Genomic DNA, 57,582 nt, shown 5'->3' with positions numbered 1-57,582 from the left:
ACCTCGTAGTCCATGGCGAGACCGAAGACCACGCCGATCATGAAGATCGGCATCGTGCTCATCACCGGCCCCGGTTGGTCGACGCCGAAGACGTCGGCCAGCCAGCCCCATTGGAAGACCGCCACGACAGCGCCGAGGGCGGCTCCCACGGAGAGCAGGAAGCCCAGGGCTGCCTTGAGCGGTACGAGGATCGACCGGAGGACCAGGGTCAGAAGCAGGAACGCCAGGCCGACGACCAGGCCGAGGTAGGGGAACAGCGCCTCGTCGAGAGTCTTGGAGAAGTCGATGAACATCGCTGTCTGACCCGCCACCAGGACTCGGGTGCCGGAGTCGGCCTGGATGCCCTTCGCCGTGTCACGCAGCGACTTGACCAGGTCTTCCGTCTTCGGGTCGGTCGGTCCGGTGGAGGGCATGATGGTGAGGATCGCGGTGTCCCCGGCCTTGTTGCTTTCGGCGGGGCTCACGGAGACGACGCCGCTCTCCTTGCCGAGCCGCTTGCCCACTCTGTCGGCGGCGGCCGTGACGTTCTTGGCCTCGACCGTGACCATCAGCGGTCCGTTGTAGCCCGACCCGAAGGACGCGGACACCATGTCGTACGCCTTGCGCTGGGTGGTTCCGGACGCCATGGTCCCCTCGGACGGCAGTCCGAGTTCCAGGCTCGCGGCGGGTACGGCGATGGCGCCGAGACTCACCACACCGAGCAGCAGAACGGCGACGGGGTGGCGCAGGACCAGCCTCGCCCAGCGGGTGCCCAGGTTCGGTTTCTGCCGGGCGGCCCGCTTCTGGGCCTTGCGCTGCCGGCGGGCCGAGAGCGGCTTGCCGTACTGGCGTGCGCGGTCCCTGCGGCGCAGGACCCTGACGGGTGCGAAGCCGAGCAGCGCGGGAACGAGCGTGATCGCGATGAGAACGGCGACGGTCACCGTGCCGGCGCCCGCCAGGCCCATCTTGGTGAGCATGGGGATGTTGACGACGGCGAGACCCGCGAGCGCGACCACGACCGTGAGGCCCGCGAAGACGACGGCGGAGCCCGCTGTGCCGACCGCTCGCCCCGCGGCCTCCTGAGGTTCCCTGCCCTCGGCGATCTCGGCGCGGTAGCGGGAGAGGATGAACAGCGCGTAGTCGATGCCGACCGCGAGGCCGAGCATCAGCGCCAGGGTCGAGGTCGTGGAGGACAGACCGAGCCGGCTGCCCAGCGCGACGATGCCGCAGATACCGATGCCGACGCCCATGACGGCGGTGAGCAGCGGCATTCCGGCGGCCAGCAGCGAACCGAAGGTGATGAGCAGCACGACGGCGGCGACGGCGATGCCGATGACCTCACCGGAGCCCATCGACTCGGACGGCGGAACGGCGTCGCCGCCCATCTCGACCGTGAGACCGGAGGCGCGGGCGTCCACCACCGCCTTGGTCAGAGCGTCGTGCGCCTCCTGGCTCACCCGGGTGGCGCCGACCTCGTAGGCGACGGATACGAACCCGGTGGTGCCGTCCTCGCTGACGGCCCGGCCCTTGAACGGGTCGACGACGCTCACGACTTCCGGGGCCCGGTCCAGGTCGGCTACCAGGGCGTCGACCTTCCGCTTCTCGCCGGGGGCGGAGAGCTTTGTGCCGACGGGCGCGCGTACGACCACCCGGGCCTTGGCGCCGTCCGCGCTCAGGGTCGGGAACTTCTCCTTGAGCAGGTCGTACGCCTTCTGCGTCTCGGTGCCCGGCATCGTGAACGTGTCGGCGGGAAGCGGCGGTGCCGCGGCCGCGGCGTAGATCGCGCCGATGAAGATCAGCACCCACAGCAGTGCCGTCGTGGCCCTGCGCCGGAAGGCGAGGCGACCGAGTTTGTAGAGGAGGGTAGCCACAGCGAAGAAGCTCCTATCGGATTCGCCGGTGAACGGTGGGGTCGGGGATCGTGGTGATGACACAGGCCCTGGGGAGGGACGGAACCGTGGGCCGGCGGTGCGTCGTAGAGGCGGCCACGCGTGGCCTTCCTTCGTCGGCGGGTCCCGTCAGCGGGTTCCGTCGGCGGGCTGGGACCGGCCGGTGCAGGCGAGGAAGACGTTGTCGAGATCGGGGGTGTGCACGGTGAGGGCCTCGGCCTCGATCGACGCGTCGTCCAGGACGTCCAGAACGGCCCGGAGGGCGGGGATGCCGCCGTCGGTGGGGATGTACACGGCGAGTGCGGCGTCGTCGCTCGTCATGGGGTCGAAAGCGGCGGCGGCCGATTCGAAGCCGCGCACATCGGCGAACTGAAGCCGGATGTGTCCGCCGGGAGTTGCGTGCCCCGGCGCCTTGGCGGTGCTGTCGCCGTTTCTCCCGCGCACGGGCCGGGCCGTCGGCAGTGTCACCACGAACTCGGGGGCGAGTCCGTCGAGTTGCAGTACGACCGAGCCCGGTGCCAGATCGCGGCTGACCTGGCCCATGGCCTCGGACAGCGCGTTGAGCAGGGCCAACCGGGTCGCCGACTCCAGCGGTGCCGTGAGCCGGTCGGCCAGGGCGCGGGTTTCGTCGCCGCCGACGTGGGCGACGGCCACGAGCTCATGTCGGAGGTAGTCGACGTACGGCGTGAGATCCATGACGCCATCATGGCACATTTATGGCGCCATCTATCGGTCGTTCGTGATGGCGTGGGCAGCTTGACCGAAACACCCCCGCTCCCCATGGTGTGCGGCAGTGTGGTCGAGCGTCCGGCGGCGGCTCTCGTTGTCGTATCTGGCCTGTGGTGATGAACGGACTCGGGGGCGGTGGACATGCCTCGGTGCTGATTGTCCGGAAGGTGCGGCCCGGCGGGCGGGTGGCGTCAATGTCAATCGTGTGGCGCCAACGGCGGCGCCATTCGGAGGGGTGTCTAGGCGTGGCCCCGATGATCCCCGTCGGGAACGACCGTTGTGCCGGACCGCTCGGCGGTGAGCATCGCGGTGAGAACCGAGTGCCGTACCCGTCCGTCGAGCACCCGTGCCCGGGCGACTCCGTTGCGGACGGCGTGCAGACAGGCCGTCATCTTCGGCACCATTCCGTGGGTCAACTCCGGCAGCAGCTTCTCGAGTTCGCCGGCCGTGAGGTGGCCGATCACCTCGTCGCTGTGCGGCCAGTCCGCGTAGAGGCCCTGGACGTCGGTGAGCAGCAGCAGTTCCCGGGCTCCCAGCGCGGCGGCCAGTGCGGCCGCCGCCGTGTCGGCGTTCACGTTGTAGACGTGGCCGTCGTCGGCGCTGCGGGCGACCGGGGAGACCACCGGAATGCGGCCGCAGGCGAGCAGCGCCTCGACGACTGTGGTGTCCACTTCGCGGATTTCGCCGACTCTCCCGATGTCCAGTGGTGCGCCGTCGACCACCGGCAGATGCTTGACCGCGGTGATGGTGTCCGCGTCCTCGCCCGTCATGCCGACCGCGTACGGACCGTGCCGGTTGATCAGCCCGACCAGTTCGCGCTGCACCCGGCCGGCGAGCACCATCCGCACCACATCCATCGCGCGAGGAGTGGTGACTCTCAGACCTGACCTGAACTCTGTCGTCAGCCCGTGCCGTTCGAGCTCCGCGCTGATCTGCGGGCCACCGCCGTGCACGACCACCGGGCTGAGCCCGGCGTCGCGCAGCCGCACGACATCGTCGGCGAACGACGCCTTCAGCTCCTGGTCGGCCATGGCGTTTCCGCCCAGTTTGACAATGACTGTGACGCTCTGTCCGTCAGTGGTCAGGATGTCGGTGTAGGTGTGGTTCTGATGCGTGGTCATGCGGAGGCCGCCCCGGAGGGGAACGCTGGGGCGGTGTCGTTGGTGGGCAGGGTGACCGGCACGGTGGCGCCATCGGAGTCGGGCAGGTCGGCCCTCGAGGCGCCATCCGTGACCACATGTCCGTGTCCCGTCGAGGGTGCCGTCTTCGGCCGGTCGGAGGTGACGGCACGGGCTGTTGCCCCGCTCGGTTCGCCGTCCGTCACCGGTGCCGGATCCGGGCCGTCCGCGGCCTTGATCCCGGCGGCGATGCCCGCCGCCGAGAACCCCTGTGCTGCCGTGACGCTCATGGTGCGACTCCTCCGGTGAAAAGGCCACAGTTGCTCGGAGCGCCCCTTGTGTGCGACTGAAATGCCGGGGCGCGGACGGTGAACAGGACACCGCTCGCCCAATTGCCGAACAGCCCGGCATGCGGTGATTCACTTACCGTTCGGGGAAATTCAGTATTGCGCGGAACGGCGTCGGTCAGCCATCCCGGAAGCGGTCGCTGTCCCGCCGACAGGACAGCGGTGCGGCAGTATCCCCGGATATTTACTTTGCCGCTCGACGAGCTGGTAGCGTGCCTCGCCTGAAGCCATGCCTGACGTGTCTTATTGCCGAAAGGACAAGTTTCGGATGTTCGTTCCCAGTCAGTACAGCGAACCGGACGGTTCGTGGATGGTCGATTTGCTTCGCAGCAATCCACTGGCATTGATGGTGAGCAACGGGGCCGCCTCCGCCGCTCCGTTTGCCACGCACCTTCCCGTCATCCCCGACCCTGATAGGACCGGCGAATGGTCGGCCGACCTGTCGGGCGCCGTATTGCTGGGACATATGAACAGAGCCAATCCCCACTGGCGGGCCCTGGGAGACGGCGGCATTTCCCTGCTGTCGTTCACCGGTCCGCACGCCTATGTCTCGCCGACGGTGTACGAGGTGACGCCGGCCGCACCGACCTGGAACTTCACGTCGGTGCATGTAAGGGGTGTGGTGGAGAAAATCGATTCCACGGAGGAGACGCTGGAAGTGGTCCAGTCCACTGTGCGGGCTTTCGAGGCGGATTTCGGTGCCGCCTGGGACATGACCGAATCGCTCGACTACTTCCGCAAGATCGTGCCGGCCGTCGGGGCGTTCCGGCTCACGGTGTCGGGGGCCGAGGGCATGTTCAAGCTCAGCCAGGAGCAGGAGCCGGAGGTCCGCGACCGTGTGCAGCGGGAGTTCAGCCGGCGGGAGTGCGGCCGGCACCGTGAGACGGCCGCGTTCATGAGGCGGCTGCCGTGATCGTCGGAGCCACGGCGAGGGCCCGCACTCCGTCCGGAGTGCGGGCCCTCGCCCTCATGTCGTCCTGCGCTCGTCGGGCGGTGGAGCGGACGGCCCCAGGCCCTGTCGGGACCCGTCGGATCAGACGGTGATGGCTCTGTCCGTTCCGCCGGAGCCCGTTCGCTGTTCCTCCAGAGCCTGTTCCGCCGCGTTGTCGAGCGTGGCGAGCACCCACTGGTCGAAGTCGGTGCCTGACTGCTCCGCGGCCTTGTGCCACCACTGAAGGCGATTTCCGGGTACTGCCAGCTGCTGGGTGGGTTCGATCTGCTGTCCGTGCTGCCTCTCGTCCGCACGGGCCATTCGGATGGCATTGCGCAGCTGCTTGGTCGTCCATGTCATCTGTTCGGCCCGGTCGAGCCACATGTCCTGTTCGTCGACCGACAGAGAGGCGAGTTCCGCGTGGTGTTGGAAGGTGAGTGCGACGCGACGTCGGTGTAACTCGAAGCGCCGTGAGACCCATGCGTAGTTCCGCAGCGTTTGGTACTGCAGACCGGCCGCGCGGATTCCGCGCTGATACCGGTCGGTGTAGTGATCCTTCCCGTAGACCAGCCAGTCACCGAGCCACCAGGACGAGGAGCTGACTATTCCCGAGAGCTGACGCCCGGCCCGTTCCCAGTCGTCGAACGTCAGGCCGACAGGAATCCGAAGCCCCACATTGGTCGTGAGTACCTGACCGCAAGGCTCGTCGATACCGGCTCTTCGCCGTCGTGGCACGCTGTCCGGATTTCTGCGGAACAACACAGCCGTGGATTCCTCGAGCTCAGCAGCCTGATTCGTCATCATGCCTCCTTGTGCGTATACGTCCATGGGGGGAGGGACATATCGGCCCGCTCTCGAGCAGGACCATATGCATAGGGGTCCGACAGCGCGACTGTATTCGGCGCAGCCTTGATCACCTTTGTGCGCGGTGATAAGGAGCCGACGGTGCAATCGTCGCCGGACGGTCCAACGACGGCGCTGTTCCGGTCGTTCGCCGAATCCGGCGTGCCGGTTTCCAGTCAGTTGCTGTCCGAGGGCCGCGGATGCGGGGAACCGCTCGCATCCGCCCTACGGGAGTCAGGTCGGCGTCTGTGAGAATGCGTCCTGCATCCAGTCGCCCCGTACGCATCGACCACAAGTCCCCCTAGACATGAAGTTGCCGGCGCATGTGCCTGTCGGCATCGAGGGGATCCCGAGGGATCCGCTCCAAAGGTCATGCCAAGTAGAACCCAGAACGGGCTGAAGATTCAAGAACGAAGCGAATCTGTCTGCGAAATTGAAAATTCAAAGGGCGTGGCACTCCAGTTTCGCCGATTGCCCTTATAGGAAGATTATATTCCGCTTGTTGCACCCGAGAAATGAACTTGCGGCACAGCTCGGTTTCTGGCCAGAGGGAGTAAATATTCGGCCAGCGGAATCAGCGCACCCAGCCGCTGAGACTCTGGCCGCCCTGCGGGGTGCGCCGTTCGGGCCGGCGGCCCGTCTGCTCCTCCTGGCTCAGCATGGCGGAGGACATCCGGACCAGCCAGGCGTTGACCGACAGCCCCTCACGGCCCGCGGCTTCCTCGATCCGGGCCTTCAGGTGCTCGGGAGGACGGAAGTTGATACGAGCCATGGCGCCTTCCTTGGCGCCATACTCGGGCGTTGGCGGGGTCGGCGCGGACGGGGCTGCGCCATGGCGCGAGGGGGCGAAGTCGTCCTCGGGGCCTGCCGAGCCGTATCCGGCCGGTGGCGGTGTGACGACGAAAGCGGGGTCCAGTCCGCGCAGCCGGATCTCGACAGCGCCCGGCGCCAGTTCGCGGGTGATCTCGTCCGCGGCGGCCGACAGGGCGTCGAGCAGGACCAGCCGGACGGCGGACGACAGTGGCGCGACGAGGCGTTCGGCGAGTTCGCGTGACTGCACATCACCGGCCTCGGCGGCGGTCAACAGTTCCTGTCGCAGATTGTCGACATACCGCATGAGTTCCATGGCGTCATCCTCACGCTGACGTGGCGCGAGGTGCAAGCCCGTCCACGATCATGACCGCCGGGTCCCGCGGTCACTGCTGCGAGCGGTGTTCCGTCCCCTTACGGCATGACGCTGCCGCGTGCGCCTTCGACGAGTCCGATGAACTGGTCGGCGGTCGAGTTGGCGTAGAAGTCGCGGAGCGTGACCCGGGGCAGTCCTCGCTCGCGCATCGTGGTGAGGACATGCACCACGAGCAGGGAATTGCCGCCGAGTTCGAAGAAGTTGTCGCTCCTGGCCACCGCGGTCTTCAGGATCTTTTCCCAGATCTCCAGAATCTCCCGGCCGAGGCCGTCGTCGGGCGGTGTCGCGTCCGGTACCAGTGTCCGTTCCTCGACGTGGGGCCGGTGGTCGGCCGTTGCTGCCCGAGCGGGTGGCGGGAGACGTGTCACGTCCGGCTTGCCGTTTGCGGTGAGCGGAACGGCGGGGATCTCGGTGAGCGTCGACGGAACCATGTAGTCGGGCAGGATGCGGCGGGCGTTGTCGAGGATCTGCCGGATGTCGGTGTTCCGCGCGCGGTTCCTGTCGAGCACGACGTAGGCGTCGATCCGCCTGCTCGCGGAGTCGTGGGGGGAGTCCTGGCCGACGACGACGGCGGCGGCGCTCACGGCCGGGTCGCCGGCCAGGACGGACCGGATCTCGTCCAGTTCGATGCGGTGTCCGCGGATCTTGACCTGGTTGTCGAGCCTGCCGAGGTGGTCGAGCAGGCCGTCGGGTCGCAGTCGTCCCTTGTCCCCGCTGCGGTAGAGGCGTTCACCGGTGGCTTCGTCGACGACGAACCGCTGCGCGGTCAGCTCCGGCCGGCCCAGATAGCCGTCCGCCACACCGGCACCGCCGACGTGGATCTCCCCGGCCGCACCCGGAGGAAGGACGCGGCCCCTGGTGTCCCGTACGGACAGGGACCAGCCCGGGAGTGCGCGGCCGACCGACCGGGACCCGGCGACGAGATCGGCCGGCGTGACCGTCTTCGCGGTGACATGGACGGTGGTCTCCGTGATGCCGAACATGTTCACGACGCGGCACCAGGAGGGGGAGTGCCGTGCGAACCACGGGGCGAGCACCTGTACGTCGAGCGGCTCGCCGCCGAACACCAGCAGCCGCACCGACAGTTCGTCCTTCGCGGACCGGTCCGCGCGGACGAGCTGGGCGAATGCGGACGGGGTCTGGTTGAGCACGGTGACCCGCTGTTCGGCCAGCAGCCGATGGAACTCGTCGGTGTCCCGTGCCGTCCAGTAGGAGACGACGACGAGCCGGCCGCCCGTGAGCAGACAGCCCCAGATCTCCCACACCGAGAAATCGAAGGCGCTCGAATGGAAGAGGGTCCACACGTCGTCGGGGCCGAGTGCGAAGTCCGCGGCGGTGGCCTCCAGCAGCGCGGTCACATTGCGATGGGGGACGACCACGCCCTTGGGCCGGCCGGTGGATCCCGAGGTGTAGATCACGTAGGCGGCGTCGGCGGGGCTTCCGTGCCGTCCGGCGGCCGTGGCGTGGGCGGGGTCGCGGGCCTCGCCCAGCTCGTCGGGGCCGACGACCCGTACATCCGGAATCTCGGGGAAGTGTGCGGAATCGCCGATGACAAGGGCGAGTTGTGCGTCGTCGACGATGTACGTCAGCCGGTCCGCCGGGTATCCGAAGTCCATCGGCACGTAGGCGCAGCCCGCCTTCAGGATGCCCAGGAGGGCGACGACGAGGGTGGCACCGCGGTCCAGGCAGACGCCCACCCTGGTCGCGGGGGCGATGCCGAGGCCGCGCAGTCCTGCCGCGACCGCGTCGGCCCGCTCGTCGAGCTGACGATAGGTCAGCTCTCCGCCCTCGTCCACGAGGGCCACCGCGTCCGGGAAGCGGCGGGCCACGTCCTCGAACCGCCGGTCGATCCGTCCGGTCGCACCGAGCCGGCGGCCGGCACCGCCCAGGCGCAGCACCTCCGCCGTGGTCTCCGGGCTCATGAGCGGCAGGGCCGACAGGGCGGATTCGCCCGGTTCCGTCGCGAGCCGGGCCGCCAGCCGCTCGACGGACGCGCAGAACGACTCGGCCACGTGCGGCGAGATCGTGCCCTCGTCGAACCAGGCCGACGCCTCGACCCTGCCGTCGGCCCGTTGCGCGCAGTGCAGGGTGAGAGGGAAGAGCGGCGCCAGCGCGGGCAGGTACGTGTGGTCGTCCGCGTCGGACACGACGAGGCCCACCGCGGGCAGTTCCGGCCCCGCGGCGGCGGGCGAGGTGTGATCCAGTTGTGCGAGAAGGCGGGCGGGTCCCTGCTCTTCGTCGATCTCCCCGACGCGCAGAACCCTGACGTCCTGGCCGCCGGACCCGGGGTCGAGGTACCCGACCTCGACGGTTCCCTCCCCCTGGTACCTGGCCGTGGCCAGCGCGACGGCACCCAGCAGCAGCTTCCCGCTCACCGCGGCAGGCGGCAGGACGAGCGGGCGGCCGCTGACGACGGCACGGCGGTCCGGGTCCCCGAGCCCCCAGTCGACCGGCGCCCACGGCACGGCGGGCGCTGCCGTCGCCCCGGTGACCGGGAGGGGCGCGTCGTCCTCGCCGTGGTCGGTGCCGGACAGCGCTGTGGCGGCCAGCCGGGCGAGGACGGTGCGTGCGACCCGTCGACGGTCGGCGACGAGTACGAGATGCGCGGTGCCGTCGCTGTACCGCACCAGGACGGCCCGCAGGGGGAACGAGTCGTCGCGGACCGGCCGGAGCGCCTCCGTACGCAGCCGTCTGCGGGCTGCCGGGGTGTTCCGCGGCGTCGGTACGGCGGTCTCCCAGAGCCTCGACGTCCGCAGACCGGCACACCGTCGACCCGCTTCGTCCAGCCGTCGGCGAACGGCCGCCGGGTCGACCGGAGCCGGCAGCGGCACGATCAGGGCGTGGCAGTCGCGTCCTCGGTCCGGCAGGCGTTGCCGGGACGGCAGCACAGGGTGTCCTCGGTCGGTTGCCGGCGCGGTGCGGGGATCGATCTCGGCAGCCGCGTTCTCGGTACGTGTCGCCATGGTCCGGTCTCCTGCCGGTGTCGGAGCGGTCTCAGGCCCCTGCGTTCCCGGGCTCACCTGCTGGTGAACCCTCCGTCGACGGTGATCACACTGCCGGTGACCTGCCGGGAGTCGTCACCGGCCAGCCAGGTCGCGGCGCCCGCGATGTCGGAGGACTCGACGAGCGCGTTCATCGGCTGGTCCCGGAGGAAGATGTCCTCGTACTCCCCGGCCGGGACATCGAGCGCACGCGCGATCTCCGCCAGCATGCGGCCCTCGACCAGTGGGTTGTCCCGCACCGAGCCGGGGCACAGCGCGTTGACCCGGACCCGGTGCGGTGCGTAGTCCAGGGCCGCGGCCTTCGTCAGACCGATGAGGCCGTGCTTGGCGGTGACGTATCCGCTGAAGTTGCGGTAGCCGACCAGACCGGCCGTGGACGACACATTGATGATGCTGCCGGACTTCTGCCCGACCATCGCCGGTGCCACGGCCTTGATCATTCTCCAGGCGCCGGAGAGGTCGACGTCCAGCATGAGCGACCAGTCGGGCTCGCTGATCTCGTGGAGCACCACACCCGAGGGCGCCGCGATGCCGGCGTTGTTGACGAGCACGTCGATGGTGTGGAACCGGGCCAGCGCTTCGCGCACCGCGGCCTCGACCTGTGCCTCGTCGCGTACGTCGACCGCGGCCACGGCGACGGCGCTGCCGCGCTGCTCACACAGTTCCGCCGTGTGGTCCAACTGGCTCCGGCTGCCGAGCGGATACCCGATACCGTCGAGATCGCCCGCGATGTCCAGGAGCGCCAGGTCGGCGCCTTCGTCCGCGAACCGGACGGCGCACTCCCGGCCGAGACCGCGGGCCGCTCCTGTGATCACGACGGTCTTGCCTTCCAGGGACATGCCCATGGCTTCCAGCCCCGTTCAGCTTCCGGAGACGACGCGCAGCAGCGCTTCGGCCGATTCGGACACGTACATGTGCCCGCCCGGCAGTTCGACGTAGGTGAATTCGGCCTTCGTGATCTCGCGCCACTGTCGTGCGTGCTCGCCGGAGACCAGGGCGTCGTCACTGCCGCGCAGTGAGGTGACGGGAACGGCCAGGGGCTCGTTCGTGGACGGCTTGTAGTTCTCGTGCATGGCCACATCCGCGCGGAGCACGGGCAGCAGCAGTTCCCGCAGATCCGGGTTGTCAAACGCCGCGTGCCGATATCCGGCGAACTCCTGTACGCGTTCGACGAATTCGTCGTCGTTCAGACCCGTCGCCCTGGAGTCGCGTCCGCTCCGCGGTCCGGGTGATCCGCTGACGTAGAGATGCGCGAGACCCGGGTGACCGAGCCGCTGGAGTTCCCATGCGATCTCGTAGCAGAGCACGGCGCCCAGACTGTGGCCGAAGAGCCCGAAGTCCGGGAATTCCGCGGTGAGTTCGGCGATCTGCGGTGCGAGTCGCTCGGCGGCTTCCGTCGCGTCGGTGAAAGGCTCTTCCAGGAACAGTTCCTCGCGTCCCGGCAGTTGCACCGGAAGCACCGTGACGCCTGTGGGCGGCACTTCCTTCCAGGCGCGGTAGAAACCCGCTCCGCTCCCGGCAAAAGGCAAGCAGACCAGTGGAAATGGCTTTGACGGCATGGCTTCCTCGTTCTTTCTCCAGCTACTCACTACCGGATGCGGGGCAGGGGAAAGGGACGGAGTCGCGAGCGGGCCGTGGCCCTGCCTGGCACACCGTAAAGGCATCTCTGTGTCCTGTCGACGGGACATCGACGCACTGCGGACCGGGAGTTGACCGCATCGCGAGTGCTTGACCCGAGGAGCACCCGCGTATGAAGGTGTGGGAAGTCCTGGAGGCGGGCCGACGGTCCTTATGAATTCATACTCAGGAACTTCTGGTCGGTTCTGCGTGCCCCGGAATTGATGTGGTCCGCGGTATTGCGATGTGAACTTATTCTCCGAATCCACTGTTCGCGTGGGGTGATGGTTGTGCACGATCCGATGGAGAAGTACCGATCGCTGCCGGCGGTCGGCGATACGGTCGTGCAGCTCCCCGACGCGGGGATTCCCGAACTGTTCGAGCGCCAGGCCGCGATGACACCGGACGCGGTCGCGGTGGTGTCCGGCGACGCCTCGATGACCTATGGGGAACTGGACGCCGGGGCGAGCGGGGTGGCGCGGGAGCTGCTCCGGCGCGGAGTGGGCCCCGAGTCGGTCGTGGCGGTCGCGTTCCCGCGGTCGCCGGAGTTGCTGGTGGCACTGCTGGGCGTGCTGAAGGCGGGCGCCGCGTACCTGCCGACGGATCCCGACTACCCGGCCGAGCGCGTCGGGTTCATGTGGGGTGACGCCCGGCCGGTGCTGCTCCTGACCACGGCGGGTACGGCCGTCGACCTGCCCGACTCCTGCCCCCGCCTGACGCTGGAGGATCTGGCGCCGGCGGACCCGGCACCGGGCGGTCGCCCGCCGTACGGCGGTCCCGCGGTGCACGCCGACCAGCTCGCGTATGTGATCTACACGTCCGGATCGACCGGGACTCCCAAGGGAATCGGGGTGACCCACCGGGACGTGGTGGCCCTGGCGGCCGACCGGCGATGGTGCGGCGGCGCTCATGAACGGGTGCTGCTGCACTCGCCGTTGGCCTTCGACGCCTCGGTCTACGAGATCTGGGTGCCGCTGCTGAACGGCGGCCGGGTCGTCGTGGACCCGGCCGGGGACCTGACGCCCGGCGGGCTGTCGAGGCTGGTCGCCGACCACGGCATCACCGCGGTCTTCCTGACCACCGCGCTGTTCAATCTCCTGGTCGACGAGGACGTGCGGTGCCTGGCCGGGCTCCGCGAAGTGTGGACCGGCGGCGAGCGCGTCTCGCCTGCGGCCTTCCGGCAAGCGGTGGACGCCTGCCCCCGTACGACCTTCGTGCATGTCTACGGGCCGACCGAGACGACCGTGTTCGCCGTGTGCCGTCCGATGGACCCCGCCCGCCCGGTCGGAGGGGACGTCCCGATCGGGCGCCCCATGGACCACACCCGCACCTATGTCCTCGACGGGTCGCTGCGGCGGGTGCCGCCGGGCGCGGCCGGTGAGCTGTATGTGGCCGGCGCGGGAGTGGCGCGGGGTTATCTGAACCGGTCGGCGCTGACCGCGGAGCGATTCGTCGCGTGTCCGTACGGGACGGCCGGCGAGCGGATGTACCGCACCGGCGACGTCGTACTGACGACCCCGGACGGCGAGCTGGTCTTCCAGGGACGCGCCGACGCGCAGGTGAAGGTGCGCGGTTTCCGGATCGAGCCCGGCGAGATCGAATCGGTTCTGCTGGCGCATCCGGACGTGGCGCAGGCGGTGGTGACAGCCCGTGAGGACCGTGGCGCGGGCGCGGGCAAACAGCTGGTGGGCTATGTGGTCCCGGCCGGTGCGGGAGACGGCGGGGCCGCCCTCGACTCCGCCTCCCTGGTGGGGGAGTTACGGGCGTTCGTGGCCGAGCGCCTGCCGGAGTTCATGATGCCCGCGGCCCTGGTGGTGCTGGAGCAGCTGCCGCTGACGCCGAACGGGAAGCTGGACCGGACGGCACTGCCCGCGCCGGAGTTCACCGCCATGACCTACCGGGCACCCCGCAGCGCCGGTGAAGAGACCCTGGCGGGGATCTTCGCCGAGGTGCTGGGCCTCGACCGGGTCGGGATCGACGACGACTTCTTCACCATCGGCGGCGACAGCATCCGGTCGATCCAGGTGGTGACGCGGGCCCGGGCACACGGCGTGTCGGTCAGCGCGGGGGAGATCTTCCGGCACCGGACCGTGACCGGTCTCGCCGAAGCCGCGGCCGCGAACGCGCGGGACGGCGGGAGCCCGGTGCTGGCCGAACTCGACGGCGGAGGCGTGGGGCCGATGCCGCTGATGCCGGTGGCGAAGTGGATCGAGGAACTCGGGCCGGGGTTCGACCGGCTGTCGCAGGCGATGGTCCTCGAACTGCCCGCGGGCATCGACCGGGGCGGGCTGGCCGCGACGGTGACCGCGGTGCTCGACCGGCACGATCTGCTGCGCGCCCGGCTGATACCCGACGGGCTGCTGGTCGACCCGCCGGGCTCGGTGGACGCGGACCGGCTGATCCGCGACGTCACGTGTGACGGGCAGTGGTCCGGGGAGCCCTGGCGGCACCTGCTGGTGGGCGAACTCGACGAGGCCGCAGGGCGGTTGGACCCCGCAGCGGGTGTGGTGGCGCAGTTCGTACGGTTCGAGCCGCCGTCCGGCCCCGGCCGGCTGCTGGTGGTTCTCCATCACCTGGTGATCGACGGAGTGTCGTGGCGGATCCTGATGCCCGACTTCGCCGCGGCCTGGAAACGGATCCGGGCGGGTGAGGCACCGGAGCCGGCCGGGACCCTGACCTCGGCGCGGCGCTGGGCGCACGCCCTGGTGGACGACGCGGCGGGCGCCGCGCGGGTGGCGGAACTTCCGCTGTGGAGGTCGACCGTCGACGGCCCGGACCCGCTCCTGGGGTCACGGCGGCTGGACCCCGCGGTGGATGTGCGCTCCACGGTGGAGAAGGTACGGGTGCTGCTGCCGGTGCCGGTGACCGAAGCGCTGCTGACCGCGGTGCCGACGGTGTTCCACGGCGGGGTCAACGACGGTCTGCTGACCGGTCTCGCGCTGGCGGTCGGGCAGTGGCGCCGCACCAGGGGAGTCGACGAGCCTTCGACGCTGCTCACCTTGGAAGGACACGGCCGGGAGGAGGACGCGGTGCCGGGCGCGGACCTGTCCCGCACCGTGGGCTGGTTCACCAGCGTGTTCCCGGTGCGTCTGGACCTGGCCGGCATCGACCTCGACGAGGCGTTCGCGGGAGGTCCGGCCGCGGGAGCCGCGCTCAAGGCGGTGAAGGAACAGCTGCTGGCCGTTCCCGGCAGAGGCATCGGGTACGGGTTGCTGAGATACCTGAACCGGGAGACGGCCGAGGTGCTCCGGGCGTACCCGATGGGACAGATCGGGTTCAACTACCTGGGACGGTTCTCCGCCGCGGACATGCCCGAGGAACTGCGCGGGCTCGGCTGGACGGGGACCGCGGAGCTGGCCGAGTTCACCGAACTGGCCGAGCTCGACGCGGGCCACGACGCGGCCATGCCCGCTCTCTCCGAGGTCGACATCAACGCGACCGTGACCGACACCGCGGCGGGACCCCGGCTCGGCGCGGTGTTCGGTGCCCCGACGGGCGTGCTGTCTCCCGCCGAGGTACGGGAACTCGCCGATCTGTGGTGTGCCGCGCTGCGCGGGCTGGCCCGGTACGCCGCCGAGCCGGGCGCGGGCGGGCTGACGCCCTCCGACGTGCCGCTGGTCTCCGTGGGGCAGCGTGAGATCGAGGCGTGGGAGAAGGTGTATCCGGCGCTGGTCGACGTATGGCCGCTGACCGCACTGCAGTCGGGCCTGTTGCACCACTCGATGCTGGCGGGCGCGGACGCGGACACGTACCAGGTGCAGCTGGTGTTCGGCTTCGAGGGAGCGGTCGACGCCTCGCGGATGCGGGCCGCCGCACAGGCCCTGCTCGACCGGTACGCGAGCCTGCGCACCGCGTACGTACCCGACAGCGCCGGGGACTTCGTGCAGTTGGTCGTCGAGGGCGTCACGCTGCCGTGGCGGGAGGTCCGGGTGGCGGCCGAGGCGTACGAGGAGTTCCTGGCCGAGGAACGGAGCGTGCCGTTCGACACGGCCGCGCCCCCGCTGCTGCGGACGACCCTCGTCCGTATCGGCGCGGAACGCACGGAACTCGTCCTCACCGCCCACCACGTCCTCTTCGACGGTTGGTCGGAACCGATCCTCCTCCATGACCTGCTGTGTCTGTACGCCTCCGACGGCTCCGCACCGGCGGACCCGCCCTCCTTCAAGGACTTCCTCGCCTGGCTCGCCGGCCGGGACCAGGAGCAGTCGGTACGGGCCTACGCGAGAGCACTCGAAGGGGTCACCGGGCCGACGCTGCTCGCACCGGCCGACCTCGCCACGGGCGCCGCGGGTTTCGGCGAACTGGATGTCGACCTGACGGCGGCCGAGGCGCAGATGCTCGCCCGCCGTGCCGCCGACCTGGGCACTACGCTCAACAGCGTCGTGCAGGCGGCGTGGGCGGTTCTGCTCGCCGAGCTCACCGGCGGCTCGGACGTCGTGTTCGGGGCGACGGTGTCCGGCCGTCCGCCCACCTTGGCAGGGGTTGACTCGAACGTCGGCCTCTTCATCAACACACTTCCCGTGCACGTGAGTTGTGCGCCGTGGAAGACGCTCGCCCGGGTCGCGGCCGACGTACAGTCCGCGCAGGCCGCCCTCCTGGACCACCACGACTGCGGTCTGGCAGACCTGCACGAGGCGACCGGGCTCGGCGTGCTCTTCGACACCCTTGTCGCCTTCCAGTCCTATCCGTTCGACAACACCTCGATCGCCGAGGCGAGTTCGGCGGCCGGCCTCGGTGTCCCCTCGTTCCGTTCCATCGGGGGGTCGCACTATCCGCTCGTCGTGATGGCGGAGCAGGACCCGCATCTGCGACTGCGCCTGCAGTACAGGCACAGCGCGTTCGAGCGGGACGCCGCGGGCCGTATCGCGGACAGGTTCCTCCGCGTGCTGCGGGCGTTTCTCGCCGACCCCGCGGGCCGGGTCGGCGCGGTCGACATCAGCACGCCGGACGAACGCAACACCTCGCGCCCCGAGCCGGGTACGCCCGAGGTGTCGGTACCCGAGCTGTTCGTACGGCGGGCGGCCGCGATGCCCGACGCCCCGGCGCTCGTCGTCGACGAGGTCCCCGTCACCTTCCGGGAGCTGAACGCCAGGGCGGACCGCCTCGCGGGCGCGTGCCTCGGGCTCGGCCTCGGACCGGACTCCGTGGTGGCGGTCCGCTGCTCCGACCCGGTGGACCAAGTGGTGGCGCTGCTCGGCGTGTTGAAGGCCGGCGCCTGTTTCCTGCCGATCGACCCCGAGGACCCGCCGCAGTGGTCGGATGCCGTCGTACGCGACGCCGGCCCGCGAGCGGTCGTCGTCGACCAGGAGGCGGCCGGCCCGTCGTGGGGCGTGCCCCGGATCCGGGTCGAGGCGCCCGCCGGGGACTCCGGCGCGGCCGACGGCGGCCCGACCGGTCCGGCGCTGCCCGGGCACCTGGCGTACGTCGACTACGTACCGGACGAATCCGCGCAGCCGTGCGGTACGGCGGTCACGCGCGGCGGTATGGCCGCCCGAGTACCGCGCTTCGAGACGTTCTTCCCGGGCGAGACGTTGGCCGTCGGTCCCGGAACGCGCGCCACGGACCTGCTGCTCGCGCTCTGCGCGGGCCGAACGGTCGAGGTGCGCAAGGAGGCGCCGTCGGCGCACGGCGACGCGCCGGACAGCGATCGGATCCACGTGCTGAGCCCCTCCCTCGCGCCGGCCGCGGCGGAAGCGGTGGGGGAGCTGTACATCACCGGGGACGTCGGCCGCGGCCATCCCGGACGCCCCGGGCTCACCGCCCAGCGGTTCGTCGCCGATCCGTACGGCACGGCGGGATCGCGGATGTACCGGACCGGCGTACTCGGCCCACAAGGTGCCCCGGGCACGCCGGCGGTCGGCTCTCCGGAGGTACGGACCGGTCGGCGCGCGGTGGAATCCGTTCTGCTGGCCCACCCGGGCGTGGCGCGGGCGGCGGTCGTCACCGACGGGCCGGGACTCGTCGGCTACGTCGTCGCCGACGGGCAGGCAGCGGTCGTCGCCGACGAGTTGCGGGCGTTCGTCGCACGGCACCTGCCGGACCGGCTGGTCCCCACGGCCCTGGTGGAAGTGGACCGGCTGCCCATGACGGCGAACGGACGGCTGGACCGAAGGCGCCTGCCCGCGGTCGCGGGCGAACAACACCGGACGGCACGCGGCGAGCGCGAGGTGCTCCTGTCCCGGTTGTTCTCCGACGTGCTCGGCCGGGAGGAGGTCGGAATCGACGACGACTTCTTCGCACTGGGCGGGAATTCACTGCTCGCGACCAGGCTGATCGGCCGCATCCGCAACGAGCTCGGGGTCGAGGTGTCGATCCGGTCCGTATTCCAGTACACGACCATCGCCGAACTGGACGCGCAATGGGACGACATCGCCACAGCGAGCGGTCCCAGACTGCGCAAGACGAGTAGGAAGTAACCCGGAATGCTCACACCCAGCCAGCGAAAAGAACCGCACACCCGATCACGACGAGATGTGCGCTCATGACCGTGCAGAGCAGGGAACTGGTCGCCGAGACCCCGTACATCTGGCGCGCCAGGCAACCGGAGAGCAGCCACCGGCTGATCTGCTTCCCGCACGCCGGCGCGGGCGCGACCGCCTACGCCGACTGGGTACGGCTGCTGCCGCCGGACATGGAACTGGTCGCGGTGCAGCTGCCCGGTCGTCAGAACCGCATCGCCGAGGAGCCGTTCACCGAGGTCGGACCGCTCGTCAACGTGCTCACCCACGCGCTGCGCCCGGTCCTCGGCGGCTCCTTCTCCTTCTTCGGGCACTCCGCCGGAGCCTCCCTCGCGTACGAAGTGACCAAGGCGCTGCGCGCGCAGGGCCGCCCCGGTCCCGCGCGGCTCTTCCTCTCCGCTCAACCGGCCCCGGACGCGACGGGAATCCGGCGGCTGCACGAACTTCCGGAGGAGGAATTCCACGCCGAGGTGCTCGGACTCGGCGGCATCGATCCCGAGATAGCCGAGGACGAGTACGTCATGGACTCCCTGCTGTCCGTACTCCGCGCCGATTTCACCCTGTGGGAACGCCACCGTACGACACCGGATTCACCGCTGGACTGCCCGATCACGGCCCTCGCCGGTGAAGCGGATCCGCGGGCGCCCAAAGACGCGGTCGAAGCGTGGCGCAGGTTCACGAATGCGGAATTCGATGCCCATTACTACCCCGGCGGCCATTTCTACTTCCTTGACGCGGGCGCCGAGATGGTCTCACTCATAGCCAGGCAGTCGGCGGCAGCCGCGGCGAACGGGAGAATCGTATGACGGCCTCCGACACGGTGGGGCAACACCTGCTCGACGACATCACCGCCGCTGCCCAGGAGGTCCCCGGCGTCCACGACGCGGTCGCCGTCGTCCGCAAGGCGGTGCGCGCGGGCACGACGGCCGGTGGGGCGAGGCCGGCTCCGCCCGCGAAGGGCGCTGCGGCCGGGCCCGCACGGACGGAGGACGTGGACAGGCCGGCGGCCGAACTCGACGGCGGTGCCCTGCACATCCCGGACGACGCGCCCGTCACCCTGCAGGGCGCCCTGCGCGCGGCGGCCGAACTGGCACCGGACAAGGGCACGGTCTTCATCACCAAGGGCCACGAAGACGTGCTGCAGACCTATCCCGCGCTGCTGGCCGCGGCCGAGCGCGTGCTGGCAGGGCTTCGTGCCGCCGGTCTGCGCCCCGGTGATGCCGCGCTGTTCCAGTTCGAGGACAACAAGGAGTACCTCACCGCCTTCTGGGCCTGTGTGCTCGGCGGGTTCGTCCCGACACCGGTCGGCGTCGCCACGACGTACCGAACGGCGAACGAGACCAATCGCAAGCTGCACAACGCCTGGAACCTGCTCGGGCGGCCGGTGCTGATCACCGACGACACCACCGCGGGCGCGCTCGCCGGGGTACGGGAGCTCTGGGCCGAGCCGGACGTGCGGATCCTGACCGTCGGCGAACTGGCCGTCCACCCGCGCGACACGGCCTGGTTCGAGGCCACGCCCGAATCCCCGGTGCTGAACCTCCTGACCTCGGGAAGCACCGGTGTGCCCAAGTGCGTGCAGCACACCAACGCGAGCGTCGCGGCCAGGTCACTGGCCGTCGCCGCGCACTGTGGTCTCACCGGCGACGACATCAGCCTCATCTGGATGCCGTTCGACCACGTCACGGTCGCCATGTACAACGTCCGGGACGTGTTCCTGCGCTGCACGCACGTCAACGCCAGGACCGAGCACTCCCTGGGCGACCCCCTGCTCTGGCTCGACTGGGTCCACCGCTACCGCGTGACGAACACCTGGGCACCGAACTTCGCGTTCGCCATGGCCAACGAACGCGCCGAGGAGATCCGCACCCGGCGTTCGTGGGACCTGTCCTGTCTGCGGGAGATCACCAACGCCGGCGAACCGGTCGTCGCGTCGACGAGCCACCGCTTTCTGGAACTGCTGGCGCCGCACGGGCTGCCCGCCGACGCGATGCGTCCGGTGTGGGGCATGTCCGAGACCTGCTCCGGAGTCACCTACGCCCGCCAGCACCTCGACGACCGGACCGCGGGCACCGTCGCCGTCGACCCCTCGTCCCTGAGCGGGGCGATCCGCCACATCGACCCGTCCGACCGGGACGCGGTCGTGCTCTCCTCGGTGGGAAGTCCCCTGCCAGGAGTGCGGATCCGGGTCGTGGACGACAGCGGTTCGGTGGTGCCCGAGGACAGGCTGGGCGAGCTGCTCATCCGCGGCCGCACGATGATGCACGGCTACTTCGCCAACCAGGACGCCAACCGGGACGCGTACGACGCGGACGGCTGGTTCCGCACCGGCGACCTCGCGTTCGTGCACGACGGCGAGGTCGTGATCGCGGGGCGCAAGAAGGACCAGATCGTCGTGCGGGGCATCAACTACATGGCACACGAGATCGAGAGCGTCGTCGAGCGGGTCGACGGAGTGAAGGTCACCTTCTCGGCCGCCGCCGGGGTGCGTGAGCCCGGCGAGGGCTCCGACCGGCTCGTGGTCTTCTTCGTGCCGCTCGCGTGGGACACCGACGCGCTGGCCGGGACCGTCGAGGCGGTGCGGGCCACCCTCGTACGCGAGGTCGGCATCGCACCCGACCTGCTCGTACCGGTCACCGGGGCGGAGTTCCCGAAGACGGGCAGCGGCAAGATCCAACGGGGCGCGCTGGTCGACGAGTTGCGCGCCGGCACGTTCGCCGGACGGGCGGTCGGCGCCCGGCCCGAGCCGGAACGGACGGACACCTGGCTCTTCCGGCGGCAGTGGGCGGAAGTCCCCGAACCCGCCGCGACGACGCGGGACACCGGGGTCCGGCTCGTGTTCGCCGAGGAGGACGACCTGCGGCGCCTGGACATCGACGAGCCGTTTATCGCCGTCCGCCGGGGCGAGGCCTTCACCGAGGAGGCACCGGACCGTTTCCGCGTCCGGCCCGACGACCGCGAGGACCTGCGCCGGCTGCTCGCGGCCGTCACCGCGGCGCACGGTCCGCTCTCGACCGTCGTCCACGCCCTGCCCCTGGCACCCGGCGGCGACCCCCTGCCCCGGCTGACGGCGGCGACCGCGGAACTGACCGCCCTGGTCGGGACGCTCGCCGACGGCGAGTTCGGCCGTCCCCTGGTGCTCGTCCTCACCGCGGGCTCCGTGCATGTGCACGACGGGGACGGCGTCGACCTCGGTACCTGCGCGCTGCCCGCCCTCGTGCGGACCGCCGTCAGCGAGAGCACCTCCCTCGTGATCCGCCAGCTCGACCTGCCCGCCGACACCGGCGCCTGGGCGAAGGCGGTACGCACCGAACTCGCCGACCGCGACCACGCGGGGATCATCGCCGTACGGCAAGGACGGCGCCGGCAGCCGCGGTTGTCCCCCGTCGAGGAGGAACGCGCGGACAACACCGCGGCACCGTCGGTGATCACGGGCGGCCTGTACCTGGTCACCGGCGGGCTCGGCGGCATCGCGCACGAGATCGCCTCGTACCTCGTCGCCGCCCACGGGGTCCGGCTGCTGCTCGTGGGCCGGTCGCCCGCCGACGGCGAGAGAGCCGACCGGCTCGCCGAACTGGCCGCACTCGGCGACGTCGTGTACCAGCAGCTCGATGTCGCCGACGCCGCCGCCCTGGAAGCGGCGGTCGCGTCGGCCGAGACACGCTGGGGGCGTCCGCTCGACGGCGCACTGCATCTCGCGGGAGCGGACCCGACGGACCAGTGGGCCGACCTCGAACGGCACACGATCGGCAACGAGTCGGCGGAGACCTTCGCGGCCCAGTACCGTGCCAAGGTCGCCGGCACGCTCGCCGTCGCGGATGTGCTCGCATCGCGTCCGGACGCCTCGCTCGTGCTTTTCGGTTCCGTCAACGGAGAATTCGGCGGCCATTCCTTCGGCGCCTATTCCGCCGCCAATGCCTTTCTGGTCGGATTCGCCGACCACTGGCACCACGAACGCCATCGCGCGGTGCACTGCCTGGCCTGGAGCATGTGGAGCGGTATCGGAATGAACCGTACGCAGTCGGCCGCACCGGCCCGCAGCCGCGGATTCCGGTCCGTCGAACCGGCCGACGGGCTGCGGCTGTTTCTCGGCGCGATCGAGTCGCCCCATCACTACTTGATCGTCGGCCTGGATCTGGCGAATTCGGCGATCGTCGACGAATTGGTTCCCGAGCGACTGCGGATCAGCGAACTGCTCGTCGCCTACACCGCCGACGGCGTCGGTCCCGCGACCGTACGCGCGGCCATGGCGCCGAGCATACGTGACAGCCCGGTGCCGGTACGCGTCGTTCACGTACCCCATATCCCGAGGGGGACCGGAGGCGGAGTCGACACCGCCCAACTGCTGCTCGACGCCGCATCCGACCGGCCCGGGCGCAGATTCACGGCACCCGCCACCGCACTGGAGCACCGAATCGCCCGCCTGTGGTCCGACTCCCTCAACCGCCCGGAAATCGGCAGGGACGATTCATTCTTCGACCTCGGCGGAAATTCGCTCAGGGCGACGCGTCTGCTGGCACTGGTCGACGAGGCGTTCGCGGTCCGGGTCGCGACACAGGAACTCTACGAGAACCCGACCGTCGCGGGCATGGCGGAGATCGTCGCACGGCACCGGGTGAACTGATTGCTCCGGGCAATGGCCGTGGCCGAGGCGCCCTGCCGGGATCACCGTCCTGTCGACAGGACATTTTCCGGCCGGGCAGGGCGCCCCCTCGCGGCGAATTCCCTTGACCTCACCGCTCGCAGACCGGAGAGTATTCGACAGGGGAATCCCGCTGCCGCCCCGATGACGGAGCCGTGCCGCGGTGCGATGCGAAACGGAAATTCGGATTCACTTTCATTCGAGCTTCCGGAACCCCAAGACCGACGAACTGCCACGCGCTGTCGACGCCGAGTCCCGCGCGTGAAGAGGCCGCGTTCCCGTCCGCGCGCAGGATGACCGATCGAGGAGTAGACGCTAAATGATCCCTCTGTCCTTTGCGCAGCGGCGGTTGTGGTTCATCGACCGGTTCGACGGGCCCTCAGCGACGTACAACATCCCGTTCGTCCTGCATATGAGCGGCGCACTGGACGTGGACGCGCTGTCGTCCGCGCTGCGCGATGTCGTCACCCGGCACGAGAGTCTGCGCACGCTGTTCGTGGAGGGCGACGACGGCCTGCCCGCGCAGCACGTTCAGCGGGCCGAGGGACTGCTCCCGACCGTGCCCGTCGTCGACGTGGGGTCCGACGGCCTCGCCGCCAGGGTGGCGGAGGCGGCGTCCCACCGATTCGATCTCGCCACCGAGATCCCGGTGCGGGCCGAAGTGCTGCGCAGCGGCCCCGAGGAGCACGCGCTGGTGCTGGTCGTGCACCACGCCGCCGCCGACGGCGAGTCGATGGCGCCACTGGGCCGGGACCTGGCCACCGCCTACGCGGCCCGGCTGCGGGGCGAGGAACCCGGGTGGCCGGAACTGCCCGTGCAGTACGGGGACTACACGATGTGGCAACGCGAGGTGCTCGGTGACGCGGACGATCCCGGGAGCGTTCTGTCCACCCAGCTCGGCCACTGGCGGGACGAACTCGCCGGCGCACCGCAGCAGTTGCGGCTGCCCACGGACCGCCCCCGGCCGTCGGAGGCAAGCCACCGGGGCGACGCGGTCGAGTTCACGATCGACCCCGACCTCACCGCGGCGGTCGAGGCGCTGGCGCGTCACCGCGGTCTGACGATGTCGATGGCGATGCAGTCGGCCCTGGCTGTGCTGCTGCACCGCCTCGGCGCCGGCGAGGACATCACGATCGGGTCCACCATCGCCGGCCGCACCGACGAGGCGCTGACGGACCTGGTCGGATTCTTCGTCAACACCTGGGTACTGCGCACCGATCTGTCCGGCAACCCCACGCTTGAGCAGGTGTTCGAGCGCGTACGGGACAAGGCGCTGAGCGCCTACGACAACCAGGCCGTGCCCTTCGAGAGGCTGGTCGAGGCGCTGAACCCCGAGCGCTCCACCGCGTACCACCCGTTCTTCCAGGTGATGTTCACCTGGCAGAGCAGCGCCCACCTCGATCTCGACCTGCCGGGGCTGACCGCGAGACTGGAGGCCGTCCCGACGCCGACCGCCAAGTTCGACCTGGAGTTCAACTTCACGGTCGTCGAGCAGGGCCTGCGCTGCACCCTCGAGTACGCGACCGACCTGTTCGACCGGGCCGTCGTGGCGGAGCTGGGCGCGCGTTTCGTACGGGTGCTGCGGCACCTCGTGGCCGAGCCGGGCGCACGGGTCGGCGCGGTGGACGTGCTGGCACCGGCCGAGAGGGAATTCCTGGCCGGCCGTGACGACACGGCGGCCCCGACTCCCGGGTCGACGGTTCCCGGCCTGATCGAGCGGCAGGCACGTGTGTCGCCGGACGCGACAGCGGTCGTCTTCGGCTCGCAGGAGCTGACGTACGCGGAACTCGACGCCCGGGCCAACCAGTTGGCGCACGAACTGGTCCGGCGCGGTGCCGGCCCGGAGACACTGGTCGGCCTGGCGCTGCCGCGCTCCGCGGACCTGGTGGTCGCGCTGCTGGGAATCCTCAAGTCCGGTGCGGCGTATCTGCCGATCGACCCCCGGTACCCGAGCGCACGCCTCGGGCTCATCCTGTCCGAGGCCCGGCCCCAGCTGATCCTGACCGATGCGGAGACCTCGGCGGTACTGCCGGACGACAGCACCCCCCGTGTCCACCTCGACGACATCGATCCGGCGAACGGTCCGGCAGATCCCCCGGTGGTCCCGCTGCGGCCGGACAACGTGGCCTATGTGATGTACACCTCGGGTTCCACCGGGACGCCCAAGGGCGTCGCGATCACTCATCACGGCGTGGTCAACGGCGTGACCCGGCTGGCCTCGTCGGTCGGTCTGGAACCCGGATCGCGGATGCTGGCCGGGACATCGGTGAACTTCGACGTCTCGGTGTTCGAGATCGTCACCACCCTGGCCACCGGCGGCACCGTCGAGGTCGTACGCGACGTGCTGGTCCTGGGCGAGGCGGGCGGCTGGTCGGGCAGCGTGATCAGCACGGTCCCGTCGGTCTTCGGCGAGCTGATCGAGCACATCGCCGGCAAGACCACGGTCGACAGCGTGGTGTTCGCCGGCGAAGCGCTGCCCTCCTCCCTGGTCCGCCGGGTGCGGGAGGCCTTCCCGGGCGTACGGGTGGTCAACGCGTACGGGCAGAGCGAGAGCTTCTACGCCACGACGTACGTCGCCACCGACGAACCCGGACCGGACACCTCCGACAGCGCGCCGATCGGGGCGCCCCTGGGCAATATGCGGACCTACGTGCTGGGGCCGGGACTGACCCCGGTGCCTCCGGGCGTCGTGGGGGAGCTGTACGTCGCGGGCGCGGTGGGGCGTGGCTATCACGCCCGGCCCGGCCTGAGCGCCCAGCGGTTCGTGGCCGACCCCTTCGGCCCGCCCGGACACCGGATGTACCGCACCGGCGACCTCGCCCGCTGGAACGCCGACGGCCAACTGGAGTTCGCCGGGCGCGACGACGCCCAGATGAAGATCAGGGGGTTCCGGATCGAGGCGGGCGAGGTCGAGGCCGCGCTGACCTCCCACTCCGGTGTGGCGCAGGCGGTGGTGACCACCTACGACCGGCCCGGCGGCAAGCAACTGGTGGGCTACGTGGTCTCCACGGGCGCGAGTGGCGGCACCGTCGAAAGCCTCGGCCATCTCGAAGTCGACCTGACCGCCGGGGTGTCGGTGACGGAGCTGCGCGCGTTCGTCGCCGAGCGGCTGCCGGAGTTCATGGTTCCCGCCGCCTTCGTGGTGCTGGACCAGCTTCCGCTCACGCCGAACGGCAAGCTGGACCGTGCCGCCCTGCCGGTGCCGGAGTTCATGGGGGAGACGTACCGGGCGCCGCGCTCGGCGCAGGAGAAGATCCTGGCCGAGGTCTACACCGAGGTTCTGGGCCTGGACCGGGTCGGGATCGACGACGACTTCTTCGCCGTCGGCGGGGACAGCATCCGCTCCATCCAGGTCGTGTCACGGGCGCGGGCGCTGGGCGTGGAGGTCAGCCCCCGCGAGATCTTCCAGTGCCGGACCGTCGCCGGGCTGGCCGCGGCGGTGAACACCCGGGCCGGCACGGTCGCCGTGCTGCCGGAGCTGGACGGCGGCGGTGTCGGACGTGTGCCGCTGTCGCCGATCGCCACCTACCTCACGGAACTCGGCGGCGGCATGGGCCGGTTCGCGATGTCCGCCGTGGTCGATCTGCCGGCGGGCATCGACGAGGCGGGTCTGGTGGCGACGCTGAACGCGGTCGTCGACTGCCACGACGTGTTGCGTTCGTCGTTGGTGGAGGGCGGTCTGGAGGTCGGTCCTCGTGGGTCGGTCGATGCCGCGGGCCTGATCCGTCGTGCTGTTTCCGGTGTGGGTGTGCAGGGTGAGTTGGATGCTGCGGCGGGTCGGTTGGATCCGGTGGCGGGGGTGATGGCGCAGTTCGTGTGGTTCGGTGATGAGGGCCGGTTGTTGGTCGTGGTGCATCACCTGGTGGTGGACGGTGTGTCCTGGCGTGTTCTGCTGCCGGATCTCGCCGAGGCGTGGAGCCGAATTCGCAAGGGCGAGGCTTCTCAGCTGTCCCCGGTGGGGACGTCGGTGCGGCGGTGGGCGTATGCGCTGTGTGACGAGGCGGTGCGTGCCGACCGGGTGGCGGCTGAACTGCCGTTGTGGCAGGGCGTCTTGGAGGGCTCGGACCCGCTGCTCGGGACGCGGGCGCTGGACCCCGCCGTCGACGTCCATTCGACCGTGGAGAGTCTGTGGGTGCGACTGCCCGCGACGGTGACACAGTCGCTCCTCACGGATGTGCCGAGGGCGTTCCGCGGCGGGGTCAACGACGGTCTGCTGGCGGCGCTGGCGCTGGCGGTCGCCAAGTGGCGTCGTGGCAGGGGGGTTGAGGAGCCTACGACTCTGTTGCGGCTGGAGGGGCACGGTCGCGAGGAAGGGGTCGTGCCGGGTGCTGACCTGTCGCGTACGGTCGGCTGGTTCACCAGCATGTTCCCCGTGCGCCTGGACATCGCGGGTGTCGATCTGGACGAGGCTTTCGCGGGGGGTCCTGCCGCGGGTGTGGTGGTCAAGGCGGTCAAGGAGCAGTTGCTCGGGATTCCCGACAAGGGGCTGGGCTACGGGCTGTTGCGGTATCTGAACGACGAGACCGGTGCGGTGCTCGCGCCGTATGCGACCGGTCAGATCGCCTTCAACTACCTGGGCCGTTTCTCCTCCTCCGACATGCCCGAACACCTCCACGGACTCGGCTGGACCCGGTCGCCGGGCACGGGCGAACTGGTCCCGGAGATGGACGCCGACATGCCGGCGCTGTCCGTACTGGAGGTGAACGCGCTGGTGACGGACGGCGAGCGGGGACCGCAGCTGAGTGCCCGGTTCGCGTTCCCCGCCGGTGTGCTGGCCCACGAGGACGTGCGGGATCTGGCCGATCTGTGGAGCGCGGCGCTGGCGGGCCTCGCCGGGCACGCGGCACAACCGGGCGCCGGCGGTCTGACCCCGTCGGACGTACCGCTGGTCCCGGTACGGCAGAGCGAGATCGAGGTCTGGGAGAAGCGGTATCCGGGGCTCGTGGACGTGTGGCCGCCGACCGCTCTGCAGTCGGGCCTGTTGTTCCACGCGATGCTGGCCGACACGACGTTCGACGCCTACCACATGCAGATGGTGTACCACCTGTCCGGCAGGGTGGACCCGGAGCGGATGCGGGCCGCCGGACAGTCCCTTCTCGACCGGTACGCCAACCTGCGCACCGCGTTCGTGGCCGATGCCGCGGGCGACCGGGTCCAACTGGTGCTCGACGCCGTGGAACTGCCGTGGCGACACCTCGATCTGAGCCGGGCCGGCGAGGAGGAGCGCGCCGAGGCCCTGCGGCGGTTCCTCGCCGAGGACCAGGCGCACCACTTCGACCCCGCGGAGCCGCCGCTGCTGCGCATGACGCTGCTCACGACGGGACCGGAACGGTCGGAACTCGTCCTCACCGCGCACCATGTGCTGATCGACGGCTGGTCCGTGCCCCTGCTGATGCAGGACCTGCTGCGGCTGTACGGCTCCGGGGGCGACGCCTCCGTACTGCCGCGCGTACGCGGGTACCGGGACTTCCTGGTGTGGCTGTCCGGCCAGGACCGTACGGCGGCCGCCCGCGCGTGGGCGGCCGAACTCGACGGGATCGACGAACCCACCCTGCTCGCCCCGCACGCCGGATCGGAACTCCACACCGAAGTGGGCCAGGTCGCGGTCCCGGTACCGGCCGACCTGGCACGGGCCCTGGCCCGGCGTGCCGCGGAGCTCGGCGTCACCCTCAACACGCTGGTGCAGGGCAGCTGGGCACTGCTCCTCAGCCACCTGACCGGCCGGCGTGACGTGGTGTTCGGCACGACGGTGTCGGGCCGCCCGCCCGCGGTCACGGACGTGGACGCGATGGTGGGGCTGTTCATCAACACCCTTCCCGTACGCGTCAGTTGTGCACCCGGGGACTCCCTCGCGGATCTGCTGACCGGTCTGCAGGACCGACAGGCCGCGCTGCTCGACCACCACCACTACGGCCTGGCCGACATCCAGCGCGCCACCGGCCTGCCCACGCTCTTCGACAGCGTCGTCGTGTTCGAGTCCTACCCCGTCGACCGGGCCGGGATCAGCGCGGCGCACGGCGAGGCCGCGGTGACGATCACCGGTATCACCCCGTTCACCGGAAGCCACTACCCCCTGGTGGTGACCGCCGACGCCGATCCCCACCTGAGGCTGGCCCTCCAGTACCACCATCACGCGTTCGACCAGGGGACGGTGGCCGCGATCGCCACCCGTTTCGAGCGGGTGCTGCGGCAGCTGGCGGCCGATCCCGAGCTGGCGGTCGGCCGGATCGACGTACTCGACGCGGCGGAGCGGAACCAGGTTCTGGCCGAGCGGAACACCACCAACCGTTCCGTGCCGGCCGCCACCTTCACCGGGTTGTTCGAGGCACGGGCCGCCGAGCGCCCCGACGCCCTCGCCGTCGAGGCCGGGGAAGTCCGGCTCGGCTACCGGGAGTTGGACGAGCGCGCCAACCAACTCGCCCACCATCTGCGGGCACTGGGCGCGGGCCGGGGTTCCGTGGTCGGCCTGTGCGTCGAGCGAGGAGCGGACCTGGTCGTCGGACTGCTCGGCATCATGAAGACCGGCGCCGCCTACGTCCCGCTCGACCCGGGCTATCCGGCCGACCGGCTGGCGTTCATGCTGCGCGACTCCGGCGCCCGCCTGGTCGTGACCGAGCGGCACTCACGCACCGCCCTGGACCCCGACATCGTTGCCGTCGACCTCACCGGGGACCGCGACCGGATCGGACAGCGGCCGGTGACCGCCCCCACCGGCGGGCCGGGCACCGACGACCTTGCCTACGTCATCTACACGTCGGGCTCGACCGGCAGGCCCAAGGGCGTCCTCGTGACGCACGCCGGCATCGCCAACCTGGCCGCCGCCATGACCGACAGGCTGCGCATCACCGACGACAGCCGCGTCCTGCAGTTCGCGTCCTCCAGCTTCGACGGCGCCGTCATGGAAGTGCTGATGGCGCTGCCCAACGGCGCGACGCTCGTCCTGCCGCCGCACGGACCGATCGCCGGGGAGGCGCTCCAGCGCTTCCTGCGTGAACGACGCATCACCCACACCCTCCTGGTGCCCTCCCTGGTGGCCACCCTCGACCCCGAGGGCCTGGACGAACTGCGCACCCTGGTGGTGGGCGCCGAGGCGAGCAGCGGCGACCTGGTGGCACGCTGGTCCGCCGGCCGCCGCATGATCAACGCGTACGGGCCGACCGAGAGCACCGTCGTGGCGACGCTCAGCGAGCCGCTCGGCGGTTCGGACGTGCCGCCCATCGGCACCCCGCTCCCGAACACCCAGGTGTTCCTGCTGGACGCCGCGCTGCGCCCGGTGCCCGTCGGAGTCGCCGGCGACCTCCACATCGCGGGACCCCACCTGGCGCGCGGCTACCACGGTCGGGCCGGCCTGACGGCGGGGCGGTTCGTCGCCAACCCGTACGGCGAACCCGGCAGCCGGATGTACCGCTCCGGCGACGTGGCGCGCCGGCGGCCGGACGGCAGCATCGAATACCTCGGCCGCGCCGACGACCAGGTCAAGATCCGCGGCTTCCGGATCGAACTCGGCGAGATCGAGAGCGTGCTGGGCAGCCACCCGGACGTCGAGCAGGCGGTGGTCGTCGCCCGCGACACGGCATCGGGCGGCCGGCTGCTGGCGGCCTATGTGATCCCCGCGACCGACGACAACGACACCGAGGGGCTCACGGCCCTCCTCCGCGAGCACGCCGAAGCCGGGCTGCCGGGATACATGGTCCCTACGGCCTTCGTACTTCTGGACACGCTGCCGGTGACGTCCAGCGGCAAGCTGGACCGGGCGGCGCTGCCGGCCCCCGAGTTCGGCGGGGCGGAGGGGGGCAGGGGACCGCGGAGTCCGCGTGAGGAAGTCCTGTGCACGCTGTTCGCCGAAGTGCTGGGCCTGGAACGGGTCGGCATCGACGACGACTTCTTCTCCCTGGGCGGCCACTCACTGCTGGCCACCCGCCTCGTCAGCCGCATCCGTACGGTCCTGGCGGCGGAGGTTCCGGTCCGGACCGTCTTCGACTCACCCACCGTCGCCAGGCTGGTCGAGCACCTGTCGGCAGGGTCGTCGGCCCGGCCCGCGCTGCGGCGGGGCGAACGACCGCCGCAGCGGATGCCGCTGTCGTACGCGCAACGCCGTCTGTGGTTCGTGGACCGCTTCGAAGGGCCGTCCGCCACCTACAACCTGCCGCTCGTGCTCCGCCTGACCGGCCGGCTGGACGTGCCCACACTCCGCGGCGCGCTGCAGGACGTCGTGGCACGCCACGAGACACTGCGCACGCTCATCGGGGAGGACGAGAACGGAGTGCCGTTCCAGCGGGTCGTACCGGTCGACGAGGCGGTGCTGCCGATGTCCGTCGTCGAGACCGACCCGGCCGGCCTGGACGAGGCCGTGGCCCACGCGGTGGCCCACACGTTCGACATGGCCACGGAGCTCCCGGTACGGGCCGGTGTCCTGCGCTGCGGTACGGACGACCACGTCCTGGTCCTGGTGATCCACCACATCGCCGGTGACGGCGAGTCGATCCCGCCGCTGATGCGAGACCTGGGCACCGCCTACGCGGCGCGCAGGGACGGCTCGGCACCGCGGTGGTCCGAGCTGCCGGTGCGGTACGTGGACTACGCGCTGTGGCAGCGCGACCTGCTGGGCGACGAGCACGATCCCACGAGCGTGCTGGCCGTCCAGTCCGCGTACTGGCGGGCCGAACTCGCGGGTGTGCCGCAGCCGTTGCGGCTGCCGACGGACCGTCCGCGGCCCGCGCAGGCCACCCACCGCGGCGACCTGGTGGACTTCGCTCTCGACCCGGAACTGGTTTCCGCGGTCGAGGAGCTGGCCAAGGCGCGCGGAGCGACCGTCTCCATGGTGCTGCAGTCGGCGCTGGCGGTACTGCTGCGGCAGCTCGGCGGAGGCGACGACATCGCGATCGGGTCCCCCATCGCCAACCGCACCGACGAGGCCCTCACGGATCTGGTCGGGTTCTTCGTCAACACGTGGGTGCTGCGCGTCCGGATGCCGGACAACCCCTCGTTCGCCGAGATCCTCGACCAGGTGAGGCACCGGGCGCTGACGGCGTACGACAACCAGGACGTCCCCTTCGAACGGCTGGTGGAGCTCCTCAACCCCGACCGCTCCACCGCGTACCACCCGCTGTTCCAGGTGATGTTCGGCTGGCAGAACATCGTGCGCGAGGACTTCGAGCTCGACGGACTGCGGGTGGCGCTCGACACGGTCCCCACGGAGACCGCCAAGTTCGACCTGTTCGTCACGATGGCCGATGTGCCCGGGGTCGGCGTGGTGGGCGGCGTCGAGTACGCGACCGACCTGTTCGACCGGGCCACCGCCGAGGACATCACCACCCGTTTCGTCGCGACCCTGCGGCAGCTCGTCTCGCGGCCCGACGCGCCCGTCGGCCCGGCAGATGTCGTGCGGCCGTATGCCGGGCGCCGGGCGACGGTTCACGGGACCCGTATCGACCTGGCCGAGGTCGAGGCGGCCCTGACCGGGCATCCCGCCGTGGCACAGGCGGTCGCGGTCACCCACGACGGTGGCGGAACCGGCCGTCGGCCGGTCGCCTACGTGGTCCCGGTCGGCGCCGACGACACCGGCGGGAGCATGGACTTCACGGCCGATGTCTCGGCGGCGCGGCTCCGGGAGTTCCTGACCGGCCGGGTCCCGGAAGCGATGATCCCCTCGGTCTTCGTGGTCCTGGCCCGGCTGCCGTTGACGCCGGACGGGGAGCTGGACCGTGCCGCCCTGCCGGAACCGGTGTCCACCGGTGACCGGCGGGCGCCCCGGTCGGTGGCCGAATCCGTCCTGGCCGGGGTGTACGCCGAGGTGCTCGGCCTGGACCGGGTCGGGATCGACGACGACTACTTCCTGGTGGGCGGGGACAGCATCCGCTCGATACAGGTGGTGGCGCGGGCACGGGCCCAGGGCGTCGAGATCAGCCCCCGGCAGATCTTCGAACTCCGCACGGTGGCCGCGCTGGCCGCGGCGGCGAGCGTCAAGGACGGTACGAGCACGGTCCTTGCGGAGCTGGACGGCGCCGGCGAGGGCTGGATGCCCCTGCTGCCGATCGCTCGCCATCTGCGCGAACTCGGCGGGGACGTGGACCGTTTCGCGATGTCGACCGTCGTACAGCTGCCGGCGGGCATCGACGAGGCGGGTCTGGTGGCGACGCTGAACGCGGTCGTCGACCGCCACGACATGCTGCGCTCCCGGCTGGTGGACGACGGGATGCGGGTCGGCGTGCCCGGGTCGGTCGATGCCGCGGGCCTGATCCGTCGTGCTGTTTCCGGTGTGGGTGTGCAGGGTGAGTTGGATGCTGCGGCGGGTCGGTTGGATCCGGTGGCGGGGGTGATGGCGCAGTTCGTGTGGTTCGGTGATGAGGGCCGGTTGTTGGTCGTGGTGCATCACCTGGTGGTGGACGGTGTGTCCTGGCGTGTTCTGCTGCCGGATCTCGCCGAGGCGTGGAGTCGGGTCCGCAAGGGTGAGGCTGCGGAGTTGCGTCCGGTGGGGACGTCGGTGCGGCGGTGGGCGTATGCGCTGTGTGACGAGGCGGTGCGTGCCGACCGGGTGGCGGCTGAACTGCCGTTGTGGCAGGGCGTCTTGGACGGTCCGGACCCGCTGCTCGGGACACGGGCGCTGGACCCCGCCCTCGACGTCCGGTCGACCGTGGACAGCGTGTCCGTACGGGTTCCGGCCGAGGTGACCGAGGCGTTGCTGACCAAGGTTCCCGCCGCGTTCCGGGGCGGGGTCAACGACGGTCTGCTGGCGGCGCTGGCGCTGGCGGTCGCCAAGTGGCGCCGGACGCGCGGTGTCGACGAGTCGTCGGTGCTGTTCCGGCTGGAGGGGCACGGCCGTGAGGAAGGGGTCGTGCCGGGTGCTGATCTGTCGCGTACGGTCGGCTGGTTCACGAGTGCCTTCCCGGTGCGCCTGGACGTCGCGGGTGTGGATCTGGACGAGGCTTTCGCGGGGGGTCCTGCCGCGGGTGTGGTGGTCAAGGCGGTCAAGGAGCAGTTGCTCGGGATTCCGGACAAGGGGCTGGGCTACGGGCTGTTGCGGTATCTGAACGACGAGACCGGTGCGGTGCTCGCGCCGTATGCGACCGGTCAGATCGCCTTCAACTACCTGGGCCGTTTCTCCTCCTCCGACATGCCTGAACACCTCCACGGACTCGGCTGGACCGAGGCCCCCGACGCGGCAGGTCTCGGCACGGCGTCCGACCCGGACATGCCGGCGATGGCCACCGTGGACATCAACGCGATCGCCACCGACACGTCGCGGGGTCCCGTTCTCGACGCCCGGTTCGACTTCCCCGCCGGCCTGCTCTCGCACGACGAGGTACGGGAGTTGGCGGACCTGTGGAGCGACGGTCTCGCGGGCCTGGCCCGGCATGTCGCGACGCCGGGCGCGGGCGGCCTGACCCCCTCCGACGTACCGCTGGTCCCGGTACGGCAGAGCGAGATCGAGGCGTGGGAGAGGCAGTACCCCGGCCTGACCGACATCTGGCCGGTCACGGATCTGCAGTCCGGCCTGCTGTTCCAGTCCCAGCTCGCCGGTTCCGGCTACGACGCCTATCACGTACAGCTGATACACCGGCTGACCGGCGAGGTGGACCCGTCCCGGCTGCGCGCGGCGGGGCAGGCACTGCTCGACCGGTTCGCCAATCTGCGCACGGCGTTCGTCACCGACCTGGCCGGCGACCGCGTACAACTCCTGCGGGACGGCGTCACGCTGCCGTGGCGGGAGATCGACCTGCGCGGCCTGGACGAGGACGAACGTGACGCGGCGTTCCAGGCGTTCCTGGCCGAGGACCAGGCGGCCCACTTCGATCCGGCCACACCGCCGTTGCTGCGGATGTCGCTGGTGCTCACCGGCCCGGCGGCGGCCGAACTGGTCGTCACCGCGCACCATGTGCTGTTCGACGGCTGGTCCGTGCCGCTGCTGATGCAGGATCTGCTGCGGCTGTACGGCTCCGGGGGCGACGCCTCCGTACTGCCGAGGGTGCGCGGGTACCGGGACTTCCTGGTGTGGCTGTCCGGCCAGGACCGCGCCGAGTCCGGACGGGTGTGGGCGGCCGAACTCGACGGGGTGGACGAACCCACCCTGCTCGCCCCGGACACCCCGGACACCCCGGCCGAGGCGGACCGGGGGAGCACCGGGCACGTCGAGGTCCCGCTGGCGCCCGATGTCGCACAGGAACTGTCGCGGCGGGCGGCCGAGTTGGGGGTCACCCCGAACACCCTGGTGCAGGGCGCCTGGGCGATGGTGCTGGCCGGGCTCACCGGACGGAGCGACGTGGTGTTCGGCACGACCGTGTCGGGCCGCCCGCCCGCCGTGACGGACGCGGACTCGATGGTCGGTCTGTTCATCAACACCCTGCCGGTACGCGTCCGGCTGTCCCCCTGGGACACGCTCGGGCGGATGCTGACGACGCTGCAGAGCCGGCAGGCGGCGCTCCTGGACCACCACCACTACGGCCTTGCCGACATCCAGCGCGCCACCGGCCTGCCCACGCTCTTCGACAGCGTCGTCGTGTTCGAGTCCTTCCCCGTGGACCGCGCCGCCATCACGGCGGCGAACACGGCAGCCGGAATCTCCGTCACGCACGTCAGTTCGCCGAACGGCACCCACTACCCGCTCGGCGTGGCGGCCACGGCCGATCCCCATCTGCGGGTGGCGATGGAGTATCAACAGGCCCTGTTCGACCAGGACACCGCGAAAGACATCGCCGACCGCTTCGGGCGGATCCTGCGGCAGATCGCGGCGGACCCGGACGTACCGCTCGGCCTGGTCGACGGGTCGCGGCCCGCCGAGCGGGACCCGCTGCCGGCCGAAGTCGATGACACCGAGGTGCTCACGCCCGACGGAACCATCACCGAACAGTTCGCGCGCCAGGTCGCCGCGACGCCGGAAGCGGTCGCGGTGTTCTTCGAGGACACGTCGCTGACCTACGAGGAGATCGACAGCCGGTCGAACGGGCTGGCCCATGAGCTGATGGAGCGCCAGGTACGGCCGGGGTCGGTGGTGGCCGTGTCGGTCCGGCGCTCGCCGGACCTGGTGGTGGCGCTGCTGGCGGTGCTGAAGGCCGGAGGTACGTATCTGCCGGTCGACTCCGCCCTCCCGGCCGACCGGATCGCGTTCATGCTGGCGGACTCCGGGGCCTGTCTGTCCCTCGTGGACACGACGACCGCGACGGTTCTGTCCGAACTGCCGGTACCGGCCCTGCGGGTGGACGACGCACCCCGGCCCGGCGCCGACCGCGGCGCCGTCGGGAGCACCGCCGTGGTCGACGACACCGCCTACGTCATCTACACGTCCGGGTCCACGGGCCGGCCCAAGGGAGTCGCCGTCACGCACCGGGGAATGGCGTCCCTGGTGGCCTCGCACGTGGACCGGCTCCAGGTGACCGCGGACAGCCGCATGCTCCAGCTCGTCTCGCCCAGCTTCGACGTGTCGCTGTGCGAGCTGTTCACCGCGTTGCTCTCGGGGGCGAGCGTGGTGCTGGCCGACGCGGAACGGCTGGTGCCCGGAACGCCCCTGGCGGAGACGGTGGACGCGCATCGGGTCACGCATGTGATGATCACGCCCACCATGCTCGCGGCGATGCCGGACGAGTTCCTCTCCACCGTGTCCTGCCTCGTGATCGGTGGTGAGACCGCTCCGCCGGAACTGGTCGCGAAGTGGTCCTCCGGCCGGCGCATGGTGAACGTGTACGGGCCGACGGAGATCACCGTGTGCGCCACCATGAGCATGCCTCTGGTGGGGGACGGCGGTGTCCGCCCGATCGGGCGGCCCATCGTGAACACCCGGGTGTACGTGCTCGACGAGGCTCTGCGACCGGTACCGCCCGGGGTGGCCGGCGAGCTGTACATCGCGGGCCCGGGGGTGGCGCGAGCCTACGTCGGCCGGCCGGATCTGACCGCGGGACGGTTCGTGGCCTGCCCGTTCGGACGGCGGGGCGAGCGGATGTACCGGACCGGCGACATGGTGGCGTGGACCCCGGACGGAGACCTGGTGTTCCGCGGCCGGACGGACGAGCAGGTCAAGATCCGCGGCTTCCGGATCGAGCTCGGTGAGATCGAATCGGCGCTGCGGACGCACACCGCGGTCCAGGAGGCCGTGGTCGTCGTCGACGACCGGCCCGGCGACCGGCGGCTGGCGGGCTATGTGGTGCCGGGCGCGGACGGCGTCGACCCGGCCGGGCTGCGGAGCCACCTGAGGCGACGGCTGCCGGAGCACATGGTGCCTTCGGCGATCATGATCATCGATGAGATGCCGCTGACCGCGAGCAAGAAGCTGGACCGACGCGCGCTGCCGGCCCCGGAGTACGGGGGAACCTCGACCGGCCGGACCCCCGGCACCACACGCGAAGCCATCCTGTGCGGCCTGTTCGCGGAGGTACTGGGCCTGGACCGGGTGGGTGTCGACGACAGTTTCTTCGCCCTCGGCGGTCACTCCCTGCTGGTCAACCGGCTCATCACCCGCGCCCGCGCCGTGCTCGGGGTCGAGATACCGATCCGTACGGTCTTCCGGTCGCCCACCGTCGCGGAGCTGGCCGCGCACCTGGAGGCGGACGACGGACCGGCCGGCGACGGGGATCCGTTCGCTCCGGTCCTGATCATCAAGAGCGACGGTGACAAGGAGCCGCTGTGGTGGATCCACCCCGGTGGCGGACTGAGCTGGCCGTATCTGGGATTCGCCGACCTGCTTCCCCGGGACCGGCCGGCCTACGGGATACAGGCGAAGGGATTCGACGGGGCGACGCCGCTCCCCGAGTCCGTCGACGCGATGATCGCCGACTACGTCGCGGAGGTGCTGGCCGTCCAGCCCGCGGGCCCGTTCCATCTGTTGGGGCTCTCCAGCGGCGGCACGCTCGCGCACGCGATGGCCGCGGAGCTTCAGCGGCGCGGGCACCGAGTGGCCCTGCTGGCCCTGCTGGACAGCGTGCCCGGCAGTGCGCTGGCGGGCCGGCCGCTGCCCACCGAGACCGAGTTCCGGGACTACTTCGCGGAGCACCTCACCAGCCTGGCGGGCGCGGCCGACTACGAGTCGTTCGTGGACAACGCGGTGTCGATCGGCCTCAACTACACCGGTCTCGTGCCGGAGTTCAGTGTGCCGACCTATCGCGGTGACGCTCTGCTCTTCAACGCGGTGCCGAAACCGGAAGGTTCGTACGCGGACCTGTGGCGGCCGTACATCCTCGGTGCCCTGCGACAGCACGACATCCGCAGTGCTCATGAGGATCTGTACCTGCCGGGACCGGCAGCGGAGATCTGCAAGATCATCAGTCAGGAACTCGCCGGGGACTGAGGGGACCGACCGCGCGGGCGGGGCCAGATCAGTTCGGATTTTCACTGAGGGGACACTGCTGTGGAATCGAGTGAACCAGAAATATTCGACGTCGTGGGGATTGGGTTCGGGCCTTCCAACCTTTCGCTCGCCGTCGCACTGGAGGAGAGCCTGGATCCTGTCACATCCGCGTTCTTCGAACGCCAGCCGTCACTCGGCTGGCATCGCGGAATGCTGCTTCCGTCGGCAAAGATGCAGGTCTCCTTCCTGAAAGACCTGGCCACGTTCCGCAATCCGACGTCGAAATTCAGCTTCATCTCCTATCTGCATGACGTGGGACGGCTCGCCAGGTTCGTCAACAACCAGGACTTCTTTCCCACGCGGCGGGAATTCCACGACTATCTGGAGTGGGCCGAGTCGAAGCTGGCGCAGCCGGTCGCCTACAGCTCGGAGGTCACCGCCATAACGCTGGCGCCGACCGGAGGGCAGGGAGCCGCGGACCGCCTGCTGGTCCAGGTGCGCGACCCGGCCGGCGGCTCCCGCCAGGTCCACGCGCGGAACGTCGTCATCTCCACCGGGCTGGTCCCGAGGATGCCCGTCGGCGTGGAGGCCGACGAATTCGTCTGGCACAGCTCGCAGTTCCTGCACAACTTCCGTCAGCGGGACCACGGTGAGCTGAAGCGCGTGGCGGTCGTCGGCGGCGGTCAGAGCGCGGCCGAGATCGTCAGGTTCCTGTACGACAGCCTGCCGGGCGCCACCGTGTCGGCGATCGTCCCGTCCTACGGCTACTCCGTCGCGGACGACACCCCGTTCGCGAACCAGGTGTTCGACCCCGACGCCGTGGACAGCTACTACCACGGCTCGCAGCGCTCCAAGGACGCCGTGTGGCAGTACCACAGGAACACCAACTACTCGGTGGTCGACGACGAGGTGATCACGGGCCTCTACGAGCGGTCCTACGAGGACGAGTTCAGCAAGAGCAACCGGCTGGGCTTCCTCAATCTGGCCAGGGTCGTGGACGTCAAGCGTGTCGGCGGCGACACCCGCGTCACCGTGCACTCCATGGTCACCGAGGAGTCGTACGACCTGGACGTCGACCTCCTGGTCTGCGCCACCGGATACGACCCGATGGACCCGGCCGAGATCCTCGGCGAGCTCGACACGTACTGCGCCCACGACGCGGAGGGTCGGCACCTGGTCGGTCGTGACTACCGGCTGGTCACGACCCCCGAACTGAACTGCGGGATCTACCTGCAGGGCGGGACCGAGCACACGCACGGGCTGGCGTCGTCGCTCCTGTCGAACATAGCCGTCCGCAGCGGAGACATAGCCCACTCGATCGTGGCCCGGCGGTCCGGTGCCCAGGGGAAAGGAATCGACGCATGAGCAACAACCCGTTCGACGACGAGACCGGCCGGTTCTATGTGCTGGCGAACGACGAGGACCAGCATTCACTGTGGCCGACCTTCGCCCCGGTCCCGGACGGCTGGCGGATCGTATTCGGCGAGGACGGCCGGAAGGAATGCATCGACTACGTGGAAGCGAACTGGATCGACATGCGGCCGAGGAGTCTGCGCGAGGCCATGGCCGACGGCTGAACCACCACTTCGAAGGAGAATTCCATGATTACTCCGGCCGAGCGGTGGGGTATCCATCCGGAACATTTCTGGCTGCACGGGCGCCGACCGGAGCAGCCGGTCGAGTTCGACGAGAAAATGAATGCGTGGAACATCTACGGCTATCCCGAGGCCGTCGAAGTCCTCAGTGCTCCCGGGACGTTCTCGTCCCACATGGCCCGCCTGCTCCCCATGGGCGCCGACGAGTCGTTCACCGAGGGCGACTTGTTGCAGACGGATCCGCCCGACCACCGTGAGCTGCGCAAACTGGTCAGCCACGCCTTCACCCCCAAGGTCGTGGCCGACCTCGAGCCGCGGATCACCGCACTCACCCACGAGTTGCTCGACGCGGTGGCCGGCCAGAGCGAGTTCGATCTGATGAGCAGCCTGGCGTATCCGCTCCCCGTGACCGTGGTGGCCGAACTGCTGAGCATTCCGGGCAGCGACCGCCATCTGTTCGAGCGGTGGATGACGGAGATGGTCCACAGTCTCGGCGACGTCTCGATGGAGGACGACGCCGAGGACCAGGAGCGCATCTTCGAGGCCACCATGGCGCCGATGCGCAAGATGCTCGAATACCTCCGCGAGCACACGGCCGAGTGCCGGCGGCGGCCGCAGGACGACCTGTTGGGCCGGCTGATCCGGGCGGACCTCAACGGCCTGCGGCTGACCGACAACCACATCGTCAACTTCGCGAAGATGGTGCTGATCGCCGGGTACCTCACGACCACGATGCTGATCGGCAACACCGTGCTGTGTCTGGACAGTTATCCCGACCAGGCGGCGCGCGTCCGCGGGGACCGTTCGCTCGTGCCGGGTCTGCTCGAGGAGTCGATGCGCTTTCTGAGCCCGGTGGCGGCGACGTACCGGGCCACCACCAAGGACGTGGAGATCGCCGGGCAGCGGCTGTCGGCCGACCAGATGGTCATGGTGTGGTTCGGAGCGGCGAATCGCGACGAACGCCAGTTCGCCGAGCCGGAGGTGTTCGACATGACACGGAGCCCCAACCCGCAGCTCGGCTTCGGCCGGGGCATCCACTTCTGCCTCGGCGGACCGCTGGCCAGGATGGAGGGCAGGGTCGCGCTCAACGCCCTTTTCGACCGCTTCCCGGAACTGGTCACCGACCCGGACAGGCCGCCGACGTTCATGCCGGGGTTCGACACGACCGGCGTCAGCACGCTCCCGCTGCGCACCTCCTCGACGTAGCCGCGAAGACGTCGAGACGGACTTCGATCCCGATGGCGCCAATGTGGCGCAACTGATTCACGTCAAGGGTCAGGTGCCTGGAAGGGGCAGGTGACTGGTGCGAACAGTGTCCGCGTGTGATGGTCCATGCTGAGAATGGCTTGCGTTTGGCGCCATGAGTGTGCCACTCTGGCGCTATGAACCTGACGCCCTACGTCGACAGCCTCCGCGGTGAGTTCCTCCTCACCGCGGAGGCCGCCGGCAAGGAGACCCTCGGGGTTGCCGAGAGCCTTGCGGCGTCGCTCGACGCTTCGGTCCGGCTCACGCTGCTGAGCGCGCTGTCGACCGCCGCGGACGAGATCTCCCGCGATCTCGCACCGGGAGCGGTCGACCTTCGACTGCGGGGCCTCGAACCGAGCTTCGTGGTGACGCCACCGAGCGCCGGCCCCGGCGCCGAGGACCTCCCTGCCGGGGGCGGTGCGGTCGAGAACGGCACGGTGATCCCGGCGGCGGAGGACGAGGGCGCTCCGGCGCGCATCAACTTCCGCCTGCCCGAGCACCTCAAGGCCCGGATCGAGGACGTCGCGGGCCGGGAGGGGCTCTCGGTCAATGCCTGGCTGGTACGAGCCGTCGCCGCCACCCTCAATGGCGCCGGTCGCTCCGAACCTCGTCCACCATCGGGCGACCAGCACAACGTCGGCTGGGTGCGGTAGCGCACACGCAAGCGGCTCAACAGGGAAGGCTGGCATGGCCACTTTCGACACCCCCGAACCGATCTCCGCCAGGATCGAGATCTCCACGGGAAACATCTCGATCACGGCGGGCCGGCGGGCCGACACGGTCGTCGAGGTCCGCCCGACCGACAGCTCCAACGCCGCCGACGTCAAGGCCGCGGAGCAGGCACAGGTCGACTACGAGCAGGGCAAGCTGCTGATCAGGACGCCGACCCACATGCTCCGCCGGCCGAGCCTGTCGCGTCGCGCCGGCTCGGTCGACATGACGATCGAACTGCCCGAGGGCTCCCAGGTACGCGGCAGTTCGTCCTGGGTGACGCTGCGGAGCGAGGGCCGCCTGGGCGAGTGCCGGTTCGAGGCCGCGCACAGTGACGTACGGCTCGAGGAGACCGGGCCGCTGCGACTGACCACGTCCCGCGGCGAGATCAGCGTCGAGCGCGTGGTGGGCGACGCCAGAGTCGTCAACGGCTCCGGAGGCGTGCACATCGACGAGATCGACGGGGCGGCCCTGATCGGGAACGACCAGGGCGAAGCCAGGATCGGCGACGTCACCGGCAACCTGCGGCTGACCGGGATGAACGGCGATTTCCATGTAGAGCGGGCGCAGGGCAGCGTCGAGGCCAAGACCGCCCACGGCAGTATCCGGCTCGGCGAGGTCGCCCGCGGCTCGGTCGTGGTCACGGCCTCGTCCGCCGAGATCGAGATCGGCATCCGGGAAGGCACCGCGGCCAAGCTCGACGTGAGCACGCTGACCGGCGCGGTCCGCAACTCCCTGAAAGTCGTCGACGGCCCGGCACGGTCCGACGAGATCGTCGAGGTGCGGGTCCGCACCTACAGCGGCGACATCGTCATCCGCCGCTCCTGACGTTCCGTGAACTCGGCGGTGGCGGGCTCACCGAGCCGCCGCTGCCACAGGACCGGGTCCCGGCGGGATGCAGGACGCATCCCGCCGGCGACCCCCGGTGGTCCGGGAACCACATCCCCCGTGTTCCCGGGCCACCACCCGTACCAGCCCGTCACCCGGAGAGACACGCGTGAAGATGAGGGATCGATTATGACAACGCGCGACAGGGTCGTGCTCGATGTCGATGGTCTGCGCATGCGCTACGGCACGACCGATGTCCTGAGGGACGTGAGTTTCCGGGTGCGCCACGGGGAGGTGGTGTGCCTGCTCGGACCGAACGGGGCGGGGAAGACCACCACACTGGAGATCCTCGAGGGTTTCCGTCTGCGGTCGGCCGGCCGGGTCGAGGTACTGGGCACCGACCCCGCGCGCGGCGACGAGCGCTGGCGGGCCCGGGTGGGTGTGGTGCTCCAGTCGTGGCGGGACCACGGCAGATGGCGGGTGCGTGAGCTGCTGGCGCACCTCGGCATGTACTACGCCCGCTACTCCACCGACCGGATCCAGCGGCCGTGGGACCCGGACGAACTCATCGCCGCCGTGGGCCTGGCCGCGCAGGCGGACAAGAAGATACGCATGCTCTCCGGCGGCCAGCGGCGCAGGCTGGATGTCGCGATCGGCATCGTGGGCCGTCCCGAACTGCTCTTCCTCGACGAGCCCACCGCCGGCCTGGACCCTGTGGCCCGGCGTGAGTTCCACGACCTGGTGAACCGCCTGGCCGACGAGCAGGACACCACGATCGTGCTCACCACCCACGATCTGTACGAGGCCCAGAAACTCGCGGACCGCATCATGATTCTCAGTGGTGGACGGATCATCGCGGACGGCACGGCGCAGGAACTCGCCGAGCGGATCGTCGGCGAGGACGAGGTGCGCTGGTCCCGTGACGGCCGGGACTTCGTGCGGTCGACCGGCGAATCGACCAAGTTCGCCTTCGACCTGTTCCGGCGGTACGGCGAGGAGATCACGGACCTCGAAGTCCGCAAGGCCACGTTGGAGGACACCTACCTCTCGCTGGTCCGACAGGAGACCGGTGAACGCGAACCGGACGCGGAGCCGGACGCGGGGCCAGGTGCGGACCCGGGTGCGGACCCGGGCACCGAAGCGGTGTCGGTGGGGGAACCGGGAGGCGGGACGCGATGAACGAGACAACGCTGCGCGCGGGCTGGTCCCGCGGCCGGATCGAACTGCGACAGTCGTTCACCAACGGCGGGGACCTGTTCAACCACTTCTTCTGGCCCGTACTGATGCTGATCGTGACGTTCTTCCTGCGGGACGTGTCCTTCGGGGACAGCGGATTCGAACTCGGCACCCTGGTGCTGCCCGGCATCCTCGGCATGAACGCCGCGATGGCCATGGTGTCCATGAGCCAACTGCTCACCGCGGAGCGGGAGGACGGGACCCTGCTGCGGGCGAAGGCGACCCCGAACGGGATGCCGGCGTATCTGATCGGCAAGATCATCTCGGTGTCCGGCGGCGTGATCGTCGATCTCGCGATCTTCCTCGTCCCGGGACTGTTCATCGTTCCCGGGCTCACGGTCGGCAGCCTGGATTCCTGGCTCACCCTGGGCTGGGTACTGGTACTGGGCCTGGTGGCCACCCTGCCGATCGGCGCGGTGCTCGGATCGGTGTTCAGCAGCGCGCGCAGCCAGGGACTGATGACGCTCCCGATCCTCGCGATGATCGGGACCTCCGGGATCTTCTACCCGGTCACCTCCATGCCGGAATGGGTGCAGTGGATCGCCCAGGTCTTTCCCATCTACTGGCTCGGGCTCGGTATGCGTTCGGCACTGCTGCCGGACAGCGCGGTCGTCGTCGAGATCGGCGATTCCTGGCGCCATCTGGAGACCGTCGGCGTGCTGGGCGCCTGGGCCGCACTAGGCCTGGTCCTCGCGCCGATCGTGCTCCGCCGAATGGCGCGCCGGGAGTCCGGGTCGGTCATGGCCGAGCGCCGGGAGAAGGCTCTGCAGAGGGTCGGCTGACCCGTCTCGCATCTTTTCCGCGCGATTGCGCGACTGTGGAATTTCACCGTGACAAAGGGCGCTTGCGGCCCTCGGCAGAAACAGGCGCATGCCGTGAACCCTGTCCTGTCGCCAGGACAGGAAAGGACCGCGGAGAACCGCGGAGAACCGGGGCGAACCTTGACACCGGGAAGGCCGTCCTTGAAGACTTAAATGACGCTGCATCCACGGCTCTTTCACGGAAGGACACATCTGTGACCTCGCCCGTCGATCAATGGAATTTCCACCCTCTCCAATTCTGGCTGCGCGGGAAGCGTCCGGAGAAGATTGTCGACTACGACGAAGAGTTGCAGATGTGGAATGTCTATGGTTATCCCGAGGCGGCTGCGATACTCGGCGACCCCAGGACATTCTCCAGCGACACCATGCGGCTGGATCCCATCAAGCTGGACGAGTCGATAGTCGAGGGCGACTTCAGCCACACGGACCCGCCGAAGCATCGCAAGCTGCGCGGCCTTGTCGACCACGCGTTCACGCCGAACCTCGTGGCCAGACTCGAGTCGCAGGTGCACGGGATAGTCCACGAACTGATCGACGACATCGAGGGGAAGAGCCAGTTCGACCTGGTGGCGGACTTCGCCGCTCCCCTGCCGCTGATCATGATCTCCGACCTGCTGGGCGTTCCGGCGAGCGACCGTGCGCTGTTCCGGCAGTGGATGGACAAGATGCTCGACGGCTCGGAGGAGTTCGAGTCGCCCGAGACCGTCCTGGAGCAGGAGCAAGAGCTGGAGAACGAGCTCGAGTTGCTCTGGGAGATGCGCGACTACTGGCACCAGCGTGCAGCCGAGAGCCGGAAGCGGCCCCGTGAGGACCTGATCAGCCAACTCGTTCACGCGGAGGTGGACGGTGAACGGCTGAACGACAGCCAGATCGCCAATATCGCGAACCGGCTGCTGGTCAACGGACACCTCACCACCGCCATGTTGATCGCCAACACCGTGCTGTGCATGGACGCCTTTCCCGAACAGGGCGCGCGTGTGCGGGCGGACCGCTCGCTGGTGCCTCCGCTGCTCGAGGAGTCCATGCGGTACATGAGCCCGATCTGCGGAGTCGGCCGGGCGACCAATGCCGATGTGGACATAGCCGGACAGGCCGTACCCAAGGACCAGATGCTGCTCGTGTGGACCGGAGCGGCCAACCGCGACGAGCGGCAGTTCGAGAACCCGGACATGTTCGACGCGGGGCGATCCCCCAACGCGCACCTCGGTCTGGGCCGCGGCATCCATTTCTGCCTGGGCCGGCAACTGGCCCGGATGGAAAGCAGAGCGGCAGTGGAAATCCTGCTGGACCGCTTGCCCACCCTGCGCACGGACCCGGCGAACCCGCCGTCGTTCCTGCAGGTGGTGGATGCCAGCGGCGTGGCCGCTCTCCCCGTCGTCACCCAGTAATCCGTAACATCCTGACAAGGAGAACTACGATGACGACGGTCGTCGACCGGTGGAACATTCACCCCGACCATCTCTGGCTGCGGGGACAACGGCCCGAATTTCCGGTGCAGTTCGACGAGGCGCAGGGGCTCTGGAACGTCTACGGATATCCCGAGGCGCTCCACATGCTCAACAACCACGAAACGTTCACCTCCAACCTGGCGCATCTCCTTCCCGTCTCCGTCGACGCCCCGCTCCTCGAGGGCGACATGTCGCAGATGGACCCGCCCGACCACCGCAAGTACCGGCAACTCGTCAGCCGGGCCTTCACCCCCAAACTCGTCGCGGCCATGGAATCGAGGGTGACCGCGATCACCGGGGAACTGCTCGACGCGATGGACGGCAAGCCCGAGATCGAGATCGCCGCCGACCTGGCGTATCCGCTGCCGGTCATCGTCATCGCCGAGTTGCTCGGCGTCCCCGCCAGTGACCGTGATCTTTTCAAGAAGTGGGCCGACGGCATCATCGAGGGCTTCAGCGGATTCTCGTTCCTCGACGACAGCGAACAGGGCGAGAAGGACGTCCGCGACGCGACGGAGCGACTGCGGCCCCTGCTCGACTACATGGCCGGACATGTCGCCGACCGCCGCCGCAACCCCCGCGAGGACCTGCTCACCCAGCTGGCTGTGGCCGAGGTCGACGGCGAACGCCTCACCGACAACGAGATCGTCAACATCGCGAACATCCTGCTGGTCACCGGGCACATCACCACGACCATGCTGCTCGGCAACACGGTCCTGTGCCTGGACGCCTACCCCGAGGTGGCCGCGAAGGTCCGTGCGGACCGGTCGCTGGTGCCGGGTGCCATCGAGGAGGCCCTGCGGCTGCTGTCCCCGTCGGCGGCGCTCGCCCGGGGAACCAGCACCGAGGTGGAGATCGGCGGTCAGCTCATTCCCAAGGACCAGATCGTCATGCTGTGGCTGGGCGCGGGCAACCGGGACCCCCGCCAGTTCGCCGACCCCGAGACCTACGACCCCTCCCGGGACCCCAACCCGCACTTCGGGTTCGGCCGAGGCATCCACTTCTGCATCGGCGCCGGTCTGGCCCGGCTGGAGGGCCGTATCGCGCTGAACGCCCTGCTCGACCGTTTCCCGGTGCTCAGGACCGACCCGGCCACGCCGCCCACCTTCTTTCCGACGCCCGACATGATCGGCGTCAACACGCTCACTCTTCACACCTCTTGAGGGGAACAGGGTTGTCCGCCACCGCAGGGGCAGAGGAAACCGCCCCCATGGAACAGTCGCTGTCGCAGATGTCGCTCGGCTATGTGCCGGCCCAAGTCCTCTACGCGGCCGCGGAGTTGGGTGTCGCCGATGCGCTCGGGGACGGCTCACGAGACTACGGGAGCGTTGCCGAGGAGACGGGCACGGACCCGGCGGCGCTGCGCAGACTGCTCAGGGCGCTCGCCGGACTGGGCGTGGTCACCCAGCTCGACACCGAGCGGTTCTCGCTCACGGAACTCGGCAACCGCCTGAGGACGGACGTGCCGGACTCCGAGCGGGACGACATCGTGCTCACCACCGCGCCGGAACTGTGGCGCGCCTGGGGCGACCTGTCGGCCGTCGTACGGACCGGAGCGCCCGCCCTCGACCCCGGCACCGGTCTGACGGCGCACGAGGCGATGCTGCGGGACCCGGAACGGGCGGTGAAGCTGCGCGCGGGCATGGCACAGGCGGCCCGGGAGTTCGCGTCCGGAGTCACCGAGGTCTACGACTTCTCGCAGTTCCGCACGGTCGCCGACTTCGGCGGTGACGAGGGCACCCTGATCGCGGCGATCCTCCGTGCCGTGCCGGGCGTTCAGGGAGTGCTGTACGACCAGCCGGACGCGCTGGACCGGGCAAGGGCCGTGCTGGGCGCGGCGGGTGTCGCGGAACGGTGCGAGGTCGTCGAGGGCGACCTCACCAAGCCCGTACCGGCCGGCGCCGACGTCTTCGTCCTGAACAACATCGTCCGCGACTGGGACGACGTCAGGGCGACTTCGCTGCTGCGCAACTGCCGTGCGGGGATGGGCCCGACGGACCGCCTGCTCCTGGTGGAGACGCTCATGCCACCGGTACTGACCCCGGACGAGTCCGCGGCGTACGGGCTCACGGACCTCAACAACCTGGTCTTCACCGGCGGCCGGGAGCGCACCGCGGACGAATACGCCGCCCTGCTGGACGGAGCGGGCTTCACCCTCTCGTCGACCGTGGCTGTGCCGGTCCCCACAGGCATGCCGGACTACCACGTCATCGAGGGCACACCCACGACCTGACCCCTCCCACCCGAGACGGAACCGCCACCGGTCCCCGGCTCCGCCTCGTCCGCTACTCGGCAGCCGTGTTCTCCTCCTGCCGCCGCCACCTCCACCGCCAGAGCGCGTCGACCCGGTGGTCGTGCTCGAAGCCGTCGCCGAGAGGACCCACCCGCTCGATCGCCTCGGCGGTACGCGGGTCGTCGCGCAGGGCGAGACCGTACGCGGCCTCCAGGCGTACGAGTCGGTTGTCCTCGTCGAGCAGGCCTGCCAGGGCGTCGGCCACGGCGGGCGTACGGTCCGGGGAGCCGGCCAGTGCCGCCGCCGCGGCGCCCCGTGGGTCGGGATCCGGGTCCTCGGTCAGCAGGAGCAGCGCTCGGGTGATCTCCGGGAGGAGGTCGTCGTCCCGCATGCTCGCCGTGCACGCCCTGAGCCGCACCTCGGTGTCCGGGTCGCGCATGAGGGTGAGCAGGGCGGCCCTGGCAGCCGGGGTGCGGGGAGCGCCCGCCGTGGCGAGGGCGTAGGGCACTTCGCGGCGTACGCGCGGGTCGGGATGGTCGCCGTGGCGGAGGCCGATGGCTTCCTGGCCCGGATGGTCGCGGTCGGTGTAGGCGTCGAGCACTTTCGCGAGCAGCTCGGCGTCCGTCTCCTCGGCGGCCCAGGCGGCCAGGAGTTCGGCTTCCTTCTTCTCGTAGTAGGGGCTGGTGTCGAGGAACCCCCGCGTCCGCAGGTAGTCCACCACGAACCGGCGTTGCGCCGGTTCACGGTCGTGGCGGTGGACCACCACGGCCGACCAGGTCTCGAAGCTGCGGCGCCGGGTGAGGATCCAGCCGACCGTCGACCAGGTCACATGGGCCTCGTCCGGCTGCTCAACGGCGCGGGCGACCAGTTCGTCGACGGGGGTCAGGATGCGGAAGGCCCACTCCAGCGAGGTCAGGACGGCTCCGTGGCCGGCGCGTACGGTCAGGTCGCCGAGCGAGACCGAATCGACCCAGTCGTACTCGTCGTCCTGGACGCGGACCGTCGTGGCCGGACCGGGCGCGCCCGTCCTGCGCCGCAGTTCCTCGACCGCGCCGGTCTCGTACCAGCCGCGGGCCAGGGCGAGCAGCCGTTCGCGATCGGCTTCCGGAAGTCGCAGCCGGGGCTCCTTGCCCAGCACCGCCGTGAAGACCGCAGGAGATCCACCGTCGACCGCGCGCCACAGCGGCGTGGTCCCGTCCGGCAGCACCCGGTCGGGGTCCGCACCGCCCTCCACCAGGACCTCGGCCACCGGCACGTCGTAGGCCGCCACGGCCAGGCACAGCACCGGCAGTCCGCCGGCGTCCACCGCGTCCGGATCCGCGCCCCGATCCAGCAGATCCCGTACGGCCTCGGCGTCCCCCGCCCGAACCGCCGATCTCAGCCGACCGTCCAACTCCGCCTCGCCCACGTTTCCGTCCCCCCACTTCGCATCACCTCGCCGGCCCGCCGAGGAGCGCCCCCAAGTCGCTGGGGAAGGCGGCCCGAACTACGCCGCCACCTTGCGTGGACTTCCATCTGGTCCGCAACCGAGTACTTCCGTCGGCACGTTCGTCGGTGAGGGCGGAAGAGCGCCGGACCGCCGGTCACATTTGTTCGGCCTTCGCCTTCGACTTCGCCCTTGCCGCTCTGTTGATCCACGACCGGCAGCTCCATTGGGCGAGTCCGCCCGCGGCGAGGGACACGAGGATTGCCCCCCAGTCGATGACGTGCGGCAGACCGGGGAAGAAGGCGAAGAAGGCGAGCGTGAGGACGAGTCCGGAGAGGAACGCGGCGATACCCGCTCGGCGCCGGCGAGTTCTCCACGCCTGGTCCGGATCCTGGTCTCTGTTCTGCTCGGCCCACGCCTTTCCGTAACGAGGCAGCGTCTGGGGAGAGTTGTTCCGCATGGGGGCGATCTTGCACTCGGTGTGTGTCGTGCCGCGGGATGTGCGGTAGGTCCGGTTCTCGGTGTCGGCATGGGTGAAGTCGATGCGCCAGTTGCAGAAACCGCTGCTCAGCGCTCCGACGAAGGGGCGGTCGACGTCGGCGTTCTGGTAGCTGATCTTCCGGCGGCTTGTGCATCGGTCGCACGGCAAGGACGAGAGCTCCTGCGGGGCCAGGGCGAAGAAGCGTTCATCCCCGTGGAGGGTTCCGTGTGGGCCGGGCTGAGCATGGTTGTTCTGATGGCCCTTGTGGCTGGAAACGGGGTGTGTCGTATGGCAGTTGAGGGTGTTTGGCCCGAGTTGGTCCGCGACGAGGAACCTTGGCGGTCTGCGGGTGACTGGAACGGTTACGCGCATGTGCGGGTGTGGCGGGTGGACGTGGGGCACGTCGTCGTGGTGCTCAGTGGGAAGGGGGCCGAGTACCACCCGGAGGCCCTGCTTCCGCTGTTGCGGGCCGAATACCCGGACGACACCGTCGAGTTCTTCTTCCACCGGCCGATGGACTGGATGGCCCTGGGCTACTACGCGGAGCTGACCTCGAAAGACGACGGGACGGTGACCGTCACCCACATCGCGGGGGACGCGCTGGCCGCCCGTCTCGGGCCCGCCCTGTACGCGACCGAGGACCCGGACGACCACTCGACCGGCTACGGCGGCGCCTGAGCCCCCGCCTCCGCCCCCGCGCGGTCAGCGCGTCGCGTCCGGGCCGTTGCCCCGGGTCAGCGCGCGGGCGCACCAGCCGATGATCGACGCGTTGACCAGCGCGCCGAGGACGACCGCGAGGATCAACACCGCGGCGCCGCCCGGCAGCGCGAGCAGGACGAGGCTGACCGGGGCGGTGGCCATGAGGGGGACGACGGCGGCCATGGCCCCGTCCGAGTCGGCGGGGACGGTGACGGCGATCGCCCAGACGAGCAGCGCCGCGCAGAGCCCGAGGTAGGCGAGCGCGAAGGGGTTGCGGAGGTTGCGGCCCAGCCGGTGCAGAGGGGAACGGGCCGCGTGGGCATCAGTACTGGTCATGGAATGGGCTCCTGAGGGGAGGGGAGGGGAGGACGAGAGCGTCAGAGGTGGTCCGCGCCTGGCGGGTTCGGGCGGGTGATGCCCAGGTCGTAGGCGAGGATCGTGGCCTGGACGCGGTCGCGCAGGCCGAGTTTGCGGAGCAGGGCGTTCACATGGGACTTGACCGTGCCGACCGTGATGCCCAACTCCCCTGCGATCTCCGCGTTGTTGAGGCCGGAGGCGAGCAGACCGAGGACGTTGCGCTGGCTCTCGGTGAGGCTTTCGAGTTCGCGCGGGCCGGAACCAGGGGAGTCGGAAGCCGAGTCGGGGTGGAATCCCGTGCCCGCTCCCGACGCGTAGTGGCCGATCAGGCGACGCGTCGCCGATGGCGCGAGCACGCTCTCGCCGCTCGCCACCACCCTGATGCCGTCCAGGAGTTCGGACGCGTGCACGTCCTTGAGGAGGAAGCCGGAGGCTCCCGCGCGCAGGGCGTCGAAGACGTACGCGTCCAGGTCGAAGGTGGTCAGGACGAGGACTCGGGGCGCGTTCTCCTTTCCGGTGATGATCCTCGTCGCGGCGATACCGTCGAGTTCCGGCATCCGTACGTCCATCACGACCACGTCGGGGGCCAGTTCGGCGGCGAGCGTCACCGCGGTCGCGCCGTCCGCGGCCTCTCCCACGACCGTCATGTCCTCCTCGGCGTCGATCACGGCGGCGAAGCCCGCCCGGACGATGCCCTGGTCGTCGACGACCAGCACCCTGAGGCTCATCGTTGTCTCTCCTCGTCGTCCGGCACCGCGGTGAACGGCAGCCGGAGGTGGACCGTGCCCGGCGGCCGGCCGGTCGTCAGGGTGCCGCCGAGCGGCGCGATCCGCGCCGTCAACCGGTCCCGTACGGCGGGGTCGGCGGCACGCGGCACACCGGTGGCCGTGATCGTCAACGTACCGTCGACCGCGTCGAGTTCGAGTACGGCGGGTTCGGCGTCGCCGGTCGCGAGGAGGGTCTCGGCGACGTGGTAGGCGGCGAGGTCCACCTCGGTGGGGAGGCGTTCCGGGACGCGGTCGGTGAGGCGTATCTCCACGTCGCGGCCGGTGGCCCGGCACTGGTGGGCGAGCAGGTCGAGGGCCTGGAGGGTGGGCTGTGGGGTCAGTTCGGCGGCCGTGTCGCCGTCGCGGACCGCGTCCAGGAGGGCGCGCATCGCGGTGAGTGCCTCGCGGGCGCGGGTCGCTGTCGCGTCGAGCCGGCCCGCCTGGGCCTCGGCGATCATGTCGGCGGTGCGGGCCAGCACGGTGCCTTCCAGGCCGGCGGCGATACGGCGGCGTTCCGCCCAGGCGTCTCGTACGGCTTCCTCGGTCCAGGTGGCGAGGCGTTGGGTCTGGGTGTCCTGGGCTGCCTTGTTGCGTATTCCGCGCAGGGATCCGACGTAGTAGGCCGCGCCAACTACCAAGGCAGTAGCGGCAGTTGATGTCAAGGCCAACGCCCAGCCGGGGATTGTTGTGCCGCGATGCAGTACGGCGATCGTCAACGCCGTTGCGTGTGCGGCCGTTGCTGCAACTGGAAAGAAAAAGAAGGGCACTTGAGGTAGTCGGTATGTGCGCGCCGGTGGGGGCTTGTCGCGTCCCGCGGCGGAGCCGCCAATCGACACAGCCCCGCGCCCCTTAAAAGCCGTTAGCGCGGCGCATGTTGCCAACATGCTCAGTGCTGGTGGCAGCAACACCTTGCCCGTGTAATCACCCACCTCCATCGCCACCGGCCACAACAGCGCCAGGCCCAACAACGCACCCTGTGCGAGGACTCGCGCCCTGCGAAGCCACAGCAGGGCCACCGCCTGCGCAGCCGCCAGCAAGGCGAACAGCACCCCCGCCGAGACATGGTTACCGGTCGGCGCCGACTCCGCCCGGATGATCAGGATCGGCAGCAGTGGCTGTACGCACAGGCCGAACGCGGCGACGACCTGGGCCACGCGGTAGCTCGGTGGGACGGATTGCTCCACCGGGCCCGCCGTGCGGCCGGGCAGCGTCGCCCGTACCTCCCAGCCGCCCTCCGCCGTGGGGCCGGTGGTCAGGGTGCCGCCCGCCTCCCGGGCGCGGGAGCGGAGGAAGCCCTGGCCGCGGCCGCCGCCGAGGCCCGTGCCGTGGGCCGGGGCGCCGGTCGGCGGGGCCGCGCTGGTGATCACGACGTCGGTGCGGGTGTCGCCGTAGCGGCAGAGCACGGTGGTGCGCGCGCCCGGGGCGTGGCGGGCCACGTTGGTCAGGGCCTCGCGGACGATGCCGTAGGCCGCGTCCGCGACGGTGCCGTCGGGGAGGGGGTCGATCTCGAAGTCGACGGGTTGGTCCAGGCGGCGGAAGCCGGCGATCAGGGCGCGCAACCGCTCCTCGGGGGAGGGGAGTTCCTCGCGTGAGGGGGCCGGGGCGCGTACCGCGCCGAGTGCGCGGGTGACCTCGCGGCCGGTCTCGGTCGCGAACTCCAGTGCCTCGGCGGCGAGTTCGGGGCGGCGTTCGCGCAGGCCGAGCGCGGCGCCGGCCGTGACGACCACGGCGGTGAGGTGGTGGGCGCTGACGTCGTGCAACTCCCGTTCCATACGGCGGCGTTCGGCCGCCGGGAGCCGGTGGCGTTCGGTCTCGGCGCGGTTCAGGAGGAGTTCGGCAGCCTGTCGGGCGCGACGGGTGCGTCGTACGAACATGCCCGCGCCGCACGCGGTGGCGTAGAGGAGGGCGGTCAGGACGAGGTCGAGGCCGTTGTTGTCGCTGAGGCCGTTCAGGTTGATGTTCTGCAGCAGCTGCCAGAGGGCGAGCGTGACCACGCACAGGACCGTGGTGAAGGTGTCGCGTTCGGCCGCCACCGAGAACAGGGCGAGTGCGACGCCCACGGTGCCGAAGAGCGCCATCGCGCCGACGGGCAGCGGTCCCGCGCCCACCGCGCAGGCCGCCGTGACCACGACGAGCGTGGTAACCGGGCGGCTGCGGCGCAGCGCGAGCGCGGCCGTCACCGGTCCGGCGACCAGGGCGGCCACGAGCAGGTCGGCCGCGGTCGGCACGGTGCCGCGCAGCAGCGGAGCCACCGGCCACACCAGGGCCTGGGCGCAGATCAGCAGGACCGGGAGCAGCCGGTCGTCGGTTCGTTTCATGGCACTCAAAGGCTATGGGCGCAGGTGGGGGGCTCGGCTCAGGCTGAAGGGGGATTACGGCCCCGGGACTCTCTATCTCTGGTTCCAGGCGGCAACCGTCCTCCAGCCGGAGGACCGTGCCCCGCCCCGCTCCTAGGCTCGATCACATCGAGGGAAGCGGTCGACCGACGCCTCCCGCACCATCCACACCACACTCAGGGGGATCTCCCATGTCCATGTCCAAGCGCGCTCTCGTCTCCTCGCTCGTCGGTGTCGCGGCGGTCGGCGGAGTCGTCGCCGGCGGTCTCGCCGCGTCGGCCGCCTCCACGCCCACCGAGCCGACCCTCACGAACGGCTCCGCCCGCTACACGGCGCCGACCGCGAGTGCCGCCGGCTCCTTCACCTACACCGTGGACGTCACCGACGACTCGGGCATCCGCGGCCTCAAGGTCATCGCGTGGCCCGCGAGTTCGAAGCCGGCGCCGACAAAGGCGGACCTGCGGTACGTCGACTCGGCCACGTGCAAGAGCACTTCGGGCGAGACCTCGCGCTGCACCTACACCTTCAAGGTCACCGAGAAGGAGGCGGCCGACGCGCCCAAGGGCACCTGGAACGTCTCGACGCTGGCCACGGCCAAGGACGGCGGCACGGCGTTCGTGTCCAAGGCCGCCACCTTCGAGGTCGCGGGCTGACCGTCACGTATACAGGCATGGCGCCCCGTCTCGGCCGAGGCGGGGCGCCGTTGCCGTAGAAGAGAAGAAGCAGAAGAACAGGGACCGTTGCGGTACGGAGGTCAGGTCACATGGTCAACTCACCTGCGGGGGCCGGAGGTTACTCCGCCACCCCGCTCGCCAAGAAGATCGGCGTCAAGCCGGGGCACCGGGTCCGGCTGCGGCACGCGCCCGACGGGTGGGACATCCCCGGGCTGCCCGAGGACTGCGAGGTCGCCGACGGCGGGACGCGCGACGCGGATGTCACCGTCGCCTTCTACCGGGCGTGGAAGGAACTGGACGCGGAGGGGATGGAACTCGTCCTCGGTCTCGACGACACCGCCATGCTGTGGATCGCCTGGCCGCGCAAGGCCGCGGGCCATGTCAGCGACATCACCGAGAACGGCCTCCGTGATCTCTTCCTCCCCCTCGGGGTCGTCGATGTGAAGGTGGCCGCGCTGGGGGAGGACTGGTCGGGGCTGAAGTTCGTGCGGCGGAGGGAAAACCGGCAAAGCCACAACAAAGGTCCCGCAAAATGAACTTGAGTCGTAGCCACCCGCCGACATAAGGCAACATCTTGGTGAACGGCGAGTGTTGCGCGGTCAGGGCGCGGACATCGCCGGATGGCCGGATGGAGTGAGGGACGTGGTGGAACCGAGGATCGCCGTCGCCGTGGTGACCATGGGAAACCGGCCCGCCGAGGTCGACGCGCTCCTCGAATCCGTGGCCAAGCAGGATCTCCCGCCGGCCCGCATCGTGATCGTCGGAAACGGCTGCCGGCTCCCCGAGTTCGCCGACCGGCTCTCGCTGCCCGGCGAGGTCACCACCATCGACGTCGACGAGAACCTCGGCTGCCCCGGCGGACGCAACGTCGGTCTGGCCCGGCTGCGCGAGTTCGGGGACGTGGACGTCGTGGTGGAACTCGACGACGACGGGCTCCTCGTCGACGCGGACGTGCTGCGCCGGGTGCGGGACCTGTACGCGGCCGAACCCCGCCTCGGCATCGTCGGGTTCCGGATCGCCGACGAGCACGGCGAGACCCAGCGGCGGCATGTGCCGCGGGTCGGCGCGGGGGACCCGATGCAGGGCGGCTACGTCACCGGGTTCCTCGGCGGCGGCCACGCGCTGAGCATGGCGATGCTCGCCGAGACGGGGGACTGGCCGGCCGAGTTCTTCTTCGCGCACGAGGAGACCGACCTCGCCTGGCGGGCCGCCGACGCCGGCTGGAGCATCTTGTACGCCCCCGAGCTGCTCCTCCAGCACCCCAAGACCTCGCCCGCCCGGCACGCCATCTACTACCGCGTCACCGCCCGCAACCGGGTCTGGCTGGTCCGCCGCCGGCTGCCGCTCGCGCTGATCCCGGTGCACCTGGGCGTCTGGACGCTGCTCACCCTCGTACGGACGCGGTCGCTCGGCGGGCTGCGGGCCTGGTTCGGCGGGTTCGTGGAGGGGGTGCGCGAACCGGCTGGGGAGCGGCGGGCCATGCGCTGGCGGACGGTGTGGCGGCTGACGCGCCTGGGCCGCCCGCCGGTCGTCTGACCGACCCGTAGTGCCCCAGATGTAAGGGTCGAGGTACCTCGGACGTAAGGGACGAGGACCCCGGTCGATCACCTCCGTCGACCGGGGCCCTCTCGCGTCCCCGGACCCGGCCACGACGGCGACACTCCCCCGAGTTGCGCGTCGTACGCGCGCACCGTCGGGCCAGATCCGATGAAGTGATCACATCAGGTCGCGCCAACGAATCGCTAACATGTGGCCAACGGTGCGCCCGATGCTCCGGGGACGGATGGCCTGAAGTCGCCGCGCGGCAGCGGGAGAGGACGGGTACGGTAGCGGATCCCGGCCCTCTGCGACCGGGCCGGACTGGCGGGAAACCGCCGGACACAGGGCGGAAATCCGCCAGGGACGGCGGAGAAATCCGCCGCGGAGCACGGCCGACAGGGCCGCGCGGAAGGGCGACGGGTCGGTGTGATGCGGTGCGAGCTGCGGTTCGGACTGCTGGGCACGACTGTCCTCTACGGCCGTGACGGCGACCTCGTGCAGCCCATCGGCGGCACCAAGGTGCGCGTCCTGCTCGCCGCGCTGCTCCTCGAACCGGGCCGGGTCGTCTCCGTCGACGCCCTCAAGGACGCCCTGTGGGGCGGCTCGCCGCCGGCCTCCGCGCACGCCTCCCTGCACAACCACGTCACCCGGCTGCGCCGCCTCCTCGACGACCCGGACCGGCTGCGCGCCGTCCCGCCGGGCTACCAACTCCGCGTCGACGAGGGCGAGTTGGACGTCCACGTCTTCGAATCCCACGTCACCGCGGCCCGCGCCGCGCACGCCGACCGGGACTGGCCCCGGACCGTCCGCGCCTGCACGGCGGCCCTCGCGCTGTGGCGCGGCACCCCGCTCAGCGGCCTCCCCGCCGAACTCGGCGGCTACGCCTTCGCCCAACGCCTCACCGAGGCCCGCCTCCTCGCCCTCGAATGGCGCTACGACGCGGAGCTCGCCCTCGGCGGCCCCCGACTCGGCGCACTGGTACCGGAGTTGGCCGCGCTGGTCGCCGACCATCCGCTCCGGGAGGGCTACCACCGCCAGCTGATGCTGGCCCTCCACCGCACCGGCCGCCAGTCCGAGGCCCTGGCCGTCCACCGCGACCTGCGCAACCGCCTGATCGAGGAACTCGGCATCGAGCCGGGGGCGGGGGTGCGGGAGGCGCATGTCGAGGTGT

The 57,582-nt window shown here is 70.2% G+C and carries 34 protein-coding genes; 20 read left to right on the top strand and 14 right to left on the bottom strand.

Features of this window, described 5'->3' with window-relative positions:
- From JHN45_RS34505 to JHN45_RS34490, 4 genes are all read right to left on the bottom strand, one after another.
- The coding region (locus tag JHN45_RS34505; RefSeq protein WP_201053083.1) for an MMPL family transporter at positions 1-1,850 on the bottom strand (1,850 nt) is incomplete at its 3' end.
- A 147-nt stretch (positions 1,851-1,997) separates the two neighbouring features.
- Complete coding sequence (locus JHN45_RS53415) at positions 1,998-2,564, bottom strand: hypothetical protein (RefSeq protein WP_234467496.1); 567 nt, start codon at positions 2,562-2,564, stop codon at positions 1,998-2,000.
- Positions 2,565-2,836: 272 nt separating this feature from the next.
- Positions 2,837-3,718, bottom strand: a complete 882-nt coding sequence (gene argB / locus JHN45_RS34495; RefSeq protein WP_201053081.1) for an acetylglutamate kinase — start codon at positions 3,716-3,718, stop codon at positions 2,837-2,839.
- Entirely contained in the window at positions 3,715-4,005 is a 291-nt protein-coding gene (locus tag JHN45_RS34490) for a hypothetical protein (protein WP_201053079.1), read from the bottom strand. The genes argB and JHN45_RS34490 overlap by 4 nt, the downstream gene beginning before the upstream one ends.
- A gap of 325 nt (positions 4,006-4,330) precedes the next feature.
- Here JHN45_RS34490 and JHN45_RS34485 point away from each other — a divergent pair, with 325 nt between their 5' ends.
- Positions 4,331-4,975 carry an FMN-binding negative transcriptional regulator gene (locus JHN45_RS34485; protein WP_201053077.1) on the top strand — a complete coding sequence of 215 codons (645 nt, stop codon included), beginning with the start codon at positions 4,331-4,333 and terminating at the stop codon, positions 4,973-4,975.
- A 120-nt stretch (positions 4,976-5,095) separates the two neighbouring features.
- On the opposite strand, the gene JHN45_RS34480 is transcribed toward JHN45_RS34485, so the two are convergent.
- The 5 genes from JHN45_RS34480 to JHN45_RS34460 all read right to left on the bottom strand — a co-directional run bounded on the left by JHN45_RS34480 (position 5,096) and on the right by JHN45_RS34460 (position 11,583).
- Positions 5,096-5,797, bottom strand: coding sequence for an LmbU family transcriptional regulator (locus JHN45_RS34480; protein ID WP_201053074.1), 702 nt, complete (start codon positions 5,795-5,797; stop codon positions 5,096-5,098).
- A gap of 613 nt (positions 5,798-6,410) precedes the next feature.
- Complete coding sequence (locus JHN45_RS34475; protein WP_201053067.1) at positions 6,411-6,962, bottom strand: hypothetical protein; 552 nt, start codon at positions 6,960-6,962, stop codon at positions 6,411-6,413.
- Positions 6,963-7,060: 98 nt separating this feature from the next.
- Entirely contained in the window at positions 7,061-9,985 is a 2,925-nt protein-coding gene (locus JHN45_RS34470; protein ID WP_201053065.1) for an amino acid adenylation domain-containing protein, read from the bottom strand.
- A gap of 53 nt (positions 9,986-10,038) precedes the next feature.
- Positions 10,039-10,863 carry an SDR family oxidoreductase gene (locus JHN45_RS34465; RefSeq protein ID WP_201053063.1) on the bottom strand — a complete coding sequence of 275 codons (825 nt, stop codon included), beginning with the start codon at positions 10,861-10,863 and terminating at the stop codon, positions 10,039-10,041.
- 21 nt (positions 10,864-10,884) lie between these two features.
- Positions 10,885-11,583: a thioesterase II family protein gene (locus JHN45_RS34460; protein WP_201053061.1), complete on the bottom strand. Its 699-nt coding sequence runs from the start codon at positions 11,581-11,583 to the stop codon at positions 10,885-10,887.
- Between the two features lie 360 nt (positions 11,584-11,943).
- On the opposite strand from JHN45_RS34460, the gene JHN45_RS34455 reads away from it, so the two are divergent.
- The 14 genes from JHN45_RS34455 (at position 11,944) to JHN45_RS34390 (ending at position 48,132) form a co-directional block, all read left to right on the top strand.
- The gene (locus JHN45_RS34455; protein WP_201053059.1) at positions 11,944-18,057 is read left to right on the top strand and encodes a non-ribosomal peptide synthetase; all 6,114 of its coding nucleotides are present in this window, start codon (positions 11,944-11,946) and stop codon (positions 18,055-18,057) included.
- 65 nt (positions 18,058-18,122) lie between these two features.
- On the top strand, positions 18,123-18,905 hold the full coding sequence (locus tag JHN45_RS34450; protein WP_201053057.1) for a thioesterase II family protein: 783 nt from the start codon (positions 18,123-18,125) through the stop codon (positions 18,903-18,905).
- Positions 18,902-22,723 (top strand): SDR family NAD(P)-dependent oxidoreductase, encoded by a 3,822-nt coding sequence (locus JHN45_RS34445; RefSeq protein ID WP_201053055.1) that lies wholly within the window; start codon positions 18,902-18,904, stop codon positions 22,721-22,723. The genes JHN45_RS34450 and JHN45_RS34445 overlap by 4 nt, the downstream gene beginning before the upstream one ends.
- A 337-nt stretch (positions 22,724-23,060) precedes the next feature.
- Complete coding sequence (locus JHN45_RS34440) at positions 23,061-38,015, top strand: non-ribosomal peptide synthetase (RefSeq protein ID WP_201053052.1); 14,955 nt, start codon at positions 23,061-23,063, stop codon at positions 38,013-38,015.
- A 60-nt stretch (positions 38,016-38,075) separates the two neighbouring features.
- Positions 38,076-39,380, top strand: a complete 1,305-nt coding sequence (locus tag JHN45_RS34435; RefSeq protein WP_201053050.1) for a lysine N(6)-hydroxylase/L-ornithine N(5)-oxygenase family protein — start codon at positions 38,076-38,078, stop codon at positions 39,378-39,380.
- The gene (locus JHN45_RS34430) at positions 39,377-39,592 is read left to right on the top strand and encodes an MbtH family protein (protein WP_201053048.1); all 216 of its coding nucleotides are present in this window, start codon (positions 39,377-39,379) and stop codon (positions 39,590-39,592) included. The genes JHN45_RS34435 and JHN45_RS34430 overlap by 4 nt, the downstream gene beginning before the upstream one ends.
- Positions 39,593-39,616: 24 nt before the next feature.
- Positions 39,617-40,816, top strand: coding sequence for a cytochrome P450 (locus JHN45_RS34425; RefSeq protein ID WP_201053046.1), 1,200 nt, complete (start codon positions 39,617-39,619; stop codon positions 40,814-40,816).
- A gap of 176 nt (positions 40,817-40,992) precedes the next feature.
- Positions 40,993-41,508, top strand: a complete 516-nt coding sequence (locus JHN45_RS34420; protein ID WP_200708817.1) for a hypothetical protein — start codon at positions 40,993-40,995, stop codon at positions 41,506-41,508.
- 34 nt (positions 41,509-41,542) lie between these two features.
- The gene (locus tag JHN45_RS34415; RefSeq protein ID WP_200708816.1) at positions 41,543-42,394 is read left to right on the top strand and encodes a DUF4097 family beta strand repeat-containing protein; all 852 of its coding nucleotides are present in this window, start codon (positions 41,543-41,545) and stop codon (positions 42,392-42,394) included.
- A 189-nt stretch (positions 42,395-42,583) separates the two neighbouring features.
- Positions 42,584-43,573, top strand: coding sequence for an ABC transporter ATP-binding protein (locus JHN45_RS34410; RefSeq protein ID WP_200708815.1), 990 nt, complete (start codon positions 42,584-42,586; stop codon positions 43,571-43,573).
- The gene (locus JHN45_RS34405) at positions 43,570-44,412 is read left to right on the top strand and encodes an ABC transporter permease (protein WP_200708814.1); all 843 of its coding nucleotides are present in this window, start codon (positions 43,570-43,572) and stop codon (positions 44,410-44,412) included. Before JHN45_RS34410 ends, JHN45_RS34405 begins: the two co-directional genes overlap by 4 nt.
- A 233-nt stretch (positions 44,413-44,645) precedes the next feature.
- On the top strand, positions 44,646-45,839 hold the full coding sequence (locus tag JHN45_RS34400; protein ID WP_200708813.1) for a cytochrome P450: 1,194 nt from the start codon (positions 44,646-44,648) through the stop codon (positions 45,837-45,839).
- Between the two features lie 29 nt (positions 45,840-45,868).
- On the top strand, positions 45,869-47,062 hold the full coding sequence (locus JHN45_RS34395) for a cytochrome P450 (protein WP_200708812.1): 1,194 nt from the start codon (positions 45,869-45,871) through the stop codon (positions 47,060-47,062).
- A gap of 47 nt (positions 47,063-47,109) precedes the next feature.
- The gene (locus JHN45_RS34390; RefSeq protein ID WP_201053044.1) at positions 47,110-48,132 is read left to right on the top strand and encodes a methyltransferase; all 1,023 of its coding nucleotides are present in this window, start codon (positions 47,110-47,112) and stop codon (positions 48,130-48,132) included.
- Positions 48,133-48,184: 52 nt separating this feature from the next.
- Here JHN45_RS34390 and JHN45_RS34385 read toward each other — a convergent pair whose 3' ends face one another.
- On the bottom strand, positions 48,185-49,540 hold the full coding sequence (locus JHN45_RS34385; protein ID WP_307783278.1) for a HEAT repeat domain-containing protein: 1,356 nt from the start codon (positions 49,538-49,540) through the stop codon (positions 48,185-48,187).
- 175 nt (positions 49,541-49,715) lie between these two features.
- Complete coding sequence (locus JHN45_RS54505) at positions 49,716-50,207, bottom strand: hypothetical protein (RefSeq protein WP_307783277.1); 492 nt, start codon at positions 50,205-50,207, stop codon at positions 49,716-49,718.
- Between the two features lie 120 nt (positions 50,208-50,327).
- Here JHN45_RS54505 and JHN45_RS34370 point away from each other — a divergent pair, with 120 nt between their 5' ends.
- Positions 50,328-50,717, top strand: a complete 390-nt coding sequence (locus tag JHN45_RS34370) for a hypothetical protein (protein WP_200708795.1) — start codon at positions 50,328-50,330, stop codon at positions 50,715-50,717.
- 24 nt (positions 50,718-50,741) lie between these two features.
- Here JHN45_RS34370 and JHN45_RS34365 read toward each other — a convergent pair whose 3' ends face one another.
- Genes JHN45_RS34365 through JHN45_RS34355 form a run of 3 tightly spaced genes read right to left on the bottom strand, consistent with a single transcriptional unit; the run spans position 50,742 to position 54,180 of the window.
- Entirely contained in the window at positions 50,742-51,074 is a 333-nt protein-coding gene (locus JHN45_RS34365; RefSeq protein ID WP_200708794.1) for an SCO4225 family membrane protein, read from the bottom strand.
- A gap of 41 nt (positions 51,075-51,115) precedes the next feature.
- On the bottom strand, positions 51,116-51,823 hold the full coding sequence (locus JHN45_RS34360; protein ID WP_200708793.1) for a response regulator transcription factor: 708 nt from the start codon (positions 51,821-51,823) through the stop codon (positions 51,116-51,118).
- On the bottom strand, positions 51,820-54,180 hold the full coding sequence (locus JHN45_RS34355) for a histidine kinase (protein ID WP_201053042.1): 2,361 nt from the start codon (positions 54,178-54,180) through the stop codon (positions 51,820-51,822). Before JHN45_RS34355 ends, JHN45_RS34360 begins: the two co-directional genes overlap by 4 nt.
- Before the next feature lie 209 nt (positions 54,181-54,389).
- Here JHN45_RS34355 and JHN45_RS34350 point away from each other — a divergent pair, with 209 nt between their 5' ends.
- The 4 genes from JHN45_RS34350 to JHN45_RS34335 form a co-directional block, all read left to right on the top strand.
- A complete protein-coding gene (locus tag JHN45_RS34350) occupies positions 54,390-54,851 on the top strand; it encodes a DUF5707 domain-containing protein (RefSeq protein WP_201053039.1) in 462 nt (153 codons plus the stop codon).
- A gap of 110 nt (positions 54,852-54,961) precedes the next feature.
- Positions 54,962-55,408, top strand: coding sequence for a DUF3052 domain-containing protein (locus JHN45_RS34345; protein ID WP_201053037.1), 447 nt, complete (start codon positions 54,962-54,964; stop codon positions 55,406-55,408).
- Positions 55,409-55,514: 106 nt separating this feature from the next.
- Positions 55,515-56,408, top strand: coding sequence for a glycosyltransferase family 2 protein (locus JHN45_RS34340; RefSeq protein ID WP_200708789.1), 894 nt, complete (start codon positions 55,515-55,517; stop codon positions 56,406-56,408).
- Between the two features lie 432 nt (positions 56,409-56,840).
- On the top strand, positions 56,841-57,582 hold a 742-nt coding region (locus JHN45_RS34335; protein ID WP_201053035.1), incomplete at its 3' end, for an AfsR/SARP family transcriptional regulator.

Source organism: Streptomyces sp. MBT53 (genome assembly GCF_016654115.1).
In the GTDB taxonomy this organism is placed as follows: Bacteria; Actinomycetota; Actinomycetes; order Streptomycetales; family Streptomycetaceae; genus Streptomyces.
The sequence above is the reverse complement of the archived record's forward strand: the minus strand, read 5'-3'. Positions and strand labels throughout refer to the sequence as shown.

What these genes read in the sequence shown, in the direction of transcription:
- JHN45_RS34490 (WP_201053079.1), bottom strand. Translation starts at nt 4,005, where the DNA reads ATGAGCGTCACGGCAGCACAGGGGTTCTCGGCGGCGGGCATCGCCGCC.
- JHN45_RS34440 (WP_201053052.1), top strand. Translation starts at nt 23,061, where the DNA reads ATGATCCCTCTGTCCTTTGCGCAGCGGCGGTTGTGGTTCATCGACCGG.
- JHN45_RS34475 (WP_201053067.1), bottom strand. Translation starts at nt 6,962, where the DNA reads ATGGAACTCATGCGGTATGTCGACAATCTGCGACAGGAACTGTTGACC.
- JHN45_RS34420 (WP_200708817.1), top strand. Translation starts at nt 40,993, where the DNA reads ATGAACCTGACGCCCTACGTCGACAGCCTCCGCGGTGAGTTCCTCCTC.
- JHN45_RS34480 (WP_201053074.1), bottom strand. Translation starts at nt 5,797, where the DNA reads ATGATGACGAATCAGGCTGCTGAGCTCGAGGAATCCACGGCTGTGTTG.
- JHN45_RS34415 (WP_200708816.1), top strand. Translation starts at nt 41,543, where the DNA reads ATGGCCACTTTCGACACCCCCGAACCGATCTCCGCCAGGATCGAGATC.
- JHN45_RS34370 (WP_200708795.1), top strand. Translation starts at nt 50,328, where the DNA reads ATGGCAGTTGAGGGTGTTTGGCCCGAGTTGGTCCGCGACGAGGAACCT.
- JHN45_RS34470 (WP_201053065.1), bottom strand. Translation starts at nt 9,985, where the DNA reads ATGGCGACACGTACCGAGAACGCGGCTGCCGAGATCGATCCCCGCACC.
- JHN45_RS34360 (WP_200708793.1), bottom strand. Translation starts at nt 51,823, where the DNA reads ATGAGCCTCAGGGTGCTGGTCGTCGACGACCAGGGCATCGTCCGGGCG.
- JHN45_RS34410 (WP_200708815.1), top strand. Translation starts at nt 42,584, where the DNA reads ATGACAACGCGCGACAGGGTCGTGCTCGATGTCGATGGTCTGCGCATG.
- JHN45_RS34465 (WP_201053063.1), bottom strand. Translation starts at nt 10,863, where the DNA reads ATGTCCCTGGAAGGCAAGACCGTCGTGATCACAGGAGCGGCCCGCGGT.
- JHN45_RS34455 (WP_201053059.1), top strand. Translation starts at nt 11,944, where the DNA reads ATGGAGAAGTACCGATCGCTGCCGGCGGTCGGCGATACGGTCGTGCAG.
- JHN45_RS34345 (WP_201053037.1), top strand. Translation starts at nt 54,962, where the DNA reads ATGGTCAACTCACCTGCGGGGGCCGGAGGTTACTCCGCCACCCCGCTC.
- JHN45_RS34395 (WP_200708812.1), top strand. Translation starts at nt 45,869, where the DNA reads ATGACGACGGTCGTCGACCGGTGGAACATTCACCCCGACCATCTCTGG.
- JHN45_RS34460 (WP_201053061.1), bottom strand. Translation starts at nt 11,583, where the DNA reads ATGCCGTCAAAGCCATTTCCACTGGTCTGCTTGCCTTTTGCCGGGAGC.
- JHN45_RS53415 (WP_234467496.1), bottom strand. Translation starts at nt 2,564, where the DNA reads ATGGATCTCACGCCGTACGTCGACTACCTCCGACATGAGCTCGTGGCC.
- JHN45_RS34485 (WP_201053077.1), top strand. Translation starts at nt 4,331, where the DNA reads ATGTTCGTTCCCAGTCAGTACAGCGAACCGGACGGTTCGTGGATGGTC.
- JHN45_RS34390 (WP_201053044.1), top strand. Translation starts at nt 47,110, where the DNA reads ATGGAACAGTCGCTGTCGCAGATGTCGCTCGGCTATGTGCCGGCCCAA.
- JHN45_RS34450 (WP_201053057.1), top strand. Translation starts at nt 18,123, where the DNA reads ATGACCGTGCAGAGCAGGGAACTGGTCGCCGAGACCCCGTACATCTGG.
- JHN45_RS34405 (WP_200708814.1), top strand. Translation starts at nt 43,570, where the DNA reads ATGAACGAGACAACGCTGCGCGCGGGCTGGTCCCGCGGCCGGATCGAA.
- argB (WP_201053081.1), bottom strand. Translation starts at nt 3,718, where the DNA reads ATGACCACGCATCAGAACCACACCTACACCGACATCCTGACCACTGAC.
- JHN45_RS34365 (WP_200708794.1), bottom strand. Translation starts at nt 51,074, where the DNA reads ATGACCAGTACTGATGCCCACGCGGCCCGTTCCCCTCTGCACCGGCTG.
- JHN45_RS34355 (WP_201053042.1), bottom strand. Translation starts at nt 54,180, where the DNA reads ATGAAACGAACCGACGACCGGCTGCTCCCGGTCCTGCTGATCTGCGCC.
- JHN45_RS34425 (WP_201053046.1), top strand. Translation starts at nt 39,617, where the DNA reads ATGATTACTCCGGCCGAGCGGTGGGGTATCCATCCGGAACATTTCTGG.
- JHN45_RS34350 (WP_201053039.1), top strand. Translation starts at nt 54,390, where the DNA reads ATGTCCATGTCCAAGCGCGCTCTCGTCTCCTCGCTCGTCGGTGTCGCG.
- JHN45_RS34430 (WP_201053048.1), top strand. Translation starts at nt 39,377, where the DNA reads ATGAGCAACAACCCGTTCGACGACGAGACCGGCCGGTTCTATGTGCTG.
- JHN45_RS34445 (WP_201053055.1), top strand. Translation starts at nt 18,902, where the DNA reads ATGACGGCCTCCGACACGGTGGGGCAACACCTGCTCGACGACATCACC.